This is a genomic window from Vibrio rubrogenes, from assembly GCF_059641415.1.
The window spans coordinates 1-57,671 of record NZ_JCARSY010000003.1; the positions used below are offsets into that span (position 1 = coordinate 1).

A 57,671-nucleotide genomic window follows, 5' to 3' on the forward strand; every position below is an offset into this window, starting at 1 on the left:
TTGTGTATGCTGCGTTTCTCAGCTCAAAATCTGCTGCACACTCCCCAAGATAACCTAAATAAAGCAGTTGTTGGTAAGACTTTATTTAGAGAGAAATATCTAAGTGGAGCTGTTCAGCGTAATACTCTATTTAGCAAATGTCTGTAGAGACAAGCTATTACCCAATTTGCTGATATAGCTCAGGTGGTAGAGCGCATCCTTGGTAAGGATGAGGTCCCCAGTTCGAGTCTGGGTATCAGCACCAGTATATAAACGAATATTAAATTTTGTTTAGCGGCCATAGCGTTTTGGACCCACCTGATTCCATGCCGAACTCAGAAGTGAAACGAAACTGCGCCGATGGTAGTGTGGGGTCTCCCCATGTGAGAGTAGGTCACTGCTAAACACTCATTTTAAAGCCCTGACAATGTCAGGGCTTTTTTCGTCTGGTGAAACAGGATGTAAGAGCGGCAATAAAGAAAAAGCTGATGTATACATCAGCTTTTCATCACTTCCATAAAATGGCTTTGTATTTGGGCTAACTTAAGAAGCTTGGGATTTTCGCTTCATACTCGGCAATTTTATCTTCGTGTTGCAGTGTCAGACCGATATTATCCAGCCCGTTCAGAAGACAGTGGCGACGAAACTCATCAATTTCAAAGCTGTATTCTTGACCATCTGCCGAAACTTTCATTGCTTCCAGATCAACGGTAATCTCAGCACCTTCATTGGCTTCAACATATTTGAAAAGTGCATCGACTTCACTTTCTTTCAGGCGAACCGGCACCATCTGGTTGTTGATTGAGTTGCCGTAAAAAATATCAGCAAAGCTTGGTGCTATCATGACCTGAATACCGTAATCAGCCAAAGCCCATGGCGCATGTTCACGGGATGAACCGCAACCGAAATTTTCACGGGCCAGTAGAATACTTGCTCCCTGATAACGGGGGGCATTCATCACAAAGTCAGGGTTGGGTTGTTGTCCCGCATCATCAAGAAAACGCCAGTCATGGAAAAGGTGCTTACCAAAACCGATACGGTTTACTTTTTGCAGAAACTGCTTCGGAATAATCGCATCAGTATCGACGTTCGCTGCATCCAGCGGAACGACTAAACCTGTATGTTTTTTAAATCCTGACATCATTATTCCCCTTGCTCTAGTGTACGAATATCGACAAAGTGTCCCGCGATTGCTGCCGCTGCTGCCATTGCAGGACTGACAAGGTGCGTGCGGCCATCTCGGCCTTGACGTCCTTCAAAGTTTCGGTTTGATGTGGATGCACAACGTTCCCCCGGCCCTAAACGATCATTATTCATCGCCAGACACATGGAACATCCCGGTAAACGCCATTCAAACCCGGCATCGGTAAAGATTTTATCCAACCCTTCAGATTCTGCTTGTGCTTTAACCTGTTCAGACCCCGGTACAACAATTGCCTGAACGTGCGATGCGACTTGCTTACCTTGAGCAATTTGTGCAGCAGCGCGCATGTCTTCAATTCGGGAATTGGTACAAGAACCGATGAACACTTTATCGACGTTATAGTCAGAAAGGAGTTTGCCACCTTCAAGCCCCATGTAGTTCAGCGCTTTGATCGCGGATGATTGCTCGACTAAATCGGTAAAGCTTTCCGGCGTCGGAATTGGTGCATCAATCGAGATCACTTGTCCCGGATTGGTGCCCCAAGTTACCTGAGGTTTAATCTCTGCTGCATCTAATGTCACCACAGCATCATATTCTGCACCGTCGTCAGACTGTAATGTCTGCCAGTATTCGACAGCTTTGTCCCAGTTTTCACCTGTTGGAGCAAATTTTCGGCCTTTGATGTAGTCAAATGTGGTTTGATCCGGCGCTATTAAGCCAGCTTTGGCACCCAGTTCTATCGCCATATTACAGACAGTCATTCGACCTTCCATTGACAGATCCCGGATCGCCTGGCCACAAAATTCAACAACATATCCAGTTCCGCCTGCGGCCGTGGTTTTACCGATTATCGCCAGCACGATGTCTTTGGCAGTGATGCCCTTCGCAACCTTACCCTGGACTTCAATTTTCATGGTTTTGGCACGAGCTTGCTTGAGTGTTTGCGTGGCAAGTACGTGTTCAACCTCAGAAGTACCAATACCGAAAGCCAGCGAGCCGAATGCACCGTGGGTTGCGGTATGGGAATCACCGCAAACAATGGTCATTCCCGGTAGGGTAATGCCTAACTCTGGGCCCATGACGTGTACGATACCCTGATATTTGTGATTGATATCGTAAAGTGTGACACCGAATTCTTCACAGTTTTTCGACAGTGTTTCCATCTGGATCTGAGCCATCTCACCGGAAGCACTGATATCTTTCGTGGTTGTCGAGACGTTATGATCCATGGTGGCAAAGGTTTTGTTGACCTGACGGACTGAACGGCCTTTTTCCCTGAGTCCGTCGAAAGCTTGTGGTGACGTGACTTCATGAACCAGATGACGATCGATATACAAAATCGGGTTTTCACCTTCAGCGGCAACCACGACATGTGCATCGTAGATTTTTTCGTATAATGTTTTTGCTTTTGACATTGCTTCTACCTTGAACTTGTTCGTGGACCGAGACTCATCTCGGTCACATGCTAATGCACTTAAGCTTTTTCACTTAATATATAGGCAGCAATTTTGTCGCCCATTTCAGAGGTTGTCAGTGCCGGTTTATCGGTTGCCAGATCAGCAGTTAGTTCTCCGGCGGATAATGCCTTGCTGACGGCTTCCTCAATATCCTGAGCTGCCGCTTCTTCACCCAAACTGTAACGGAGCATTAATGCTGCCGATAGGATTTGAGCAACCGGATTGGCAATATTTTTCCCTGCGATATCCGGCGCACTTCCACCTGCGGGTTCATACAGTCCGAAATTGCTTTCATTCAGGCTGGCTGAAGGAAGCATTCCCATTGAACCTGTGATCATGGCACATTCATCAGAGAGAATATCACCAAAAATATTTGAACATAGCATGACATCGAACTGAGCCGGATCTTTAATCAGCTGCATGGTTGCGTTATCGATGTACATATGAGATAGCTCGACATCCGGATAATCTTTGCCGATTTCGCTCACGACTTCTCGCCATAAGATAGAGCTTTGCAGGACATTTGCTTTATCAATTGAGCACACTTTCTTACGACGTAAACGGGCTGATTCAAAAGCAATTTTAGCAATACGTTCAATCTCATAGCGGTGATAGACTTCAGTATCAAATGCTTTCTCATTGGCACCTTCGCCTTCGCGACCTTTGGGTTGACCAAAGTAGATCCCTCCAGTGAGTTCGCGTACAACGACGATGTCAAAACCATTGGCAGAGATGTCGGCACGGAGTGGCGAAAATGCTTCAAGTCCCTGATGGATTTGTGCCGGACGTAAGTTGCAGAACAGTTGAAAATGCTTACGTAATGGTAATAAAGCACCGCGTTCAGGTTGCTCGTTTGGCGGCAGATGTTCCCACTTTGGTCCTCCGACTGAACCAAACAGAACCGCTTGCGCCTGTTCACACCCTTTCAGCGTTTGTTCCGGAAGTGGACTGCCGTGATTGTCGATCGCAATCCCACCAACGTCGTACTCGGTACGGTCAAAAGCGATGTTATGCTTTGTTTGAATCGCATCAAGTACTTTATGAGCCTGTTGCATGACTTCCGGGCCGATGCCGTCACCGGGCAGTACTGCAATTTTATAAGTCTTGTCTGTCATGTGAGTCCTTGTTCACTCTCGTATTTATTGATTTAGTTGCCTACTTCGGTCTGCGTGATACCACGAGACCAACGCATAGGAACCTTATATTGTTGCTATTATACTGTGACTATTTTTTTCTTTTTGATAACTTCGATCTGATCGGCACGTTGAATACTGTTGATTACGTGCAATAGTGCTTCTCCTGAAGCTTCAACGATATCGGTGGATATGCCTGTTCCGTGATATTTTCGGCCTTTGTAGTTGGCGATAATATCTGCCTGTCCCAAACCGTCTTCACCTTCTCCTTTTGCAGTCAGATCGAATTTATCGAGGACGATATCGTAACCGGTAATACGATAAATGCATTGGTACAATGCGTCTACTGGGCCGTTGCCGACAGCAGCCTCGCATTTTTCTTCATCACCACATTGCAGTTTTATTGTGGTGGTTGCCATCACACTGCCCGATTGAACGCTCAGATAGTTTAGTTTGTAGAAATCGTCTTCTTCACGTAAGTTGGAGAAGTACATCAGGGATTCTAAGTCATAATCGAACACTTGCCCCTTGCGGTCAGCAAGTTTCAGGAAATCTTCATAAAGTGCATCCAAATTGTACTCATCGTCCTGATAACCCATGGCATCCATATGACTCTTCACTGCAGCTCTGCCGCTACGGCTAGTCAGATTTAATGCCTGATTTTTCAGACCAATCGACTCTGGGGTCATAATTTCATAGGTATTTTTATTTTTCAGCATACCATCCTGATGGATGCCGGAAGAATGACTGAATGCATTGGCGCCAACGATCGCTTTGTTGCTTTGGATCGGCATATTACAGATCTGGCTGACCATTTTACTTGTCCGGTGAATTTCATCGTGTTTGATACCCGTATGAACGCCTAAAAACTCTTGGCGGGTTTTGATGATCATCGCGATTTCTTCCAGTGCACAGTTTCCAGCACGTTCACCGATCCCGTTGATTGTTCCTTCAACCTGACGGGCTCCGGCTTGAACTGCGGTGATAGAGTTGGCAACAGACATCCCCAAATCATCGTGACAGTGGACAGAAATAATCGCTTTATCAATGTTGGGAACACGATTGAATAATGTCTGAATGATACCACCAAATTCACCCGGAACAGTATAACCAACTGTGTCAGGGATATTAATTGTTCTGGCTCCGGCATCAATTGCTGCTTCAACCATTCGGCATAAATTATCGATTGGTGTGCGTCCGGCATCTTCACAAGAGAACTCAACATCATCCGTATATCGACGAGCATGTTTGATTGCATTTACACCCATCTCTACGACTTGGTCATAGCTACGACGAAGTTTATCCTGAACATGTATGGTTGAGGTTGAAATAAACGTGTGAATACGGAATGCCTCGGCAACTTTCAAGGCTTCAGCCGCAGCATCAATGTCTTTTTCTACTGCGCGGGAAAGGGCACAGATTCGGCTGTTTTTAATGTTCTTGGCGATGGTTTGTACCGATTCGAAATCGCCCGGAGAGGAAACCGGAAACCCTGCTTCGATCACATCCACTCCCAGTCGTTCCAGAGCATAGGCAATTTGTAATTTTTCTCTCACCGTTAAACTGGCAGATAATGCTTGTTCTCCGTCCCGCAAGGTTGTATCGAAGATAATGACCTGATCGTTCATATTGGCTGGCTCCTAGACCGGTAAGTGGTTGTGTTTGCTCACTTAATATTTTCTTTTGTAAAGTGCTTTCAGCTATAAAAAAACCCGCATTTCGATGCGGGTTTTTGTGATTCTTTGTGGTGTCTTCTGTCCACAGGCTACCCGCGCGATTGATACACGATAAGGAGTAGGCCTAGCAGGAGAGAAGTTTTAAATGTCATATTCATTTACTTTCCACAAAATTCAATAACAAATTAGTACCGCACCTGATACATTACGTCAACCCCAAATTGTATATTTATTGGTAGTACCTGTTCGGTCAGCAAGTCATATTCATTGTATCACTATGATCGGATGTGATCTTATATCAAGCGACATTGCCCTGACATGGTCATGAGAGCGCTTACTGACCGCTCAAGAACTGCTTTCCTGTTTTCGTCTCCCGGTATACGGTTCTGACACTTTCCATTCCTTGCTGAACATCGCCTTCCCCCTGAATACTGTCGGGAAGTCCGGCTGGTTCACTAGCTGGGTTTATCCAACAATATTCATGGTTTCGACAACAAATAGTCACACCGCTGTCATCTGGGCTGATTAGTGTCTTGAGTATAAAGGGGTTGAACGATAGGAATGCAGTCATGAGAGTTATTGAACCGATTGTGAAATTTGATCTGGCCTTGTCACTGTTCTGTCTACAACACAGATTCAGTTATCCATTGGCACGTATCAGCCGAGCGGTATCCCATACTGGAGACGGTCATTTATATGTTGTCATCGGTGGCGCTGCTTTTTGGGTTGATGATATTGCAGGACTGGCATTGCTCGTCACAGGGTTGATCTCATTTCTGATTGAGTTGCCGCTTTATTGGTTGTTTAAAAATATTTTTCAACGGCGTCGCCCTCAAGAATTCTCCTCAAGAGTTATTGCTTATATTACACCTTCTGATCGGTTTAGCTTACCCTCTGGACATACGAGTGCCGCATTTCTGATGGCGACACTCATTGCTTCGTTTTATCCATCATTGTCAGTGATGGTGTTTATATGGGCGGGGTGTATTGGTGCCGCTCGTATTTTGCTGGGGGTTCATTTCTTCACGGATGTACTGATTGGTGCTTTATTAGGAACAAGTTGTGCACAAGCTGGTCAACTGGTTACGGAGTGGATGATTTGAAAATTCTCTATGGTGTTCAGGGGACAGGGAACGGTCATACGGCACGAGCCAGAGCAATGAGTCATGCACTCCGGCAATATCATGTTGATGTCGATTTTATTTTCAGCGGCAGAGAGAAAGATAAATATTTTTCAATGGACTGTTTTGGCAATTATCAAACTCGCCGTGGGTTGACGTTTATGACCGAAAAAGGACGGGTCAATTATTTAAAAACAGCCAGAGAGAACCGCTTCGGCCAATTGATTTCTGATATTCGCCAGCTTGATCTCAGCTCTTATGATTTAGTGATCAGCGATTTTGAGCCGATTACGTCATGGGCCGCAAAATTACAGCGCAAGACCTGTATCAGTCTCAGTCATCAGAATGCTTTTCGCTATCCGGTGCCGTTAAAAGGCGCCAACTGGCTCGATAAGAAAATTATTACCAATTTCGCCCCCGCAGATCATTATCTCGGGTTGCACTGGTATCACTTTGAACATCCAATTCTACCGCCGATCATCCATACCGGAGGAGCGGCAGCAGAAAATCAACCTTTCGTTTTAATCTATCTTCCATTCGAATCACTGGAATCGATTATGGATCTGTTCTTTCGTTTCGGTCACTATCAGTTTGTCTGTTATCACCCGATGATTGATGAGATGAAACAGACAGAGAACATGACATTTCATCCGTTATGTCATGAACGCTTCCAAGAGCATTTACGTTGTTGTGCCGGCGTGATTGCCAATGGTGGTTTTGAACTCCCTTCTGAAGCCATGTCATATGGCAAAAAATTACTACTCAAACCTTTGATGGGCCAATTTGAGCAACAGAGTAATGTGGCGACACTTGAAATTCTGGGACTAGCTTCTGCAATGGAATCGCTTGATGTGGCCGTAATTCGGCAGTGGCTCGATGAGCCGAATGCAGAACGAGTCGTCTATCCCGATGTTGCGCAGGCCATTGCTGAATGGGTGGTTCAGGGGCGCTGGGATAGCCATCAGCAATTGTGTCATTCACTCTGGAAACAGGTCAACTTTCCGGATTATGTGATGGTGTAATTCACCTCAATCATTGATCATAATTAATCTATTTCACTTGTTATATATGACGTGAATAGTTATCGATTTTTTGCTGTAAACCTATAACATGCGTCAATTAATTTTGTGAATACTATAAAAACCGCGATTTTATCTTTTTTGATGTTTTTTTAATAATCTGATTTTTAAGGTTATTTTTCAAAATGAGGTAAAATAAACTGACTTTTTATCAATCCAGTTGCCTTTTGTATATCAATTAAAAGATAGTTAATTGCACAGCCTACTTATACGATTTATCAATAGGTTGTTCAAAATAGAATCACGTTGAGTCACTTTATCTGATGTATGTCACTTCACCTGACAAGAGTGCTATCCCGCGAGGGATAACGAAAGTGATGACTGAAGCAAAACAAGAGGCATTCTAATGTTAGAAAAAAAAGAAGTTATCCAACCAGTCGCCAGCTATCGGATGGAAAGTACGCTACGAGGCGTTGATTTGAATTTGCTCACTGTATTTGATGCGGTGATGCAAGAACAAAATATTACTCGGGCAGCACATAATCTAGGGATGTCTCAGCCTGCGGTCAGTAACGCTGTGGCTCGTCTGAAAGTGATGTTTAATGATGAACTCTTCATGCGGCAGGGACGAGGCATTCAGCCTACCCAGCGCGCCCGGCAGCTTTTTGGCCCGGTTCGCCAAGCATTACAGTTAATTCGTAATGAACTGCCAAATTCAGTCTTTACGCCTGAATCTTCAACCAGACAGTTTAATCTGGCTATTTGTAGTCCGAATGATTTGCGCTTCGCGCCGAAGATTTTCTCATCGATTCACGATCAGGCACCTCAGGTGCAATTGCATTTGGAAGCAGACTCGAACCAACAACTTGCTGAGCGGTTACGTTATCAGGAAGTTGATTTTGTCATTGACTATGCTCGTTTTGAAGAATCCGGCTTCTGTAGCACCGAAATATTCCAAGATGAACTGGTGATTGTTGCCTCTAAGCAACACCCTCGTATCCAAGGGACGATTACCCCAGCACAAGTGATTGAAGAGCAACATGCGAAGCTCTCTCAAGCGCATGGTATCCGTAGTTTCAGTGAACAGGCTTACCGGGATATCGATTGCCATTCCCATTATGAAGGGACAAGCTTAAGTAATGTGCTTTATGTTGTGAGCCAGTCAGAATTGATTACCATCGCACCAAGCTGGTTGGTGGAAGCGTCACCGAATAGAGAGCAACTTCAAACTATTGCCTTACCATTTGAACGTAAAAAAATCAGTGGTTACTTGAGCTGGCACGAATCGAATGAAAAAGATAAAGGGCATGGTTGGTTGAGAGGGCAACTCATGATGATTTGTAGTGAAATTGTCGGTAAATCTACGACAAACTAACCTGTATTTGATGTTGCCGGATCGATGAAAATAGAGAAGGCAACATCTGTTTGTTGCTGCCTTTCTTTTTTCTCTCCTCGTCGGACTTTCCCTCTTAAGAACCGTTGAACGTCAGAACACTTACTTTGTATCAACAGATTCGTTTCTTCTTTAGCATCTTGATGACCTTTTTTACATGAAATAAATATTTTATGTCTTTTTTGTTTGTAGGCCTGACATAGTCATCTGATTATGAGAGTGTTTCCCGTAGAGAACTCTTCAAGAATATCCATAAGCAACATTTTCAGTAAAATGCGACGGGAAACCGAATAGACCAATCTTTCTGAAGCGAGTAAAGTTGCTCTAACCCTTGTGGTGTTATGACCCCGCAAGGACATAGCCATTAGCGAATCGATTTCGATTAGGCTACGAATAAGCCCTAGACTATGTAACCAACCAGACTGTTGAACTGACCTCGGGATACAGTGACTGGTAAGGAGAATAATATGGTAATGCTATCCGGTGCAGAGATGGTTGTTCAGTCTCTGATCGAAGAAGGTGTCGAGCAGATTTTTGGTTATCCCGGTGGATCCGTGCTTGATATCTATGATGCCCTTCATGAAAAAACCGACCAAATCAAGCATGTCCTCGTTCGTCATGAACAGGCGGCAACACATATGGCTGACGGTTATGCACGCTCGACCGGTAAACCGGGTGTCGTGCTGGTTTGCTCCGGTCCCGGTGCAACGAATACCGTGACCGGTATTGCGACAGCTTATATGGATTCTATTCCCATGATCGTCATATCAGGCAATGTCCCTAACAGTTTGATTGGCAATGATGCATTTCAGGAGTGTGATATCGTTGGGGTTTCCCGGCCGATTGTGAAACATAGCTTTTTGGTTAAAAAAGCTGAAGATATTCCCGAAACAATTAAAAAAGCATTCTATATTGCTTCGACCGGTCGCCCAGGCCCAGTGGTTATTGATTTGCCGAAAGATGTCATGAATCCTCAGGTCAAATTGCCTTATCAATATCCGAAAACCATCAAGATGCGCTCTTATAATCCGACTACCAGTGGACATAAAGGGCAGATTAAGAAAGCACTTAAAGCGTTGTTAGATGCGAAAAAACCAGTTCTATATGTTGGTGGTGGGGCGGTTATTTCCGGTGCGGATAAGCAAATTCTTCAGTTAGCGGAAACCTTGAATTTGCCGGTGGTCAGTACACTGATGGGGCTGGGGGCTTTCCCCGGCACTCATGCCAATGCGCTGGGAATGTTGGGCATGCATGGTGTTTATGAAGCCAATATGGCGATGCATCATGCCGATTTGATTTTTGGTATTGGTGTCCGGTTTGATGACCGAACCACCAATAATCTGGAAAAATACTGTCCCAACGCCAAAATCATGCATATTGATATTGACCCGTCTTCGATTTCGAAGAATGTCCCGGCGGATTTACCGATTGTCGGCTCAGCAGAGAAGGTTTTAGAAACCATGTTGAAATTGCTGGTTGAGCAGGGGGGCTCGAATGATGCGGAAGCGTTGGCACAATGGTGGAAAGATATTCAAGTTTGGCGGGATCGTCAGTGTCTTGCCTATCAGAAGTCCAGTGAGCGGATCAAACCGCAGCAAGTGATCGAAACACTCCATCGGTTGACCGGAGGAAATGCCTATGTCGCTTCCGATGTCGGCCAACATCAAATGTTTGCGGCACTTTATTACCCGTTTAACAAGCCACGTCGCTGGATCAATTCCGGTGGTTTGGGCACGATGGGATTTGGTTTGCCTGCGGGGATGGGGGTCAAATTCTCTCATCCGGAAGAGGAAGTGGTCGTGGTGACCGGGGACGGAAGTATTCAGATGAATATTCAAGAGCTGTCGACCGCACTTCAATATGATATACCGGTCAAGATCATCAATCTGAATAACCGTTTCTTGGGAATGGTAAAACAGTGGCAGGATATCATTTATCAGGGACGTCACTCGAATTCATATATGAGTTCTGTGCCGGACTTTGCTGCAATCGCCGAAGCTTATGGGCATGTCGGTATTCGTATCTCAACACCGGATGAGCTAGAAGCCGGATTGAAAAAAGCACTGGATCTGAAAGATCGTCTGGTGTTTGTGGATATCAATGTCGATGAAACAGAGCATGTTTATCCGATGCAGATTAAAGGCGAAGGGATGGACAAAATGTGGTTGAGCAAAACGGAGAGAACCTGATGAGACGCATTATTTCAGTATTAATGGAGAACCAACCCGGTGCTTTGTCTCGCGTGGTCGGGCTGTTTTCCCAGCGTGGTTTCAATATTGAAACGTTGAATGTATCCCCCACTGATGATGAGACGTTGTCTCGTCTTAATATCACGACTAAAACCAACGCGATGGAGCTGGAACAGATCCAGAAGCAGCTTCACAAGTTGATTGATGTATTGAAAGTTCAGGAAGTGTCAGAGTTTGAACATATTGAACGGGAATTGATGCTGGTGAAAGTCAGAGCCAGTGGGGCAGCACGGGCAGAAGTGCAACGGACGACGGACATTTTCAGAGGTCAGATCGTCGATGTTACCAGTAGTCAGTATACGGTTCAGATGGCCGGAGCAACCGAAAAACTTGATGCTTTTATTGAAGCTATTTCAGAAGTGACAGAAGTGCTAGAGGTGGCTCGCAGTGGGGTCGTCGGTATCGCTCGCCGTGAACGAGCACTCCGTGCGTAATCTCATTGATGATTGCGGCAAAAACAGAATCAATCCAAACCGGCATTACAGCCGGTTTTTTTATATTTATCTAATCTGATTAGATATCAATTGTGCTTCACCAATAAAGTAGCCATCTTCATCAAATCGTTTCACTTCTCCGTTTTCTACAACGATAGTGATTCTTCGGATATCTGAGAATTGCCAGTTACGCCATTGGTAGACAAACTGATCGTGTTCGACCCACCAATAGCCCTCATCTATGTCATTGGGACGGTCAGAGATACCAGTCATTTTACCATCAGCCTGAAAGGTGATTCGGTAAGGAATATTAAAGCAGTCTTTGGTTAAGAGCGTCTGATTTTTCAGTAGATGACGAATAGCTCTGCCACTGAGCGGAGGCTGCTGACATTCCTGTAGGGTTTCGATCGGCATCACTTGTTTGGCAATTTGGGAAAGCAGAGCAACCCCTTCCCGGATTTGTTCGGTTCTGATGGATTGGAAACATAGCCGGAAGCTATTGGTCCGTTCATCACAGTAATAGTATTTGGCACCATTGTTGATCAAAATACCATGCTGTTCGGCCAGTTGTTCAAATCTCCCGGCATCGAATCCCTGTTTATAGTCGATCCAGAAAGCTGTACCTGCCAATGAAGGCGTCACACCTGACTGGGGGAAATAGTAGTTCAGAGCCTTTTCCATGGTCAGCCATTTTTCCCGATAGCGTTTGAGCATTTTCTGAGCCAATGCATCGTAATATCCAAGGCTCAGAAACAGCGCGAGGGTTTGACAATTATTCTTCGGCGGCAAGCTATGTGTTCTGAACTGAAGTGCTTTGATTTGTGAGATCAAAGGGGCCGGTGCGACGATATATCCCAGTCTTAACCCCGGTGCAATCGTCGAAGAAAAACTGGAGATATAGATAATGCGCTCACTGGATGATTCACTTTTCAGGGGCGGACAGGTGTCTTCAATGAAATTAATATCATGTTCAAAGTCATCTTCAATAATCAATAAGTCATGCTCTTCTGCCAGTGCGAGAAGTTGACGGCGACGAGTGGCAGACAGGCGCACTGTGGTCGGGAATTGATTGCTCGGTGTGGTATAAACCAGTTGGCAGTTGGTGACACGCTCATCAATCACCATGCCTTCTTGATCGACATTGATCGGCACGATCTGAGCACGTCTGGCCTGAAACTGATGCAATGCCTCGGGATAACCGGGATTCTCAACTGCAATTGAGGCGTCAGCAGAGAGGAGCAGTTTTGACAGATAATACAGGCTGTTCTGACATCCGAGCGTGATGGCGATATTATCTCGATTGACAAATATGCCCCGCTTGGTCAACACACGTGTACGGATCTGTTCAATCAGATCATCATAGTCTGAGTCATTCGATGTCCAAGTGCGATGATTGATACGATTGAGTGACTGAATGCTACATTTACGCCATTCAGAAACGGGGAATAAGTCCTCATCAACAACACCACTGACAAAGAGATAAGCATAATTTTTGAGATCTTTGGCTTCGAGTTCAGAGACCCGATTTTCAGAGATTAAATAGCGGCTCCAATCGAGTCGGGTGGATTGCTCTTGTGGCGTTGCCGAAGCGGGCAGTGTGACGGAAATATTCAGTGATGGATTGACAAAATAGCCTTTGCGCTCAATAGAAACGAGGATCCCTTCTTCAGTCAGTTGCTCGTAAACGCGCAAAATGGTGTTTCTGGAAACATGAAGATCTTTTGCTAGCTTTCGTGAAGAGGCAAGGGGAGATTGCTTAGGAATGAAGCCATCGAAGATCGCTTTGGCAAGACTACTTTTTATTTGATCTTGCAGGGTCTTCGAATCTTGCGGGTCAAGGTGGATATACTGGCTTAGCATACGGCTCCTACAACTGTTTCTTGCACCGCTGACTAATCCGAGTGAGACAACGAAGATACGGACATGAAAGTGTGACCGTATCTTCGCTGAATGTATTTAGTGAGCGAGCAACGCTTGTAATTCTGCTTTGATGATTTCAAGGCCTTTGACGATCAGCTCTGGCTCAATCGTCAATGGTGGCAGGAAGCGAATCACATTTCCTTTCACACCACAAGATAACAAAATCACACCAGCATGGTTACTTTTTACCACAAGTTGTTTGGTCAGGTCAGCAAGTGGAGCACCATTGTCAGGATCATTGAACTCGATTGCAATCATCGCGCCGACTTGACGGATATCACCAATTTGAGGAATCTCTTTTTGTAATTCAGTCAATTGTTCCTTAAATAGTAAACCAATATGTTGCGCTGCTTCACAGAGATTTTCTTTCTCAATGATATCGAGTACTTCTAACGCCGCGACACAAGCGAGCGGTGAACCGGCATAGGTTCCGCCGACACCACCGGGATTGGCGGCATCCATAATATCTGCTTTACCGACAACACCGGACAGCGGGAACCCCCCGGCAATACCTTTGGCCATGGTGATCAGGTCTGCCTCAATACCGAGGTATTCTGTCGCAAACATTTTGCCGGTTCGGGCAAAGCCGGTCTGAATTTCGTCACAAATTAAAACGATGTCGTGTTTATCACAAACTTCGCGGATTTTACGTGCCCAGGATGCCGGTGCCTGATAGAAACCACCTTCTCCCTGAATCGGTTCGAAAATGATAGCTGCGATACGGCTCGGTTCGATGTCACAAGCGAATAAATCGTCCAAAGCACTCAGGCTTTGTGCTTCACTTATTCCATGATAGGCATTCGGGAATGGCAAGTGATAGATTTCATTCGGGAATGGCCCAAAACCAGCTTTGTAGGGCGCCACTTTTCCGGTGAGTCCCATACACATGTTTGTCCGTCCATGGAAGCCACCTTTAAAGGCAATGATGCCTGAACGGCCCGTATGTGCCCGCGCAATTTTCACTGCATTTTCTATCGCTTCAGCACCGGTGGTCACGAATGCCGCTTTTTTGTCAAAATTCCCTGGTGTTTTTGCAACGATTTTTTCAGCCAGTTCAACAAAGCTGGTGTAAGGCGTTACCATTGAACAGGTATGACTGAAGTTGTCCAACTGTTTTTTAACGGCTTCAATAATCTGTGGGTGAGAGTGCCCGGTATTATTCACGGCAATCCCAGCGGCAAAGTCGATATAGGTTTTGCCTTCGATATCTGTGATGATCGCATTTTTAGCACTCGCCGCGTAGATCGGTGCCAAATTAGCCATCCCTTTTGCGACTACTTTTTCCTTACGGGCTTGCCATTCCATATTCGTCATGAGTTTTTATTCCTTCACATTCAAACAGTAGTTATTGTGAGATGTCAGAAGCCACCAAAACAGAGATACTTGACATTGAGATATTCATCAATACCTTGTTTGGCACCTTCCCGGCCAAAACCGGATTGTTTTACGCCACCGAATGGTGCGACTTCATTGGAGATAATGCCTTCATTAATTCCAACCATGCCGTATTCAAGCTGTTCGGCAATACGAAATGCACGATTCAATGTCTTGGTGTAGAAGTAACTGGCTAATCCGTAAATCGTATCGTTGGCTTTTTCGACCAGTTCATCGTCGTTGGTAAAGCGAACAATCGGAGCAACCGGACCGAATAATTCGGTGTGTACAATCTCCATATCCTGAGTGACTTCTGTCAAAATGGTCGGTTCCACAAAGAGACCTTCCAGAGAGCGGCCGCCAAATGCGATTTTTGCTCCTTGTTCAACGGCTCTATTGATGTAGCCCAACACACTGTTTTTCGCTTTGATATCGATCAGCGGGCCAATCACTACGCCGGGGTCTACGCCATTACCGACTTTCAGGTCTGCTACGGCTGCGGCAAATTTTTCAACGAATTGATCGTAAACGCTGTCCTGGACATAGAAGCGGTTTGCACACACACAAGTCTGCCCCGCATTACGGAATTTTGAGGCGATCGCTCCTTTGACTGCTTCATCGATATCCGCGTCATCAAACACGATGAATGGTGCGTTGCCACCTAATTCCATCGAGGTGCGCTTAACCGTTTCTGCACACTGTTTGATGAGGTGACTTCCGACCTGAGTTGACCCGGTGAAAGACAATTTTTTGATGTCATCGTGACTACAGAAAATATCACCGACGGCCACTGAAGAGTGGTTGTTGACCACGATTAACAGCTCTTTTGGCAATCCGGCTTCGTACGCTAATTCTGCAATTGCATAAGCAGAAAGTGGTGTTTGGTTGGCGGGTTTGACGATAAAACTACATCCAGCCGCCAGCGCAGGGGCTGCTTTACGGGTGATCATCGCGATGGGGAAATTCCAAGGCGTGATCGCAGCAGCCACACCAACCGGCTGTTTAATGGTCATTAAACGTTTGTTCGATGTTGGTGCCGGAATGGTATCGCCGTAGGTGCGTTTACCTTCTTCTGCAAACCACTGAATGAAAGATGCACCGTACATGACTTCGCCTTTAGCTTCCGCCAAGGGTTTCCCTTGTTCGAGGGTCATTATTCTGGCGAGATCATCACTGTTTTCAACCACAAGATCATACCAGCGCTTTAAAATGGCAGATCTTTCTGCGGCTGAACGTTGTTGCCATGCTTGTTGAGCCAGCTTTGATTTCTCAATCAAAGTGAGGATATCCGTTGTCTGAACCGAAGGAATGTAAGTCAGCGTCTCATCGGTTGCCGGATTGAGGACTGCAATCGCATCTTCACTAAAAGGACACGTTGCTTTGAGTAAGTTTTTGTTAACAATTTGGTCCATCATTGTATCTCTCTTGTTAGCTGTAGGAGAATGGTAGATCTAAAAATGACACCATCCGAAGTACCAGTTAGATCAATTGTGTGGTACCAGCGATAAGTTGCTGGCTGGTACCATACAAATTGTCTTTCTGGTTCTATTGCTTTGGTTTTGCTTTCTTCATATTAATCTGTGAAACAAATCAGTAACAAACAAGTAACGACACAGGAAGAGGAATTTCTATGTTTAAGTTAAAGGGAAAGAAGCTTGCGAAGACATTACTGGCGGTCACGCTGGGTATCAGTGCACTTGCGAGTTCTACGGTCAGTTTTGCCGCTGAATATAATTGGCGGTTTGCAAATCTATATGGCCGCGGTACTGCATTTGGTGCAGTTTATGAAGACTTGGCTAAAAATATTGAAACCATGTCCAATGGCCGTATTGCTGTGCAAGTACTGTACTCCGGTGAAGGTGTGGGTACCAGTGGTATCTTAAGCGCTGTCCGTTCCGGTCTGATTACCATGGGGGCACCTTTCCAACCGATGCATGCGGGGGAGTTTCCTGCTGGGGTTGTGGAGGTCGGTTTGCCCGGCGGTACGTCGGATGCCAGTGAGCTCATGACATTATTTCATGAGCGTGGTTGGGGCGACGTCTTGAAAAAAGCCTATGCCTCTCAGGGGATCGTCTGGCTAGAACCTTATATTCAGCCCCCTGTTTATATTATTACCAAAAAACCGATCAACTCGATTGCTGATTTTAAAGGGATGAAAATTCGTGCTCCGGGTGCCTATGGTAAGTTCCTGCGTAACCTCGGTGCTGCGCCGGTTTCTCTGTCTTGGAGTGAAATCTATACCTCACTGGCAACAGGTGTCATCGATGGTTCTATCGGTTCAAACATGATTGACCACCGCGATGGTAACCATGTGGAAGTCGCAAAATATATGTATCCGTTGCCGATTGCCGGCGCTCAGGTTCTACCGATTATTGTCAATCAAAAAGCATGGAATAAATTACCGAAAGATCTGCAAGCGATTGTGAAAGGTGCAACAGCCGAACATGCGATTGAGCAGTTGACGAAATCGAAACTGTGGGAATCTCAGGCCGTGGCGGAGATGGAAGCAAAAGGACTGAAATGGAGTCCTGAGCCATCTGAAGCAGACAAAAAAGCTTGGAAAGCAGCGGGGATGTCACTTGCGCAGGAATATGCCAGTGACGACCCTTATTCAAAACAGCTTGTTGATATCCTGAACAAGCAGTAACAAGGAATAATCAAGGTGAGTCTGATGATTCACCTTGATTGGTTTGGGAGTTTATATGGTTGAACCAATTTTAAGAGGATATTGCCAGTTAGTCAGATATGTTGTTGGCCTAATCGGGCGTTCGGTTTCATATCTGCTTCCTGTATTAGCCAGTATTGTTGCCTACGAAGTCTTTGCTCGTTATGTGATTGATAAGCCAACCATTTGGGGATATGACACGTCACTTTTTCTGTTTGGATATATTGCCGCATTAGGTGGTGCGTATGCGCAGCAGCGTGAAGCACACATTAACGTAGACATCGTCCACGGAAAAGTCTCGGAAAAGACTCGCCGGATTTTTGACCTGATTACTGCGGTTCTGGCAATGGGATTCTTAGTGGTCATGATCAAAACTTGTTATGGCATGTTTCTGGAAAGCCTTCAGTATAATTACAGAACCCAGAGTGAATGGGCCCCACAGATGTATCATTTCTGGCTGATGATTACCGTCTCTGCGAGCATTTTTGTTGCACAATATTCGACTGAAGTGATCAGTAATTTATTCTTCCTCGTGACAGGACGTGAATTAAGCGGAACCGTGCATTCACATATCAGCTTAGATGAGCAGCCTTTCCATGTCAGTTTAGATGATGAGCCTTTCCATGTCAGTTTAGATGATGAGCCTTTCCATGTCAGTTTAGATGATGAGCCTTTCCATGTCAGTTTAGATGATGAGCCCTTTCGTGCAGAGCATCCTCAGGTAGAGAAGTCCGTTTTTGACAAGGAGAATCCAAATGGGAATTGAGATGTTAACCCTTGTTTTGCTGGCATGTATTCTGACTGCTTTTGTGTTAGGTGCACAAGTGGGGCTGGCATTGGGTGGTATTGCCATGGGTGTCGGTTACCTAGTCTGGGGAGAAGCGCTGTTTAACATTGTGCCGACAACTGTTGAAAGCACATTTTTTAATTTTATTCTGTTAGCGATTCCGCTTTATATTTATATGGGACAGATCCTAACCCGTTCCGGGATTGGGGACGCGATGTTTAATGCCAGTCAGTTAGTTATCGGCCGGTTGCGCGGGTCTTTGGCCATTAGTGTGATTGGGGTTTGTTCTATGATTGGTGCCATGGTTGGCATCATCGGTGCCGGTATCATGACTTCCAGTAGTATTGCGCTCAAACCAATGCTTGATCGCGGCTATGATAAGAAGCTTGCGCTTGGGGTGATTATGGCTGGTGGCTCTCTGGGGATTCTGATTCCACCGAGTATTCCAATGATCATGTTTGCTTCTGCGACGCAAAACTCAGTTGGCAAAATGTTCTTGGGAGCGATGATCCCTGCACTGATCACGATTGTCCTGTTGATTACTTATGTGATTATCTCCTGTAAATTGCGTCCTGAACGAGCTCCGCTTGATTCTGACAACGATATTCAGATACCTAAGGGGTACGAGCTGTTTAAGACCATCCGGGACGGTGCGTCGTCACTCGCTTTGATTGTGGTGGTTCTCGGCAGTATTATCGCAGGGATTGCGACACCGACCGAATCCGGTGCATTGGGTGTAATGGGAGCGATCTTGTTGTCGATCCTGTTTAAGCGCTTTAAACCGGAAATATTAAGACGTTCGGGGATGCAAACCGCGATGCTGGTGAGCGTAGCGATGTGGATTATTCTCGGTGCATCGGTTTTCAGTAATTTCCATTTGTTGATGGGAATTCAAGGTATGGTGTCCGGATTTACCCAAGAGTTGGACTTGCCACCGATCATGATCATCATCATGTTCCAGCTGATCATGCTGTTACTAGGGTTCATTATCGATGAATTTATCATTGTGTTGATGTGTGCTCCGATATTCACTCCGGTTGCTGTGTCGCTTGGTTACGATCCGATTTGGTTCGGTGTGCTGATGATTCTGAATATTGTGATTGCCGTTCAGACGCCGCCTTACGGTTTTGCGTTGTTCTATCTCAAAGGGATTGCACCGAAAGGTGTGACAATGATGGATTTGTACAAATCGGTATTACCGTTTATTACCGTACAGTTTATTGTTCTGGTTATTTGTATGATTTTCCCTGATCTGGTGACTTGGTTACCGAATCTTGTGATTCACTGAGGTTACAGAAAATCAACCAATATTCTCGACGAAAACCTGCCTGTCGGCAGGTTTTTTATTGACCGAGCGGCAGAGTGACATGAACGACTTTCGTTCGGGGCAAAGAAAAAGCCCTTTCAGTAGAAAGGGCTTCGGTATTGGGAGTGTTCAGGCACCGATTAATGCAGAATCCGAGCGCGGATAGTCCCTTCGATTTTCTTCAGTTTACGCAGCGCTTCTTCTGAGCGGGCTGTTTCAACGTCAATCACAACATAACCGACATCAGCAGATGTTTGCAGATACTGTGCGGCAATATTGATACCATCCTCAGCGAAAATCGTGTTGATTTGATTCAGGATACCCGGACGGTTTTGGTGAATGTGCAGCAGGCGAGAACATTCTCTGAGTTCTGGCAACGATACTTCTGGCAGGTTGACGCTGGATACAGTCGAACCATTATCAGAGTATTTCACAATCTTACCAGCCACTTCGATGCCGATATTTTCTTGCGCTTCTTGCGTTGAACCACCGACATGTGGTGTCAGGATGACGTTGTCAAACTGAAGTAGTGGTGATTCGAACGGGTCTGCGTTGGTTTTGGGCTCAACAGGGAATACGTCAATTGCAGCACCAGTCACTTGTCCTGATTCCAATGCGCCGCATAGGGCATCAATATCGACGACTGTTCCCCGTGCCGCGTTGATGAAGATCGAATTTGGTTTCATTTGAGCAAATTCTTTACTGGAAATCATATTTTTAGTATCTGGTGTTTCAGGCACATGCAGAGAGATGACATCACATTTGCCTAGCAGCTCAGCCAGAGAGGCAACTTGAATGGAATTCCCCAGAGACAGTTTATTCTCTATATCGTAGTAATAAACTCGCATCCCTAAGTTTTCAGCAATAATCCCCAACTGAGTTCCGATATGACCATAGCCGATGATCCCGAGATTTTTCCCGCGGGCCTCGAAGCTCTGGTCGGCACTTTTCTTCCAGATACCGCGATGCGCTAAGGCATTTTTTTCTGGAATGCCCCGAAACAGAAGCAAAATTTCGCCCATCACCAGTTCGGCAACACTGCGGGTATTGGAGAAGGGGGCATTGAATACTGGAATCCCGCGTTTTGCCGCCGCACTTAAATCAACTTGGTTGGTGCCGATACAAAAACAGCCGATACCAACTAGTTTCTTCGCTGCATCGATGACATTCTCAGTCAGGTTGGTACGGGAGCGGATACCGACAAAATGAGCATCCTGAATGGCTTCTAATAGTTCGGTTTCGGATAATGAACCTTTGTGATATTCGATATTGGTATAGCCAGCTTCCTGAAGCACATCTACCGCAGAGTTATGAACACCTTCAAGAAGTAAAATCTTAATTTTGTTTTTTTCCAATGAAACCTTGGCCATTATTTTTGTCCTTAACGATGGAGAGATGAAGAAATGAGGTGCACGGTGGTCAAAACGGAGAAATTAGCATTTTTTTAACAAGCAAACGTTTGCCTTGTGCATCTTCTCGCCATAAAGTAACAAAAAAAATCCCCAATTGGTAAGAAATTTCCGTCATAAGGAATAATTTTTCTATAGCTAATAAAAAAACGGCACGCAACGTACCGTTTTTCATGATCTGTTGATATTGGTACAAATTATTTTGATAATTTACTCGATAAATTGGGTGCCTTCTGGCGTACCGATAATCACAATATCTGCCCCTCGGTGTGCAAACAAACCATTAGTCACGACCCCGGGAATATTATTGAGGGTTGATTCCAATGCTTTGGGGTCAGTAATCTGCATATTGTGTACATCAAGGATGATATTGCCATTGTCGGTGAGCACACCTTCCCGGTAAACCGGCTCTCCCCCAAGTTTTTTCAGCGCTCGGGAAACCTGTTCCCGGGCCATTGGAATCACCTCGATAGGCAGTGGAAACTTACCCAGCACATCAACCGTCTTGGTTCCGTCAACGATACACACGAATGTATCGGAGATTGCGGCAACGATTTTTTCCCGCGTGAGGGCTGCGCCTCCCCCTTTGATCATATCCCGTGCCGGATTGATTTCATCGGCACCATCAATATAGACATCCAGTTTTTCAACATCATTACAGTCGTATACTTGAATACCTAATGCTTCAAGTTTTTCTGTCGATGCTTTTGAGCTGGAGACCGCACCTTTAATCTCATTTTTGACTGACCCTAAAGCGTCGATAAAGTGATTGACGGTTGAGCCGGTGCCGACTCCGATGATGCCACCTTTGACGACATATTTGAGCGCAGCCCATCCCGCCTCTTTTTTCATTTCGTCCTGGGTCATGTATTGATCTCCTGCTGATTGCGCGTAAATACTATCTGAAGTTAATGATCTCTGAATATGTAATCGATATTTCCGCGGAGGATTATATACTCATCTGCACAGGAGTTGCAGCGTCAATCCTTCTTTTCCTATGTCTTGCATCACAATCGTTTTGTACTGTCATATGAGCGTTTATTCCCACTCCCAAATTTTGTCGGGGGTGACGATCTTCGGCAGTGGAACATCCCAAGATTCAATCGGAAGTTGTTCGACGAACTGACACGAGTGAGCGAGCCCGATAGGTTTTGCTCCGCTGCGGTTTTTAAACCAAGGCGCCAGCGTTCGATCATAATAGCCGCCTCCCATGCCGAGACGATGTCCTGATGCATCAAAGCCAACCAGTGGGGTAAAAATAAGATCAAGCTGACGCGTCGGAAGAATCAGTTGCTTATTCAGCCGAGGTTCGGCAATACCGTAACGATTCTGAACCATGGCAGTATCCGTTGTGTACCGTAAGAAAAGCAGTTGACCCGTTGAAAAAGGATGAATGACGGGAAGATAAATTGATTTGCCTTGCTGCCAGAGCCATTCAATCAATTCGCGGGTTGATAGCTCCCCATCAGTTGATAAATAAACGGCTATGTGCTGACTGGTATCCAGCTCGGGTAAGTGGGAAAGCTGACGAATTATCTGCTCACTGGCTGCTTGCTGAAACTCGTCTGAGAGCTGTTTTCTTCTTGCGCGAATCTGCTTTCTGAAATCAGCGCGTGTCATTTTGTCTTGGTACATAGGGAACCCCAAAGTGCCGTTGCAGATGTTTGACCCTTGAACCAGCTGGTTCAAGGCGGATCAGTAATGTTGACCGTAGGCTTCTCGGTGCGTGCCGAGCTTGCTCAATAGCCAGCAAGTACCAACCCTTATGTATTGCTTATCGGCTCAGGGACGTAATCCGCTGACGAACACTTCAGGGTAAATTTTGCGGCGCAGAGTTACGACTTTTCTCGCTCGACTTGACAAATCACTCGATCCAGCGATGTGGTGAGTTGTTCCATCCGTGTCGCGAGATGCTCCGTTGTTTGTTGATTCTCTTTTATCTGGCTTTGTAACTCATAACAAATATTTAAAGCAGCAATCGTGAGTAACTTCACCTCATTAGTCACCTTAGTTCTTTCCGCCATTTCTTTCAAACGGTCATCAAGCTCTTTTGCTGCCTGAATTAGTGAATCTTCTTGACCCGGAGGACAATTCACTCGTGTTATCTTTCCTAAAATCTCAACATCAACCGCTTGATTACTCATGACTTATGAACTCGCAACATGCCACTGTGAATGATACGTTGACGGTATCATCAAGACGGAAACTATAGGAAAAGCGTCGATAAGATTCAAGTCTTTCCCTTGATATCAAGGTCAATGATTGGTTAAAAACACAGATCTTAGACAATTCGGACAAAACCTAGGCTATTGTTCCGGATAGTTTAACAGATTTGATGTTTTGAACATTTCAGCAATGGGACGGAGGTGGTAGGATTAGTTTTATTTTTATTTAGGCAGCCCTATGAGTGACAATCAGTTTCCTAAGTATGAGGCTTTTGCTGATACGCTAAAGTCTGTTTCCCTCTCTGTAACGCCAGCCGAACTACACGGGCTTTTAACCGGTATGTTATCTGGTGGTTTAAGCCCGGAAGATGGGCGTTGGCAGCCGCTATTATTCGATTATACCAATGATGGTATGGGCTGGCCGATGGCTGCATTAGGCTTGGCTGGCGAGCTGATGGCTCATACGGCTAAAGAAATAACACAAAATCATTTTCAATTGTGGCTGTTTCTACCAACAGGTGATGGGGAGCATGGTCTGTTTGAATTAGCAGATGGTGTTTCTGAATGGATCACTCACTTCATCTCCGGACTGGGATTAGTCCATCCGAATGTCAATAAGCTATCGAGTGATACAAAAGAAGCCTTGACTGATTTGGAAGAGATGGCCCGGCTCGGGATTGACGAAGAGGATGATCTTGAGGAACAGGCGCTGCTTCTTGAGCAGGTGATCGAGCATGCCAAAGCTTGTGTTTTGGCGATCCATGCTGAATATGGGATTCAGATCAAAACCGAGAATAAGCGGCCCACCATCCATTAAATGGGTTTGATTGTCGGATGTTGGGCTGATATCGACAATCATATTCAGGGATTCAGTCCATCGTTATTACGCGTGAATGTATCACACTGTAAGCGCCTTGCTGACGCGATCTTGATTGCTGAAGGTTGGTGGCAGAGTCATACGGGAACCTATACAAACGGAAAGCAGTCGAATGAAAATGTTTGATGTCATTATCTCTGGTGGTGCAATGGCCGGAGCGACGCTGGCACTGGCATTAGATGCCAGTTTTGGTGGAAAACTTCGGATCGCTGTGGTTGAGTCGTGTGATTTTTCGGCTCAGGCGCATCCCGGATTTGATGCGCGATCAATTGCACTTTCTGACGGAACTATTCAAATACTCCAAGCCTACCGCCTCTGGGATGCCATCCAACCTTATGCTACACCGATTTCCCATATTCATGTTTCCGATCGGGGACATGTCGGGATGACGGATCTCGAAGCCAGTCATCTTGGGATGTCGGCGCTGGGTTATGTGGTTGAGTTGGCCGATGTCGGTCAGGTTTATCATCGTTTATTACAGGAATGTGCCGCGATTACTCTGTTTTGTCCGGCAACCATTCACAGTGTTGAGCGAACGACTGATGAAGTGCGAGTACGACTCGAAGATCAAACGTCCCTTCATGGTAAGCTGTTGATTGCTGCCGATGGCAATACATCGACCTGTTGCCGCCAGTTGGGGCTCTCCTCAGCAGTGCATGACTTTGAACAGGTTGCTGTGATTGCTAATGTTGAATTGAATCAACCTCATCAGGGGCGGGCTTTTGAACGTTTTACGTCTTCCGGACCGTTGGCTCTGCTGCCTATGTCGCACCAACGGATGTCGATGGTGTGGTGCGTGAGGCCTGATGCTTTTGAAGAGATGATACGCTGGGACGATGAAACATTTCTGTCCCAACTCCAGCAAGCATTTGGGTGGCGACTGGGGAAAATGACTCGTGTCGGAACGCGGACGGCTTATCCTCTCAAACTGACTTATCGCACGCGTGCGGTTTCCCATCGTTTTGCCATTATCGGCAATGCAGCACAAACGCTCCACCCGATTGCCGGGCAGGGATTTAATTTGGGTATCCGGGATATTGCAACATTGGTGGAAGAAGTGCGACGCCATCCGGACGATGTCGGCTGTTATGCTGCGCTGTCTGAATTTCAGCGACGCCGGATGCCTGATCGACAAAAAACGATGACAATGACTTCCACCTTAGTCCACATTTTCTCCAATACGTGGTTCCCGGCGGTTGTGGGAAGAAATTTAGGATTGATGGCCATTGATAACCTCCCGGTGCTCAAACAACCCTTGTTGACTCGGACGCTGGGATACGTATCTCGTTAGAAGGTTTTTATATGATGCAAAGTTTTGATATTGCCATTATCGGTGGTGGTATGGTTGGGTTGACATTGGCCGCAGCACTGAAAAATACAGATTTGAGAATTGCTGTGATTGAAGGCCATACACCGGACTCAACATTAGATGAAGTTCCGGATATTCGCGTTTCAGCCTTGAGCCGGGCCAGTGAGCATATCTTAAAGAATGTTGGGATCTGGGAAGGTATTATCCGACGTCGGGCATCCCCTTATGGTGAAATGCATGTTTGGGAAAAAGACAGCTTTGCCCGGATTGAGTTTGACTGTCAACAGCTTACTCAGCCAGATTTAGGACATATCGTTGAGAACAGAGTGGTTCAGCTGGCTGCTTTGGATGTAGTGCAATCCCAGCAAAATGTCACCTTTTTTATGCCTGCTCATTGCCAGAGTCTGGTTGTGGGTGAAAGTGAAGCCTGGTTGACTCTGGATAATGGTAGTTCTTTGACGGCGAAGCTGGTTGTGGGAACGGATGGCGCAAACTCTTGGGTTCGTCGTCAGCAGGATATTCCGTTGACGCATTGGGATTATGGTCATGCAGCTTTGGTTGCGAATGTGATGACGGAGGAACCTCATCAGCACATTGCACGGCAGATTTTTACACCACAGGGGCCGTTGGCATTTTTACCTCTGGCAGATCCGCATATGTGTTCGATTGTCTGGTCTACGGAGCCCCAGCGGGCAGAAGCATTGCTAGATATGACCGCAGAGCAATTCAACCGCTCACTCTGTACTGAATTTGATCGACATCTTGGTTTATGCAAGCTGGTTAGTGAGCGAGCCGTCTTCCCTTTGAAAATGCGTTATGCCCGAGACTTTGTCCGTGAGCGCATTGCATTAGCTGGAGATGCTGCTCACACCATTCATCCACTGGCAGGGCAGGGGGTCAACCTCGGGTTACTTGATGCCGCATCATTAGCTCAGGAAATCAAGACGTTATGGCAGCAAGGGAAAGACATAGGATACCAACGGAATCTGCGCCAATACGAACGCTGGAGAAAAGCTGAAGCTGCCAAGATGATTGCGGCAATGCAGGGATTTAAGACGTTATTTTCCGGAGATTTTCCGGTGAAAAAATTAGTTCGAGGGATGGGCATGTCGGTGTTGAATCAAGTACCGAATGTCAAAAACGAAATGATGTTGCGGGCTTTGGGAATTCGGGGCCACTTGCCGGAACTCGCGAAAACTGGGGTTATCGAATAAAGTATCACCGAAGGGCAACGGCTCTCGTTGCCCAGTTATTCTGTTTATGCGCATATGTATTTGAGGCGCATGATTTCCTGATTAATTTCTTTGACCGTTCTATAATGACGAGGTTCAGCTTGCTCCGGAAGCATCAGTTTCCCCTGATCGAACTCAAATTTACCGATACCGTCAATGTAGATTCTACCTTTAAATAGCCGACTAATATGTTTAGCAATCATACTCGGTGTATAGCGCTTAAACAGTCTCATATTATCGTCCTTTTCTGAATACCTGAGGTGATGATTAGCCTGATAACTTCAAACCAGCAAACTTCAACATCAACCTTGTGAGAACTCAACTCACCCTCACGATTCTATTTTGTTTCGTTCTTCATGCTGTGATATTTGTAGTGAAATAATCATAACATGATGAGTCAATTGAATTTTTGTGCTGTCATCTACATATTTAACAGAATAAAATGAATGATTTGTATCGATTCTGTTAACTTTGAGACAGCTTACACACATCTTATGCGACAATGTGCTGTCCTCGTTCTCGGTGGACCATTAGGCCGGATCATTGTGACACTTTTATAACAAAAATGCTGAATCATTGTTAAATTTCATGATGCTTATCCATGAATATAGTTTTTGACCGATGCCTGTCAAAAAAAATCCCTGACTTTGATGAAAAAAAGCCCGCATCTGTTTGGATACGGGCGAAATAGTCACAGATGCATTACACAAAAAGTGGATGTACTGACTTGAATCAGTTTCACTTTTTAGTCGATTTAGTCACGATTATGTTAAACGTACGTGACTGAACCAACTCCAACAGACTACGTGAAAAAATAGCAAATGACTATTTATGTTTTATTTTTGATTAATAATTCACTTATGGATTTGATTATGTTTGAGTAATATCACATTTTTTTGCAATCTATTAGATTAGTCGACAGAGAATTCGCGATGAACTGAAAGGATAGTGGGTTGAACCAAAGGGATTAAATCTTGGGTTTGTATTGCGATACCTGCATGAAGAGAACCACTGCTGATAGTCACTTCTGGTTCTTGGGAGATTGCAGGATCAAATAGGATTGGCATGTTGGTTTTAAGCAATAATGGTGTGACGGCGCCGACAGGATAACCGGTCACCTGTAAAACTTGCTCGCTGGTGGCACATGTCATCCTTCGCCAGCCGAGATAAGATCTGACTTTTTGGGGGGCAACAGACAGGTGTCCCGGTACACAAGCCAATGCATAACGCTCACTCATATCTCTCAGTAGTACACACTTGACCATTTGAGCAGGGCGAACACCACGCAAACGAGCCGTTGCTTCGATCGTGACGGCTGCTTGTGATTGTAACAGCAGCCGGTGTGGCACCTGCTGCTGGCGAAGGAATGCAAGTACTTGGGTATCCAGATTAGGATTCATCATCCAGACCATAAGGGAGAGGTTGAATCGTCCACTCTGTTTGTGGCGCATCCTTGATTCTGAATCGGGTATCTTCTTCCAAATTGTTGGGCAGGATGATGAGACCGATTGCTGAATGATCACTGAATGGATAGATGGCAAGGAAGCGGCCGACACTGCGCCAGTTTTCTCCGACGGAACGTTCCAATTCAAGTGGTTGCTCACTGTTGAGTGTTGTGTCGAGGTTTCCTTTGAGTATGTACATAGCGCGTTTGTTCGTACCTCGATACTTTGCTCGCGCCACGATTTCCTGTCCGGTATAACAGCCTTTGCTAAAGCTAATTCCACCGAGAGCCTGAACATTCAGTGCTTGAGGAATGTGTTGTTCCTGCTCATCTGCCGTCACAATTGGCAGGGCTTCTTCAATGTCAAAACGGGTCCATAAGCTTTCAGTGACTTTTTCACCCTGAAAGGCGGCTATCACTGATTGTGCTGTCGGTTTGTCCGTGATTAATAACCAGCGTTGTGCAGAGATTTTTACTGCTGTTCCTCCCGCGATGTCCCGGACATCGCCACGGGTATCACTAAGGCTATTGATATAATGTTCAGCATCTTTTCCCATGACACCAAGGAGAATGTCATCGCCCTGTGTAAGCTCGATCTTAGAAAATACCGCATATTTTTTAAGTGCCTTGAGTTCGGCATCGATGGCACTGGCGGGTTGGAACATGGCGTAGCCATTTTGGTGTTGGAAAATTCGAAATACCGACCAGACTTTTCCTTTCGGGTCGCAATGTGCACCGAACGTTGATTGATTTTTCGCGAGCGAAACGATGTCACAGGTAATCTGACCTTGCAGATAGGATTTCTGATCCGCTCCGGTCGCGGAAATATACCCCCATGAGGTGAGATAAGTGAGGAGTAAATTTGGTAATGGAGTCTCTGGCGTATGTTCGAAAGGGTGAAAGTTGTTTTCCCAGTTCATATCTGTATCACCTTGTGCCGATTGAATGGAGACATTCTATACGTAAATCTTTTGATTCCCAAATCACCGTTGAGATAGACTTCCCTATGTGGCAAGGATGGCACGCGACACTATTTCATGGTAGAGATTGAACGACAAATACGGGCGAGTTCAAATCATACAATCGTTTTCGGATAAATCTTTTGCTAATCGTCAGGAAGGTATGTTAAATCGGATAAGTTTTGTTGCTTAGATTGGACTGTGACCCAGTTAGTAGCGGGTAGAGTACTCCCTTGATACACTAATAAAAATTAAATCAATGAGGTTTTAGAATGTATACCGACGAAGAGAAAGCCCGTATTAAATGGGCATGCCGACGTGGTATGTTGGAACTAGATGTGGTGATTATGTCATTCTTTGAGGAATGTTTTGATCAATTGAGTGAATCCGATCAGCAGGATTTTGCCTCTTTGCTGGAATGTGATGATCCGGATCTCTTTTCCTGGCTGATGGGGCACAAGCGGAGTGAAAATCTCAGTCATGCTTCAATGGTTGATAAGATAGTTGCTTATAACCTTGGTAAAGTCCGTTAATCTTTATGCCTCCGTCTCTTTGAATGCCTATATGGTTCAATGGTTGATTGTTCAACTTTCCATCTGGGCATTAATTTCTACCGATTTTCTCCTGATTCCCTCGATTATGTGTATCTGCTGGCTGTTGAACCTCTGGCATAAGCAACGACTCTTATTACCTGTGATCTCAGCACCATGCCGCTATACGGATACGGGAATGCTAATTGCCGGCGATCAGTTGCAGCGGATTGAACGTGTAGAACTCTCATTTGCAATTTGGTTCGTGATTTTCGTCGGAGAACATGGCAAGCGGCAGATACTGTGGCGTGATAGCTGCCGGGAGCAGACATATCGGCAGCTGTTGGTGATGGAAAAACGGAGGCGTTATCACCTCCGTTGACGAGCAATGCACTGCAACGTGCTTTGAGGCATCTTTGGGATCAAGAGAAGTCTTTAGGATCAAGGACGGTTGGGCCGCTATTCTCCAATTGCTCAGGATAATCCAGTGTGTAATGCAGCCCGCGGCTCTCTTTGCGTTGCATCGCACAACAGATCATCAATTCGGCCACCTGAAGTAAGTTTCTGAGCTCGATTAGATTATTGGAAACCCTGAAATTACTATAGTATTCATGTGTTTCCTGCTGAAGCAGGTGAATCCTTCTCAGGGCGCGTTCTAAGCGTTTATCGGTTCGAACGATGCCCATATAATCCCACATAAAGAGCCGCAGTTCATGCCAATTATGTTGAATGACAACTTCTTCATCGGAGCAGGTAACTTGGCTTTCATCCCAAGGAGGAAGCGACTTGGCAAGCTGAGCATCTTCGAGTTTACTGAGAATATCTTGTGCTGCAGAACGAGCATAAACTACACATTCCAGTAAGGAGTTGGATGCCATTCTGTTTGCACCATGTAAGCCGGTGTAGCTGACTTCTCCAATGGCATAAAGTTGCTTCAGATCGGTTTCCCCTTGTCGATTTACCATCACCCCACCACAGGTATAGTGTGCTGCCGGAACAATCGGGATCGGCTCTTTCGTCATGTCGATTCCCAGACTCTGGAGGCGGGTGTATATCGTCGGGAAATGTTTTTCGATGAAGTCCGCTGGTTTATGGCTGATGTCCAGATACATACAATCTGCACCAATCCGTTTCATTTCGTAGTCGATTGCTCTGGCGACTACATCCCGCGGTGCAAGCTCCGCTCGCTCGTCAAAATCCGGCATGAATCGAGAGCCATCGGGACGACGTAAGAAAGCACCTTCCCCTCTTAAGGCTTCGGTCAGCAAAAAGTTGCGTGAATCCGGGTGGTACAGACAGGTGGGATGAAACTGGTTGAACTCTAGGTTGGCAACCCGGCAGCCTGCACGCCAAGCCATGGCAATCCCGTCACCTGATGAAACATCAGGATTGGATGTATATTGGTATACTTTGGATGCACCGCCGGTCGCCAGAATGATAAATTTTGCTTTAATTGTTTCGACATGCTCATCGTTGCGGTTCCAGACATAGGCTCCGATCACTTTCTTCGGGTCACCACCAATTTTGTCTTCAGTGATCAAATCAAGTGCGTTATGGCGTTCCAGCACTTTGATATTCGGATGATTGATGACGTTATCTTGTAATGATGTCTGCATCGCCATGCCTGTAGCGTCCGCAGCATGGAGGATTCTACGGTGGCTGTGTCCGCCTTCCCGGGTCAAATGATACTTCGGATGGTCTTGGTGACTGTCTTCGTCCAGATCAAATGGCACACCGCCATCAATCAGCCACTGAACACACTTTTTAGCATTTTCAGCAATAAAGCGAACCGTCTCTTCTTCACAGATGCCGCCACCGGCAATCAGCGTATCCTGAACATGTGATTCGATACTGTCGGACTCATCGAATACAGCAGCAATACCACCTTGTGCATAATAGGTCGCGCCTTCACTCCAGGCCCCTTTACTCAGAACAATGACCTGACATTTTTTTGCAACACGTAGTGCGAGCGAAAGTCCGGCAGCTCCGCTTCCGATAACGAGCACATCACACTGATGCTCTTGATTTACACGCATAGTTTTATTTTTTCCCAACAATTCCTGATCTATTTCTCTTCCGTTCATGTCGTTTTCAGCCATGAACAAGTTCCCTGAAGTGACAATTGGACCTTAAGTATTGAAACGTAGCGGCGATATAATCAGTCAGATAAAAATGAATGAATTCCCGATTTCGCTTGTTTTTCTCTTTCACTACATGCAATGCTTGAATAAACACGGTTGACATCGGTGAATTTTACCTCATTTAAGGAAAGTGACGAAGCGCTGATTTGTGAAGCGACCAATTCATCTTTAATATGAAGAAAAATTTCACCGCAGGTGGGAACTATTTCCCTGTGCATGAGTCTCACTATACTGCTCATGTAAGCGGTGGTGTCAATACTACATTTTGAAGTATTAATACCCATATCTGAGAAGGTAAGGGATGAACGATAGGAGTATACGCTCGAATGCACGAGCAGTTGACTGATCAAGTATTGATTGAGCGCGTTCAGAGTGGAGATAAGCAAGCCTTTAATCTTTTGGTGGTTAAGTACCAGAATAAAGTTTGCAACCTCATCGCCAGATATGTAAACAACAGCGGTGATGTCGCTGATGTCGCTCAGGATACTTTTATTAAAGCCTACCGGGCTATTCCTTCATTTCGGGGAGAAAGTGCATTTTATACGTGGCTCTACAGAATTGCTGTGAATACAGCAAAGAACCATATTGTTGCACAAAGCAGACGCCCTCCTGCAAATGATGTGGATGCCGAAGAGGCTGAATATTACGAAAGTGGTAATGTTTTGAAAGAAATTTCGAACCCAGAGAACATTACGCTGTCGAAAGAATTGAAACGTGCTGTATTTGCGGCGATTGATGCGTTGCCTGAAGATTTGAAGACTGCAATGACTTTGAGAGAGTTGGAAGGATTAAGCTATGAAGAAATTGCGGTTGTGATGAATTGCCCTGTCGGAACGGTAAGATCACGGATATTTCGAGCACGAGAAGCGGTAGAAAAGCGGATTGGTTCGCTTTTGTAATGTCTGGAGTTGTCTAGATAATGGTGAATAAAATGGCTGATAAAGAGAAACTTTCGGCGCTTATGGATGGCGAGTTGATCGATAAATCGTTGATTAGCGATCTATCGCACGATCATGAAGGTTTAGAAACATGGCGCAACTATCACATGATTGGTGATGTGATGCGTGGTGATACGCCTCATGGGGAATGGGATATTGCTGCTCGGGTTGCGTTAGCGTTGGAAGATGAACCAATCCATCGTAAAGATTTGGCTCATGAACAACTGAATACTGAGAATCCTGACACTTTGAAAATTACACCTTTGGAATCTCAGCCATCGCCAAAACAGTCCAGAAGACAGTTACCAGCATGGTTAGGTCAATTGGGACAGGCCGCTGTCGCAGCTTGTGTCTCACTGGTTGTCATTGTGGGCGTCCAGCAATATCAGTCCGGTGATGGCACTGATAGTGTGAGCACCACGGATAACGGACAGCTTCCCGTGTTACAGACAATTCCTCTGGCTGGAACTGCTGAGCCTGTTAGTCTGACTCGTGATTCGATGATGAGACATACGACAGAAAATAGCGCTCAGGAGCAACGTCGTCGCGTCAATGCGATGTTGCAAGATTATGAGCTACAGTTAAAACTTTATAGCGAACAAAAACGGGAATCATCTGATCATTCAGGTGAAAACCAAGAGTTAGTTGTTGAATGAAAAAATTTCTGGTCAGTGTTGTAACTGCGCTGTTCAGTTTGAATGTGTCATTAGCCTTTGCAGATGAACCCTCTGCAGAGGCTTTGTTGCATCAGATGAGCCGTGCCAGCCAAAAATTAAATTATGAGCTTTCCTATATTCTGATTAAAAAGAATGGGATCGAGCCGCTGTTGTACCGTCATGCTGTCGAAGATGGTTATTCTTTGGCGCATTTGGTCTATCTGAGTGGTCCTGTCCGAGAGGTTATCCGTCGTGGTGATGAGGTGAGCTATATCGAGCCGGGAATTGAACCATTTACCATCGAATCCACCAAAATGGTGGCCCCGGTTATTCCGTTACTCCATGGTGATATGACTCAACTGAGTCATTACTATGATTTTGTCAAAATTGGTCGTGGAAGAGAAGCCGGAGCAGCATGTCAGGTTATTCGTGTGGTGCCGAAAGATGGACTGCGTTACTCCTATATTCTGTGGATCGATGAGCGAAGCCATCTGCCACTTCGCGCTGATCTGGTTGATCGTGACGGTGAAGTGTTGGAGCAGTATCGGACTATTTCATATTCCCTAAGTGATAAATTGGCTGAGCTGATGCTGAGCTTGAATAAAGCGCAATTGCCACATGTACTTTCATTGCCTGAAAACCCTGTGCAGAAAACGTTCTGGAATGTTGGTTGGGTTCCTAATGGATTTTCTTCTAAAGAGTTGAACCGTTATCGGATGGCAATCACCGATCGTTTAGTTGAAAGTCAAATCTATACTGATGGTTTGTTTAGTTTCTCGGTTTATGTTGCCGAGAGTGACAATCTGTCGTTAAAAAATCAGTTGATCCGTCAAGGCCGCCGGACACTACAGACCGTCGTGAAAGGAAAAACTGAAATTTCAGTGGTTGGTGATATTCCACCGTCCACCGCAAAACGAATTGCGCAATCCGTTACATTTGAACAGCATTCGACAGTGACGCCAAAGGACAGTCAGCCATGATGACAGCTTTGGCAACGGTTGCTCGAGTGCACGAAAATTCTGGTGATTATCAGGTTGAACTGAGTTGTCAGCAGCAGACCAGTTGTAGTCACTGTGCCTCTTCTTCCAGCTGTGGGACAGGTATGGTCTCTAAAGCCATCGGTAAGAAAGTGCTGACTTGGCAACTGCATACCTCCCAGCAGGTCAAAGCGGGTCAGATTGTTGAAATCGGATTTCCTGAAAAAAGCCTATTGCAGTCAGCTGCCATTGTTTATCTTCTTCCTTTGCTCATGATGATTTTAGGTGGTGGGATTGGACAGCTTTGGCTTGCGCCTCTGGTTGGTGGCGGCGAGCCGTGGGTGATAGCCTCTACGCTTTTATTCACCGCTGGTGGTGTATGGATTGCCAAAGTTATGGCCCGTCGAATGGAAAAGCTGTCTCAGGAAGAAGTTGTTTTGCTCCGGGTTTTAGGAGAGCCAATTGTCAGACATGATGTCTCGAAGTGATTTATGATGCGAATCCCTTTTAAATTGGGTAGAATCTGCCAACTTAAATGGAATAGAACCTGTATCTTTGAGACGGTTTGTTCTTTTTCTTCTAAATATTAAAAGAGTTTAATCATCCCAAACCTATGAAGCACATTCGTAACTTTTCGATTATCGCCCATATCGACCACGGTAAATCCACCCTTTCCGATCGCCTGATTCAGGTATGTGGCGGCTTAACCGGCCGTGAAATGGCAGAACAGGTTCTAGATTCCATGGATCTTGAGCGTGAACGTGGTATTACCATTAAAGCTCAGAGTGTAACTCTGGACTACCTCGCAAAGGATGGACAAACCTACCAGCTTAACTTTATCGATACTCCCGGACACGTTGACTTCTCCTATGAGGTATCCCGTTCTCTCGCTTCGTGTGAAGGGGCGTTGTTGGTCGTTGATGCCGGACAAGGCGTTGAAGCCCAGACACTCGCCAACTGCTATACCGCGATTGAAATGGATTTGGAAGTCGTGCCTGTCCTGAATAAGATCGACTTACCAGCGGCAGAACCGGAACGGGTTGCGGAAGAAATCGAGGATATTGTCGGTATTGATGCGATTGATGCTGTGCGGTGTTCTGCGAAGACCGGGATTGGTATCGATGATGTTCTGGAACGAATTGTTTCAGATATTCCACCACCGGAAGGGGATGAAGACGCACCTTTGCAAGCCTTGATTATCGATTCTTGGTTTGACAATTATTTGGGTGTCGTTTCTTTGGTACGGATTAAAAATGGGATCCTGAAAAAGAACGATAAGATCAAAGTCATGAGTACCGGGCAAACCTGGGGCGTTGATCGCATCGGGATCTTTACACCGAAGCAGGTGGATACCGAGAAGTTAGGGACTGGTGAAGTGGGCTGGGTTGTCTGTGGTATCAAAGACATTCTCGGTGCACCGGTCGGGGATACGTTAACTCATGCAAAACATGGGTGTGAGAAACCGCTCCCCGGATTTAAGAAAGTCAAACCGCAGGTCTATGCCGGGCTATTCCCGGTTTCGTCGGATGAATATGAAAACTTCCGTGATGCACTCGGAAAACTCAGTCTCAATGATGCGTCGTTATTTTATGAGCCGGAGACATCGGCAGCACTTGGTTTTGGTTTCCGTTGTGGCTTCCTCGGGATGCTGCACATGGAGATTATTCAGGAGCGTTTAGAACGGGAATACGATCTTGATTTGATCACCACCGCGCCAACGGTTGTTTATCAGGTAGAGAAAACCGATGGTGAAGTGGTTCATATCGATAGTCCGGCCAAGTTGCCGGCGGTGAATGATATCCATGAGATCCGTGAACCGATCAGCCGTTGTAATATTCTTGTTCCTTCTGATTATCTGGGGAATGTGATTACACTCTGCGTCGAAAAACGGGGTTTGCAGGTTGATATGATTTACCACGGTAATCAGGTCGCTTTGACTTACGATATTCCGATGGCTGAAGTGGTTCTGGACTTTTTTGACCGTTTGAAATCAACCTCACGTGGTTATGCTTCTCTGGATTATGCTTTCCAACGTTTTGAAACATCAGACATGGTACGTGTTGATGTGTTGCTCAACGGTGAGAAGGTTGATGCTTTGGCGATCATTACCCACAAAGAGCAGGCCCAGACGCGTGGACGCCAGTTGGTTGAGAAAATGAAGGAATTCATTCCTCGCCAGATGTTTGATATTGCGATTCAGGCTGCCATCGGTAACCACGTCATTGCACGTTCAACGGTGAAACAATTACGCAAAAACGTGCTGGCAAAATGTTACGGTGGTGACGTCAGCCGGAAGAAAAAATTGTTGAAGAAGCAGAAAGAAGGTAAAAAGCGGATGAAGCAGATTGGTAACGTCGAGCTGCCTCAAGAAGCATTTTTAGCCATTCTTCATGTCGGTAAAGATTAATTGACGTTCGGTCTGCTGAACAGATATCCCCATGAACTCAACATGTTGTTTCAACATGTTGAGTGATTTGGATATACACAACTCAAGTGAAAGAATCTCGGTTCTTTCACTTTCGTATTTTTAACAAAGGGAAGTTCATGGCGAATATATTTTCACTCATACTAGTTATTGTGACGCTTGTGACAGGGATTATCTGGGTGCTTGAGAAGTTGGTTTGGGCGAAAAAGCGCCAACAAAAACTCGATGACATTCTGGCTCAGACCAAAGAGATCGATCCAGCCCTACAGAGTAAAATTTTACCGCAGCCGTGGTGGGTGGAAAATAGTGTTTCTATTTTTCCCGTTATTGCGTTGGTTTTGATTGTTCGGTCATTTATTTTTGAGCCGTTCCAGATCCCATCGGGATCAATGAAACCGACCTTACTGATCGGTGATTTTATACTGGTCGAGAAGTTTGCGTATGGCTTGAAAGATCCGGTGACGCATACACAGTTTTTGGCAACCGGTCAACCGGAGCGTGGTGACATTGCCGTATTCCGTTATCCGCCGGATCCTAGCGTTGATTATATTAAACGTGTTGTCGGATTACCGGGGGATATTATCCGCTATAGCCCGGATAAGCGCCTTTGTATTCAGCCGAAAGACACGACAGAATGTAAGATCGTGCCGCAGACAAATCGTGTTCGTAGTGAACTGAAATCGAATGTTGCACCGATGGATCAACTGGATGAGCAACTTGGTCAGGTGAAGCACCATATTCTGATTAATCCATGGCGGATGGATAATCCGATGAATTATAAACCTCGTCCGGGGGTGAATGAATGGGTTGTTCCTGAAGGGCACTATTTTATGATGGGTGACAATCGGGATAACAGTGCCGATAGCCGTTACTGGGGATTTGTTCCTGAAGCCAATTTGGTCGGTAAGGCTGTTGCTATATGGATTAGTTTTGAGTTTAACCGCTCGCCTGATAGCGTATTACCATCATGGATTCCGACCGGCGTCCGCTTGAATCGGATTGGTCAGATTCATTAATATTTACCGGATAATTACGATTATCGGGGGCATTTATTTAACCAGGCTGGTCAATAAGATCAGCCTTTCAATATTGAGAAATCATGAATTCTCCAACATATCAACTTGAGAAAAAAATAGGGTATCAGTTCAATGATGGTGCTGTACTGGAACTTGCACTGACACACCGGAGTGCGAATGGTCATCATAACGAACGTCTTGAATTTCTGGGCGATTCAATTTTAAGTTTTGTCATTGCAGATGAGCTTTATCACCGTTTTCCGAAGAGTAACGAAGGTGATATGAGCCGGATGCGTGCGACGCTTGTCCGGGGGAATACTCTGGCTGAGCTGGCTCGGGAGTTTGAGCTGGGAGATTACTTAAAATTAGGTCCAGGGGAATTAAAAAGTGGCGGTTTCCGCCGCGATTCGATTCTTGCCGATGCCGTTGAAGCGATAATTGGCGCGATTTATTTGGATAGTGATATTGAGTCGATCCGACGGATCATTTTAGACTGGTATCAGACGCGTCTGGACGCGATTCAGCCCGGGGTGTCGCAAAAAGATCCCAAAACTCGGCTGCAAGAGTACCTGCAAGGCAGAAGAAAACCGCTTCCTGTTTATACAGTGACTAATATTAAAGGTGAGGCACACAACCAAGAGTTTACTGTGTCATGTGAAGTCGCGGGTATTGGAATGCCTGTTATCGGAAAAGGCACCAGCCGCCGCAAGGCAGAACAAGCGGCTGCAGAGCTAGCACTAGAGCAATTGAACAATGGCTGATAAAGAATTTGATATTGATGCTTTCTTTGCATCAGAAAGTCAGGAAGAAAGTAAACCGGAGAACCAACATTGTGGTTTTGTGGCGATTGTCGGACGACCGAATGTCGGGAAATCTACCTTACTGAACCAGCTACTGGGACAGAAAATTTCGATAACATCGCGTAAGCCTCAGACGACACGCCACCGCATTATGGGCGTCGATACTGACGGGGATTATCAGGCAATCTATGTGGATACGCCGGGACTACATATTGAGGAAAAACGAGCGATTAACCGTCTCATGAACCGTGCTGCAAGCAGCTCACTCAGTGATGTTAATTTGGTTCTTTTTCTGGTCGAAGGCACACACTGGACCAAAGATGATGAAATGGTGTTTACCAAGCTGAATAAAGCGGGTTTCCCGGTCATTCTTTGTGTCAATAAAGTCGATAACGTCAAAGACCGTAATGAAGTGATGTTGCATATGTACGAACTGTCCACCAAGATGGATTTTGTTGATGTGATTCCCATTTCTGCAAAACATGGTAAAAACATTGATGCGATTCGTCAGCATGTCCGCAATCATCTTCCCAAAGCGGTTCACCATTTCCCGAGTGAATATGTGACTGATCGCTCGCAACGCTTTATGGCGTCAGAGATCCTCCGGGAAAAGATCATGCGTTTTACTGGTGAAGAGCTCCCTTATTCAGTGACGGTCGATATTGAACGGTTTGATTACAACCCGGAAACCGATGGTTTTCATATCAATGGCTTGATTCTGGTCGAGCGGATTGGCCAGAAGAAAATGATCATTGGTAAAGGGGGCGAAAAAATTAAAACGATAGGTCGGGAAGCCAGGCTTGATATGGAAGCGTTATTTGGTCGAAAAGTCTATCTGGAAACTTGGGTCAAAGTGAAATCCGGTTGGGCTGACGATGAAAGAGCACTGAGAAGTCTGGGATATATTGACGATCTATAGTGATATCGCTTTCTCTTGTCGCGGGGCGACCGAGCGTCATTGGAGATAAGTCCAACAGCCCTTGAGGTTGCCACCTCAGAGAGATAGGAATGATGTCAGATAACCAATTTCAGCGCTGTTTTGTTTTACATCGACGCTCGTATAGTGAGAGTAGTCTGATTATTGATATCTTCAGTGAAGAATTCGGGCGAATGACTTTACTGTCTAAAGGGGCGCGGCGTATCCGCTCCCCGCTAAAAGGTGTGTTGCAACCCTTTGTGCCACTGTTTCTGAAATGGTCAGGGAAGGGGACGATGCGCACATTGCGTCAGGCCGAGCCGATTAGCCTGGGTTTACCTTTGACTGGCATTCATTTATATTCAGCGTTGTATGTCAATGAATTACTGGCACGACTTATCCCTTCAGAAGTTCCCTTGCCGGGGCTTTTTTATGATTATCTGCAAGTATTGACCGAACTGGCACAGTCATCGAATCCAGAGCCTGCTTTACGGCGTTTTGAACTCTCTCTGCTGGCTTGTTTAGGTTATGGTGTCGATTTTTTGCATTGTGCCGGCAGCGGAGAACCGGTTGTCCCGACAATGACTTATCGATATCGGGAACAAAAAGGATTTATTGCCTCCGTTCGCAAAGATAATCTGACATTTGTAGGAGAAGAGTTGATTGCAATTAGTGAACGACGCTTCACGACACAAGCACAGTTACAGGCTGCCAAACGGTTTACCCGGATAGCACTTAAACCTTATCTGGGGGCAAAACCATTAAAAAGTCGAGAACTTTTCATTTCTCAAATTGGTATTTCGAGAGCACGGAGTAAAGGAACATGAGCGCAATTCTTTTAGGCGTTAATATCGATCATATTGCAACATTACGGAATGCACGTGGGACTAAATACCCCGATCCAGTTCATGCAGCTGAGGTTGCCGAACGTGCAGGTGCAGATGGAATAACGATTCATTTGAGAGAAGATCGTCGTCATATTCTTGATCGTGATGTGAAGATTCTAAGAGAGACGCTACAAACCCGGATGAATTTAGAAATGGCCGTTACGGATGAAATGGTGGCTATCGCATTGGAGGTTTGTCCGGACTACGTTTGTCTCGTTCCTGAGAAGCGTGAGGAATTAACCACAGAAGGCGGTCTGGATGTTTTAGGACAACTTGAGAAAGTCAAAACTGCCACTCAGAAATTAACTGATGCCGGCATCAAAGTATCACTTTTCATTGATGCCGATAAAGAGCAGATTGATGCTGCCAAAGCATGTGGCGCTCCTTATGTTGAGCTACATACAGGCCACTATGCGGACGCTGAAACCACTGTGGCTCAGCAAGACGAGTTGAAGAAAATTTCAGCGGCAGCCAGCTATGCCAGTGATATTGGCCTGATCGTCAATGCCGGTCATGGGCTGACTTACCATAATGTTGCTGCCATTGCGGCAATGCCGGAGATCCACGAACTGAACATCGGTCATTCGATCATTGGTCGTTCCGTGTTTGATGGGCTTGCTAAGGCTGTGGCGGATATGAAGTCCTTAATGATAGAGGCCCGGCGTTAATTTATGGCAATCGTCGGCTTTGGGACAGATATTGTCGAAATCGAGCGCATCGCGGCTGCGATTTCCAGAAATGGCGATGCCTTTGCACAACGCATTCTGAGTGAAAGTGAGCTTGCTATCTATGTGCAGAGTAAAAAACCGGAGCGATTTTTGGCGAAACGTTTTGCGGTCAAAGAAGCTGCTTCAAAAGCATTAGGTACCGGGATCGCACAAGGCGTATCACTCCAAGACTTTACTGTGTTGAATGATGAACACGGTAAACCATGGTTACAGTTGAGTGGTAAAGCCGAAGAATTTGCTCAGTCATTTGGCGTGAACGCCATTCATCTTTCGATATCCGATGAGCGACGCTACGCTGTTGCCTCTGTGATTCTTGAAAACTCAGGCCATTAATTGTTGCGCTGCTTCAGCAACTTTGGCCATCTCATCCTGCAACTCAAATAGTTCAGGCTCCAGGTCTTTGATGGCCGAGCCTGAGCGCAATGACTGTTCCAGCGTGGCGCAGATTTTTCTTAATCTGGGAACACCGCTATAGGAACAGCTGCCATGTAGCTTATGGATATGATGCAGTAATGTTTCCTGATCGGATTCGCCATTCAACGACAATTCAATGGTCTGATGGATTTCAGGGATAGAGTCAACCAACATCGTTAGCATATCTTTGGCTAAATCTTCTTTATTCGCCGCCTGTTTTAAGGCCATATTCCAGTCGATCACTAAGGGTTGCGATGACGTTGGTTGTGCCACATCAGTCGATTGTGGACGCACGACTGTTGAAGCATCTTGTTGCGACCGTTGTGGCTGAGGATTCCAGTGAACCAAAACCTGTTGCAGCACATGTTCTTCTATCGGTTTCGTCAGGTAATCATCCATCCCTTCACTGAGCAGACGATCCCGTTCGCCGACCATGGCATGAGCCGTCACGGCAATCACTGGGGTGGTGGTATTGAGCGGTAATTGTTTGATTTCCTGACAGGCGGTGACCCCATCCATTTTAGGCATCTGAATATCCATGAAGATAATATCAAACTTCTGACGAGTCGCGATTTCAACCGCTTCTTCTCCGTTGGTACAGCTAATTACTGTATCAACCCTTTCCTGTAAAAGTGCAGTGATTAACTTCAGATTCGCGGGGTTGTCATCGACGGCCATGACCGTTAACGGCATCTTCTCTATTGAAGCAGAATGCGTAATTTCTTCGCGGAAAGAAGACAGGTCAGGATGAATATCCAGCATGATTTGTAGCAGTTTTTTACGTGCGAGTGGTTTTGTGAGGCACTTGATCGGATAGTGCGTCATCAGATGATCAGCCAGTGCCAATTCGGTACTCGGAATTCCGACCAACACATGTTCTGAACAGGCTACTGCTTTTTTGACCAGAGCTTCAGCTTCTTCAGAGACCAGTTTTTGGACAGGGGAGAAGTTGAGGATGACGTAGTCGGATTGCGGTGGGTTGTCCGGTAATACAGACATATAGTTGACGCGTAAGCCCGATTGCGTCAGCGTTTGCTGCAAAATAGAAGCAGACTGCATATGGGATTCGATCAGCAGAACTTCTTTCCCCGCCAATTGTTTTTGGGTGTACCACTCACCCATCATAATATCGGTCGGATGGAGGCGAATGGTGAACCAAAATGTCGAACCGCGGTGCAAACGGCTGGTCAGACTGATCTCGCCCCCCATCTGACTGACCAGTTTTTGGGTGATCACCAATCCAAGTCCCGTTCCGCCATAGCGACGTGAAATACTGGCATCGGCCTGACTAAATGCTTGGAATAACTGGGCTTGTTGTCGTTCGGAAATACCAATTCCCGTATCCCGGACCATAAACTGAAGTTCAACCAAATCATCCCGGACCGAGCGAAGTTCGACACTGATATCAATATTGCCTCGCTCGGTAAACTTAATGGAGTTGCCGACAAGGTTGGTGATAACTTGCTGGATCCTGAGAGGATCCCCGACCAGACCGACCGGAATTTTCGGATCAACTTTGAGATTGATTTCCAGCCCTTTCTCATGTGCGCTGGTGGCCAGCAGATCGACCACTTCTTCGAGATTCTCTTGCAATTCAAACGGTACATTTTCGAGAGCCAGTTTGCCGGCTTCCAGTTTAGAGAAGTCCAATATGTCATTAATAATCGTCAAGAGGTTATTCGCTGAACGTTCAATGGTTTGCAGGTAATCTTTCTGGCTATTGGTGAGCTGCGTTTTCAGTATTTGTCGGGTGAAGCCAATTACACCATTCAATGGTGTTCTTAATTCGTGAGACATATTGGCCAAAAACTCTGATTTTACGCGGGCGGCTTCCTGAGCCCGTTTTTTGGCGATATCCAGTTCAACGTTTTGGATCTCAAGCTGTTCGAGTGTCTCTCTTAGATCGGAGGTCGCTTGATCAATGCTATGTTGCATCTCGACATGGTACTCCGACAGAGAAACCGCCATTGCATTGATGCCTTTTTTCAGTTCATCCAGTTCACCATGCATTTCTCCCTCAATACGCACATCCAGATGCCCGCGTCGGATCCGATCCAACATATTTTTCATATGGGTAATCGGTCGGGTTACATCATGAAGTAAACGGAATGCAAAAGCCCCTGAAAGTGCCAAGCCGAGAATCAACACTAAAATCGCGGAAAAAATTTCCTGATACTGTTGGAGCCTCAGCGATGACAGGTCAAGCTCAATGACAATGTAGCCAAGGACCGGCAAGGTCTCGGCATTTGCTCTGCCGTCAATCAACCGACTTTCCGCCAGAATCGGGGTGCGAAGAATTAAAGTATTGTTATCCTTCATTTCTGAGCTGCCCAAAATCGGAATGGGTTTGTTTTTCGGATAAGTCAGTGATTCGAAATTGGGGTGGAAATTAGACGTGACGAATAGTTCATGGTGCTTGTCGAAAACAGCGATACTCCGGACAAACTGAGAATTCTTACGGTGGGCATAACTGATAATTCGTCTGACCGACTCCCGGCTATGTTTCTCCAACCCTTCTTCACTGGCAATCGCCAGCGGTTCGATAATATTTGAGCCGGCATTAATAACCTGAGACTCAAGATCGTGATAACGATTATAAGAAAAAAAAGCACTTAACAGCAGGCCGATGATCAGTGTCGGTGCTAGAGTGAGTGTGATGACGCGAGTGCGCAAGCCATATTTGGTGGTCATTAGTCTCTAATTATCATAATGAAGATCAGAAATAACGCATCGAGTCATGCACTTTTCTGCTTTCGGTTGAGATTTTCTTCCGTCATGGAGATGCTTTATCTGAGCTGCTAGCTTAATCAAGTCATCGACAATTCACAATTTATTCTTGATAAGAATAGTGATGATTTCACGAAAATTTATGCCGTTTTATTGCCCGCTTTTTTCTCAGCGGATTATTTGCTAAACATCGTGATGTGGATATGGGAAAATAGCGGAAATTTGCAACCCTCTACTGTTACATCGACCGCTTAAACAGGCTGGCGTAACAAAGAATTCGGCAACATCACAAGCGGTAACGTATTCATATGGCTCGTTTTTTCCAACCTAAAAAACAATCTACGATCAATAAAAAGCACCAATTGGTTCAGGTGGCACGCATGGATCACCATGGCGAGGGTATTGCTTATCTGGAAGGGAAACCGGTTTTTATCGAAGGTGCTTTGCCGACAGAGCAGGTCCTGATTCAACTGACAGAGAATAAAAGTAAGTATGCCCGGGCGAAGTTGATCCAAGTGCAACAGGAGAGTGTAGAACGAACTCAACCGTTCTGCCCGCATTATCATCGTTGTGGCGGGTGCAATCTACAACACCTTAGTCATCGGGAGCAGTTGAGATACAAGCAAGAGTCGCTCGCACAACTGCTTAATAAATTTGCCGGGTTATCTGTGCCACTCTCGCCAGTTATTTCTGATGTGGATTCGGGGTATCGGCGTCGGGCGCGTTTCAGCTTGAAGTGGGACAGCCAATCGAAGCGTCTGGCGTTCGGTTTTCGTCAGAAAAATAGTAACAATATTGTCGATATTGAGCATTGTGCGGTATTGGCACCCACTTTAGAGGCTCTGATTCCTCAACTCAGAGGGTTATTTGAGTCGATGTCGCAGCCAGAAAAGCTCGGACATCTGGAGTTGATCGCTGCTGATAACGGAACTGTTATGCTGCTGCGTACTATCGGTCCGCTGAATGCGTCGGATCAGACTGATATGGTTACTTTCGCGCAGCAACAGCATGTTTCACTCTATATGATGGCCGGGGCCGGGCAGCCGCATTTACAGGATGGTCATGAACCGGTTTATCGCGATACAGGGATTGAAATTGCTTTTCAGCCCCACCATTTCATACAGATAAATCGACACATTAATCAGAAAATGGTTGAACAGGCGCTTTCTTGGCTGGCACTCAGTGAAGAAGATCGTGTGCTAGATTTATTTTGTGGTGTAGGTAATTTTAGTTTGCCAATTGCGCAGCAGGTGAAATCACTGGTCGGGGTTGAAGGGATTGAAGAAATGGTTGTGCAGGCGCGTAAGAATGCAGCGCACAACCAGATTCTCAATGCTGATTTTTATCAGGCGAATCTTGAGAAAACGTTGATCGGTATCGAGTGGGCACAGGCGAAATTTGATAAAGTATTACTCGACCCGGCCAGAGCCGGTGCGAAAGGCGTCATTGAGCTGCTGTCTGATTTCGGCGCTCAGCGCGTGGTTTATGTGTCCTGTGATCCGGCGACACTGGCCAGAGATAGTCAGCGTCTGTTACAGCAAGGATATCAGTTAGAGAAAGTGGGAATGCTGGATATGTTTCCTCACACCAGTCATCTGGAATCGATGGCTTTGTTTATCAGAATGTAACCTTGGTTGTGAAACTGTCAGGTGAGGTGAACTCATCAATAGCGAGAGGGTCGAAGTCAAATAGCCGACCTTCAATAAACGAACATAAGACTAGGACGAAATAGAGAATAATGGTTGCGGTAAGAAGCGCACATCTGAACCCAGACGAACAATTTGAACCCGAGAAGTGGATCGCCAGTATCGTGCGTGATCCCAAAATCGCGGAGCGACTAAAACAGGTTTATCGACAGATGGAAATTCTTGTTGTCGATCATCCGGCCGGGCCACTGTTGTTGTGGCGTGGTCGTGAGATGATCGAGATACTGGTAACGTTGTCGATGGATCAGGAGACTTTAGTCGCAGCATTATTGTTTCCGATTGTGTCTGGTGGATTGCTCGATGCTGAAATTTTACAAGAACGCTATGGCAAAGACATTATCAAGTTGATTGATGGTGTTGAGGAGATGGCGGCTATCGGGCAATTGAACGTCACGATGCAGGGCAGTGAAGCCTCAACACAAGTAGATAATGTGCGACGGATGCTACTGGCGATGGTTGATGATTTCCGTTGCGTGGTGATTAAGCTTGCCGAACGAATTTGTAATTTACGCGAAGTGAAAGATCAGCCGGATGAAATCAGACGTCAGGCGGCAAAAGAGTGTGCCAATATCTATGCGCCGTTAGCCAATCGTCTGGGAATCGGCCAGTTAAAATGGGAAATGGAAGACTACGCCTTCCGCTATCAGCAACCGGATACCTACAAACAGATTGCCAAGCAGTTATCTGAACGCCGTATTGTTCGTGAAAAATATATTCAGGATTTTGTTGAAGATCTGCGTGAAGAAATGCATCTGTCAAATATTCAGGCTGAAGTCAGCGGACGTCCGAAACATATCTATAGTATCTGGCGCAAGATGCAGAAAAAGAGTCTGGCATTCGATGAGTTATTCGATGTTCGGGCGGTGCGAATTATCGCGGAGAAACTTCAGGATTGTTATGCGGCACTTGGGGTGGTTCATACCAAGTATAAGCATTTACCCAGTGAGTTCGATGATTATGTCGCCAACCCGAAACCCAATGGATATCAGTCGATTCATACGGTGATTCTTGGCCCTGAAGGGAAAACCATTGAGATTCAGATTCGAACTCGCCAGATGCATGAAGAGTCAGAACTGGGTGTAGCGGCGCACTGGAAATATAAAGAAGGCAGTTCTGCCGGGCATCGCGGCTATGACGAGAAAATTACATGGTTACGCAAGCTGCTTGACTGGCAAGAAGAGATGTCTGATTCCGGTGAAATGCTGGATGAGTTGCGCAGTCAGGTATTTGATGACCGGGTTTATGCTTTTACACCCAAAGGTGATGTGGTTGATTTACCGATGGGGGCAACGCCGTTGGATTTCGCTTACCATATTCATTCCGAAGTCGGGCATCGCTGCATTGGTGCGAAGGTCGCAGGACGAATTGTGCCGTTTACTCATAAACTGACGATGGGGGATCAGGTTGAGATTATCACCGCCAAAGAGCCGAACCCATCACGAGACTGGCTCAACCCTGCATTGGGGTTTGTCCATTCCGGACGAGCCCGGGCGAAGATTAATGCGTGGTTCAGAAAGCAAAGCCGGGAAAAGAACTTAGAGGCAGGGCGGGAAATTCTGGAAACCGAACTGGCAAAAATTGGTGCGACACTCAAAGATGCCAGTGAATATGCGCTGAAACGATTTAATGTCAACTCACCAGATGAATTATATGTCGGAATCGGCAGCGGTGATTTACGGATCAACCAAATTGTTAATCATATCAATGCATTAGTTAACAAACCGACCGCGGAAGAAGAAGATCAGCTGGTCCTTGAAAAGTTACAAGAGAAAGAGCAGAAGACCACTACGCCGGCACCGAGTAAAGATGCCGTTGTGGTTGAAGGGGTTGATAATTTAATGACCCATTTGGCGCGTTGCTGTCGCCCGATTCCCGGTGATGAGATTAAAGGCTACATTACTCAGGGACGGGGGATTTCGGTCCACCGGAGTGACTGTGAACAGCTGGAAGAGTTGATTCATCATGCTCCGGAGCGGATTATCGATACCGTTTGGGGACGCGGACTACTTGGTTCTTACGTTTTGACCGTGCGGGTCGAAGCGATGGAGCGGGGCGGATTGTTAAAGGATATTACGACGTTGCTGGCGAATGAGAAAATCAAAGTGGCCAGTATGAAAAGTCGAACTGATCATAAACGCCAACTGATCTATATGGATTTTGATTTGGAACTGACAAGTGTTGAAGTGCTCACTCGAGTATGTAAACGCATTGAGCAGACGAAAGATGTCCTGTCAGTCAAACGACTGGGATAACGAGTATTGCCTCATGCCAGTTGAATCGTTGCAGAAAGCGGGGATGACTCCTCGCTTTCTCTTTGGAGCGGAAAGAAGGTTATGTCTCATCCAATTGAACAGTTAAAGCAGATCATGGCACAACTCAGAGATCCTGAGTCCGGATGTCCATGGGATCAAAAGCAGACATTTGACAGCATCGTGCCTCATACAGTTGAAGAGACTTATGAAGTGATCGATGCCATTCATGCGCAAGACTGGGAAAATCTGCAAGAAGAATTAGGTGATTTTGTTTTCCAAGCCATTTTTTACAGTCAGTTGGCTCAGGAACAAGGGTTATTTGATTTTGATGATGTGATTCGCAGTGTCAATGAAAAATTGATCCGTCGCCATCCGCATGTTTTTACTGATCAGGTTTTTGACAGTGAAGCGGCCATTCGGGCCAATTGGGAAAAAATCAAATCAGAAGAAAAATCCAGTGCAGGTCGTGAAGAGCAAAGCATTTTGGATGGCGTACCCAAGTCGCTTCCTGCATTGAGCCGAGCCTATAAATTACAAGCCAAGTGTGCCAAGCATGGGTTTGACTGGGATACTTTGACACCCGTTGTTGATAAAGTTCGTGAAGAGCTGGATGAAGTCATCGAAGCGGTGCATGACACTCCGCCCGATCCGGCTGCAATCGAAGATGAGTTGGGCGATCTGCTGTTTGCCGTGGTGAACCTGACGCGCCATTTGAAATTTCATCCGGAGTCTGCTCTTACGCGAGCAAATCAGAAATTTTCCCGACGTTTTCAAGGGGTCGAAGCACTGGCGAATCAGGCAGGTAAATCACTCGATGACTATACACTCAGTGAATTAGATCGCTTTTGGGAACAGGTCAAGCACCAAGAGAAAAATCAGGGGACAGACTGAACTCTGGCTTTGGATGAAAGTCCTTATAATGTAGCCCAACCAGAATGAGCTACAATTGTGCGGATTGGATTTGATTTGAAGCAAAAAAGAAAAAGTGAGAGTGTGATAAGTTTCACGTTGTGGCGTTAATGGGGTTCTGGTATATTTACATCCCGTCCAGAAGAAATCCATTTCCCTCATTCAACCAATTTCAGGTTAAACATGACGACAAAGTATATTTTTGTGACTGGCGGGGTCGTATCCTCTCTAGGTAAAGGCATTGCAGCAGCATCTCTTGCAGCGATTTTAGAAGCACGTGGTCTGAAAGTGACCCTCATGAAGCTCGATCCGTACATTAATGTGGATCCGGGTACGATGAGTCCGACTCAGCACGGTGAAGTATTCGTCACTGAAGATGGTGCGGAAACTGATCTGGATTTGGGGCATTACGAGCGCTTTATCCGGACCAAAATGACCAAACGGAACAATTTTACCGCAGGTCGTGTGTATGCGGATGTTTTACGGAAAGAACGTCGTGGTGACTACCTCGGTGCAACCATTCAGGTCATTCCTCACATTACCAATTCAATTAAAGATCGTGTGATTGCCGGTGCGGAAGGCCATGAAGTCGCAATCGTTGAAATTGGTGGTACGGTTGGTGATATCGAGTCTCTACCGTTTATCGAAGCGATTCGCCAGCTTGCTGTAGACATTGGTCGTGAAAATGCAATGTTTATGCATTTAACTTTAGTCCCTTATCTGGCGGCTGCCGGAGAAGTGAAGACTAAACCCACTCAGCATTCCGTGAAAGAGTTGCTCTCTATCGGTATTCAGCCAGATATTTTGATCTGTCGTTCTGATCGCATTATTCCTGCCAATGAGCGGAAAAAAATAGCGCTGTTCTGCAATGTGGCAGAAAAAGCCGTTATTTCAATGAAAGATGTTGATTCCATCTATAAAATTCCTCAGCTGATTAAGTCGCAGGGACTGGACGATTTAGTTTGCTCTCGCTTCGGTATTCAAGCACCGGAAGCGGACTTGTCTGAATGGGAACAGGTTATTTATGAAGAAGCCAACCCAACCGGTGAAGTCGTCATTGGTATGGTTGGTAAATATATTGAGTTGCCTGATGCATATAAATCGGTCAACGAAGCTTTAAAACATGCGGGCCTGAAAAACCGTCTGAGTGTTCAGATCAAGTATATTGATTCTCAGGATCTGGAGAATAAAGGGGTTGAGCTGCTGGACGGACTGGACGCAATTCTGGTGCCGGGCGGATTTGGTGATCGCGGTATCGAAGGTAAGATCTTAGCCGCTCAATATGCGCGTGAAAATAAGATTCCTTATCTGGGAATTTGTCTGGGAATGCAGGTTGCATTAATTGAATATGCGCGTCATGTTGCGGGTATGGAAGGGGCGCATTCAACCGAGTTTAATCGCGCAACTCAATATCCCGTTGTCGGTTTGATTACCGAGTGGATCGATTCTGAAGGTCAAGTTGAAGAACGTTCCGAGAAATCAGATTTGGGTGGAACGATGCGTTTAGGTGCGCAGTTGTGCCATCTTGAAGAAGGCAGTAAAGTTCATGCATTATATGGCAGTAAAACCATTTATGAACGTCACCGCCATCGTTATGAAGTGAATAACGTGCTTCGTCCTCAAATTGAAGCTGCGGGACTCAAAGTTTCTGGTTTATCTGCGGATAAAAAACTGGTTGAGGTGATTGAGAATCCGGATCACCCATGGTTTGTGGCTTCTCAGTACCACCCTGAGTTTACTTCAACACCTCGCGATGGACACCCTCTGTTTACTGGGTTTGTTAAAGCCGCTGGTGAGTACCAGCGTCGCACTATTGAGAAATAAAAGGACACGGGTAACGGTAGGGAATACGGTTACCCCATAGGTTTGACATTTAAATTCAAAGAGAGGAAACATTAATGTCTAAGATCGTTAAAATTCTAGGTCGTGAAATCATCGACTCTCGCGGAAACCCAACTGTAGAAGCTGAAGTCCACCTAGAAGGCGGTTTCGTAGGTATGGCTGCTGCACCATCAGGTGCATCTACTGGCTCTCGTGAAGCGCTTGAGCTCCGTGATGGCGACAAGTCTCGTTTCCTGGGTAAAGGGGTTCTGAAAGCTGTTGAAGCAGTAAATGGCCCGATTGCTGAAGCGTTGATTGGTAAAGATGCAAAAGATCAAGCTGCTATCGATCAGGTCATGATTGATTTGGACGGTACCGAAAACAAATCTAAGTTTGGTGCAAATGCGATTCTGGCTGTTTCTTTGGCAAACGCAAAAGCTGCAGCTGCAGCAAAAGGCATGCCTCTGTACGAGCACATCGCTGAACTAAACGGCACTCCTGGCGTATTCTCTATGCCATTGCCAATGATGAACATCATCAATGGTGGTGAACATGCAGATAACAACGTTGATATTCAAGAATTTATGATTCAACCTGTTGGTGCCAGCACACTGAAAGAAGCACTGCGTATCGGTGCAGAAGTTTTCCATAACCTGGCGAAAGTTCTGAAAGCAAAAGGTTTGAATACTGCCGTTGGTGACGAAGGTGGTTTTGCGCCTAACCTTGAATCAAACGCAGCAGCACTGGCAGCGATCAAAGAAGCGGTTGAGCAAGCTGGCTACGTTCTGGGTAAAGACGTGACTCTGGCTATGGACTGTGCTGCTTCTGAGTTCTACAACAAAGAGCAAGGCATCTACGACCTGAAAGGCGAAGGTAAAACTTTCTCTTCTGAAGAGTTCTCTAAGTACCTGGAAAGTCTGGTTGCACAATACCCTATCGTTTCTATCGAAGACGGTTTGGATGAGTCTGACTGGGACGGCTTCAAGTTCCAAACTGAACTGCTGGGCGACAAAATCCAGTTGGTTGGTGACGACCTGTTCGTAACGAACACTAAGATCCTGAAAGAAGGTATCGAGAAAGGTGTAGCTAACTCTATCCTGATCAAGTTCAACCAGATTGGTTCTCTGACTGAAACACTGGCTGCAATCAAGATGGCAAAAGACGCTGGTTACACTGCAGTTATCTCTCACCGTAGTGGTGAAACTGAAGATGCGACAATTGCTGATCTGGCTGTTGGTACTGCTGCAGGTCAAATCAAAACTGGTTCTATGAGCCGTTCTGATCGCGTTGCGAAATATAACCAACTGATCCGTATCGAAGAAGCGCTGGGTGAACGTGCGCCTTTCAACGGTCTGAAAGAAGTGAAAGGTCAAGCTTAATCACAGCTTTATCATGAATTGAAAAACGCCTCTTCTGAGGCGTTTTTTTTGTCTTGATGATTGTTGATTTGTTTGAGGGGGGGATTGCGACTATAAAATCGCTTTGATTGCTGCGATTCTGCGTTTGTCTAATTCATCACGAATCTCGGCGCCCTTCAATCCTGTGGCAATGATCGCTTGAACATCAATCGTGAGGGCAGCCTGATAGGCTGATTCAAATTGCGCTTTTTGTGGATAGGGAATGTCTTCAAAGCCCAATCGCCCCTGATGATCGGCTTGACAGCACAGCAGTACACTTTCAAGTCGCTCTGGCTTACGCCATACATCCATTTTATTCAGTATCTTGAGATAAGTTGCCGGTTTCAAAATCGCAGCGTTGTGAATATTGGTATGTTGTTCACAGACGATTAATGCTAAATCCCGATATTCCGCCGGAACTCGAATGCGTTCGCAAAGTGCACGGATACAGGTTAAGCCTGTGTGGGCATGCATTTTATGGCTCGGCCATTCACTCGGTGGTGTTGTTCCTTTACCGAGATCATGAACCATGGCTGCAAATCTGACCGGCAGCGATGTTGAGAGGCGTGTCGATTGACGCATCACCATGAGTGTATGCTCACCGGTATCGATTTCAGGATGCCATTTCGGTGGTTGCGGTACCCCGAAGAGGCAGTCGATTTCAGGGAAAATAACAGCCAGTGCACCGCACTCTCTCAATACGGATAAAAAGATGTCTGGGTGGTCCGTTGCGAGTGCTTGATGGAGCTCTTGCCAAACACGTTCTGCGGTTAAGTGAGCGATTTCTCCGGACTGAACCATGTGACGCATTAAGGCCATTGTTTCCGGTGCGATGGTAAAACCGAGTGAAGCGAATCTGGCTGCGAATCTGGCAACGCGGAGGATTCGCACCGGGTCTTCTGCAAAGGCATTTGATACGTGGCGCAGTACTCTCTGTTCCAAATCGGCTTGGCCGTGATAGGGATCGATAAGCACCCCTTGAGGATCTTGGGCGATCGCATTGATGGTTAAATCCCTGCGCATCAGATCATCTTCCAGTGTCACTTCCGGTGAGAAAAAGCATTCAAACCCATGATAACCTGAACCACTCTTCTTTTCGGTTCTGGCTAGGGCATATTCTTCTTTGGTGTGTGGATGAAGAAACACCGGAAAATCTTTCCCGACAGATATAAAACCTTGTTCAAGCATGAGTGAGGGATTACTGCCGACGACGACCCAATCTCGATCTTTGATGGGAAGACCGAGTAATTGATCACGAACGGAGCCACCGACGAGATAGACTTGCACAGCTTGCCTCTTTTGGAACGGGTGTCTGAAATTGTTGAGAGAAGGCCGGGAGCAGGCCTTCTTCACATATCAGAGCCAGTTTGAGTGTGATTTCTTCCGTCTTGGAATCAGGTGCGGAAGGATGATTCCCAGTAGAATGCCACCAAGAGCAACACCGCCACCGTACATAAAATATTTCATTAACAGATCTTCTTTCTGAGTATCCAGCTTCGCTCTCAACTCACGTGTCTCGCTTTGCGCTGTCGCCAGTTTCTGGCTTATACCGCTATAGTTTTCTTCCAGCTCGGAAATCTGTTTATTGCGAACTTCAAGAGACTCGACTAGCCCGGCCTTTTCCTGACTGGCTTTATTCTCAGCATCAGACAACTGTGCTTTGACATCCTTGAGTTCTTTTTCTAAACGGGGAAGGCGGGATGCCATACTCTCAGTGGTGGTAACAAACTTATCTTGTACCCAACCCTGACGCCCTTTGCTATCGAGTATTTCACTATAACCTGTTTCTTTATTGGTTTGCAGCAGCTGTACTTTCTCACCTGCATTAATACTGCCAATAATTCGATACTGGTTGCTCGGGCCTGAATGCATATAGGTAAACAAGTCATCTGCTATGTAATGCACTTGTGCAAAAACGGGCGTGGTCAGAAGCGAAAGCAGCAACATGAATAACAGTTTTTTCACGATAAATCCTTTAACGATAGGGTTGAAAAGTAAATCTCTCCAAATAGTAAAAAGTTTCTTTATATGGTGCAACAAAGAAGGGAGGCCAAGCCTCCCTTTGTGCAGATTTGAGTCAATAATCACATGGTTCTGACAAATGTCTGACGGTTGCACGCACTAAATGAAGATTTTTTCTAGCATATAATAGAAAACAACAGCAAGCAGAGCTCCAGCCGGTAACGTCACGACCCACGAGGCCACGATGTTACGCACAACACCAAGGTTTAATGCTGCAATACCACGGGCGAAACCCACACCGAGGACCGCACCAACCAGTGTTTGAGTGGTCGAAATCGGTAACCCGGTTCCAGACGCCAGAACAACGGTTGAAGCCGTTGCAAGCTGTGCAGCAAAACCACGGCTCGGTGTCAGTTCGGTGATTCCGGTTCCGACAGTTTCCATCACTTTATGTCCCAGCGTTGCGAGACCGACGACTATCCCCAATCCACCTAATGGCAGGATCCACCACGCAATCTGGCTTTTCCCTGAAATCTGACCAAGATTTTCGACAGTGGATACCACGGCTGACAATGGACCAATCGCATTCGCGACGTCGTTGGAACCGTGGGCGAATGCCATCGCACAGGCAGTAACGACCATCAGAACACTGAAAATGCTTTCTACACCAGAGAAACTGTGGTCCTCTTCCCGTTTTGAGAAGCGTTTTTGGATGTACAGGTAGCCTCCGACCATAACGAGTGCGGAAACAAACATGGCGGCAAGCCATGCTTCACCGGTACTCAGATGGAGACCTACGTGTTTCAGGCCTTTCTTAATGGTGACCAGTGCGATGACCATGGTGGTGATAAACATATAAACCGGAACAAAACGTTTGGCATTTTGGAGCGGATTTTCTGTATCGAATATCAGACGTTGTGCACTGACGAAAATGACATAGGCGAAGAAACCGGAGATAATCGGTGTAATAATCCAACTGCCGACAATTCCTTGAACGGAATGCCAGTCGACGGCTTCTGTTCCCAGAGTGATACAGGCAAAACCGATAATCGCCCCGATAATGGAGTGGGTTGTTGACACCGGCCATCCCATATACGAGGCCAGCAGGAGCCATGTGCCGGCAGCCAGAAGGGACGACATCATGCCATAAACAAGAATTTCAGGCTGTGCGACAAAGAGATTTGTTTCGATGACGCCTTTACGAATTGTGTCTGTTACTTCCCCACCGGCAAGATAGGCGCCGGCGAACTCAAAAACCATCGCAATAAAGATAGCTTGTTTTACGGTCAGTGCTTTAGAGCCAACTGATGTTCCCATCGCATTTGCTACATCATTTGCACCGATGCCGATCGCCATCAAGAAACCGAAGGCTGCTGCCACAAGAATCAAGATAGATCCGTAACTTACAAGGATATCCATCATAATACCTAGTTGTTGATAACTAGCGGAGCACGCGCGACTTTCTATCGTGGCCTATCATTTAGCCACAATAATTAGATTCAGAGACGCAATGTGTGAGTGCCCTTAGTTATTGTGAAAATCTATAATCTCAGGAACGAGAGAGCATTAGCTCTAAGCGAGCTCCCACACGTTGAGCTTGGTCAGCGATACCGCCAACCCACTCTAGAATTTTGTATAAGAACATCATGTCAATCGGATTATATTTTGACTCGATAGCCATCAACTGCTGACGCAGATGAATTTGCATCGTGTCGGTATCATCCTCAATAGCATCAAGTTGGTTGATCATTTCTGCAACCAGAGTGACTTCCCGGCCTTTAAATCCGGTTTCAAGGAGTTCATCCAGTTCACCGATGACTTTCTGGGCTTGAGTCGCCGCATCCAGACAACGTTTAACATAGGCAATGAAATCTGTTTGCAGTGGCTCTGGAATCATCAGCTCCCGACCATAAACCCGACCAGAGATATCTTTTGCGAGATTCGCAAGCTTATCTTGTTGGGTCAGTAGTTCGAGCATATCGGTTCGATCAACAGGAAGGAATAATCCGCGCGGCAGTTTCAGGCGGATTTCACGTTTGAGTACGTCGGCTTCTTTTTCCAGATGAGAAATCTGAGCCCGAATTTCGGCTGCTTTTTCCCAATCTTTCTGGAAAGTAACTTCAAAGAAGCTGATCAGGTAAGAACAGCATTCATTGACACAGACAACGTGTTTTTGCAAAGGTTTAATTGGGGACTTTGCAAATAACCCCATAATTGTATTCACTGGCATGTGACTCAATCCAAAAATATAACCTTACAAAGAACATACAACATTATGATGAAATGTTGAACATTGGCTATAAAGGCGCGCATGGTAACTCATTCGACGGTGCTTTAAAACCATTTTAGCGTATGAATGATATGTTATTTCTCACTTGCTCCTGTCCGAAATTGGCAATATCCTGTCGCTATCTGCCACGAAAGGTATTGTTATGGAAACTGAGATAGAACTGAAGTTTTTCGTTTCTCCTGAATATTCAGATGTTTTGCGTCGTAAGATTGCTCAGACCAAAGTTTTACAGCATCGTTGCCGTGAATTAGAGAATACATATTTTGATACGCCTGATAACTGGCTGCGTCAGCATGATATCGGCCTGCGAATCCGATGTTGCGATGGTGTCTATGTACAGACGGTGAAAACCGCTGGACGGGTGGTTGCCGGGTTACATCAGCGACCGGAATACAATGCCGAACATGATAGCAATACTCCTTCTCTCTCCCTTCATCCTCAAGATATCTGGCCGGAAGACCGCAGTACCGAGCAACTGGCCGCTGAACTTCACCCTCTCTTTTCAACGGATTTTACGCGTGAACAGTGGCTCGTCGGCATGCCTGATGGCAGTCAAATTGAAGTCGCATTCGATCAGGGAAAAGTGATAGCCGGAGAATCGGAAGACCCGATTTGTGAGGTTGAACTGGAACTAAAATCAGGTCAGACCGATGCTTTGTTTTCTCTGGCAAGAACATTGAGTGATGAAGGCGGCGTTCGTCTCGGCAATTTAAGTAAGGCTGCCAGAGGTTATCGACTGGCTTTCGGATACATGGGCGATGAAACGAAGCCTCTGGCTTTGGTTGAAACCACAGCCAATGATACGGTTGAATCTTGTTTTATCCATTCTTTGGAACATGCTTTAGAACACTGGCATTACCATGAGCAGATTTATGTCGAGAAGGCATCGGTCGAAGCGTTACATGAAATTCGTCATGCGATTTGTTTTATTCGTCAGACGCTGGCCGTTTATAGTGATATCGTGCCTCGACGTGCCAGTGCAATCTTACGTCAGGAACTCAAATGGCTGGAACAGGAATTGTCTTGGCTGAAAGCGTCCAATTATCTCGACTACCTCTGTGAAGACAAGGGCCATATTCTGCGCAAGCTGGATGCCCGGAAGTTCTTATTGGCGGAGCTTCGGAGTT

Annotated in this window: 50 protein-coding genes, 1 tRNA gene, 1 rRNA gene, 1 other RNA gene and 1 pseudogene (1 of these 54 running past the window's edge); 32 read left to right on the forward strand and 22 right to left on the reverse strand. The window is 45.9% G+C overall.

The window, feature by feature from the left end:
• Positions 1 to 168: 168 nt before the first annotated feature.
• Together AC55NX_RS03360 and rrf are read left to right on the forward strand one after the other, a co-directional pair.
• A tRNA-Thr gene (locus AC55NX_RS03360) sits at positions 169 to 244 on the forward strand.
• A gap of 25 nt (positions 245 to 269) precedes the next feature.
• Positions 270 to 385, forward strand: a 5S ribosomal RNA gene (rrf, locus tag AC55NX_RS03365).
• Between the two features lie 132 nt (positions 386 to 517).
• Here the strand turns inward: rrf and leuD are convergent.
• From leuD to leuA, 4 genes are all read right to left on the reverse strand, one after another.
• Positions 518 to 1,120 (reverse strand): 3-isopropylmalate dehydratase small subunit, encoded by a 603-nt coding sequence (gene leuD / locus AC55NX_RS03370; RefSeq protein WP_496994640.1) that lies wholly within the window; start codon positions 1,118 to 1,120, stop codon positions 518 to 520.
• A gap of 2 nt (positions 1,121 to 1,122) precedes the next feature.
• Positions 1,123 to 2,538, reverse strand: a complete 1,416-nt coding sequence (gene leuC / locus AC55NX_RS03375; protein WP_496994463.1) for a 3-isopropylmalate dehydratase large subunit — start codon at positions 2,536 to 2,538, stop codon at positions 1,123 to 1,125.
• Between the two features lie 59 nt (positions 2,539 to 2,597).
• Entirely contained in the window at positions 2,598 to 3,695 is a 1,098-nt protein-coding gene (leuB, locus tag AC55NX_RS03380; protein WP_496994464.1) for a 3-isopropylmalate dehydrogenase, read from the reverse strand.
• A 98-nt stretch (positions 3,696 to 3,793) separates the two neighbouring features.
• Entirely contained in the window at positions 3,794 to 5,341 is a 1,548-nt protein-coding gene (gene leuA / locus AC55NX_RS03385) for a 2-isopropylmalate synthase (protein WP_496994465.1), read from the reverse strand.
• A gap of 617 nt (positions 5,342 to 5,958) precedes the next feature.
• On the opposite strand from leuA, the gene AC55NX_RS03390 reads away from it, so the two are divergent.
• The 5 genes from AC55NX_RS03390 to ilvN all read left to right on the forward strand — a co-directional run bounded on the left by AC55NX_RS03390 (position 5,959) and on the right by ilvN (position 11,605).
• A complete protein-coding gene (locus AC55NX_RS03390; protein ID WP_496994466.1) occupies positions 5,959 to 6,492 on the forward strand; it encodes a phosphatase PAP2 family protein in 534 nt (177 codons plus the stop codon).
• Positions 6,489 to 7,532: an MJ1255/VC2487 family glycosyltransferase gene (locus AC55NX_RS03395; RefSeq protein ID WP_496994467.1), complete on the forward strand. Its 1,044-nt coding sequence runs from the start codon at positions 6,489 to 6,491 to the stop codon at positions 7,530 to 7,532. Before AC55NX_RS03390 ends, AC55NX_RS03395 begins: the two co-directional genes overlap by 4 nt.
• A gap of 403 nt (positions 7,533 to 7,935) precedes the next feature.
• Positions 7,936 to 8,904 (forward strand): transcriptional regulator LeuO, encoded by a 969-nt coding sequence (gene leuO, locus AC55NX_RS03400; RefSeq protein WP_496994468.1) that lies wholly within the window; start codon positions 7,936 to 7,938, stop codon positions 8,902 to 8,904.
• 485 nt (positions 8,905 to 9,389) lie between these two features.
• Positions 9,390 to 11,111: an acetolactate synthase 3 large subunit gene (locus tag AC55NX_RS03405; RefSeq protein WP_496994469.1), complete on the forward strand. Its 1,722-nt coding sequence runs from the start codon at positions 9,390 to 9,392 to the stop codon at positions 11,109 to 11,111.
• Complete coding sequence (gene ilvN, locus AC55NX_RS03410; RefSeq protein ID WP_059119850.1) at positions 11,111 to 11,605, forward strand: acetolactate synthase small subunit; 495 nt, start codon at positions 11,111 to 11,113, stop codon at positions 11,603 to 11,605. Before AC55NX_RS03405 ends, ilvN begins: the two co-directional genes overlap by 1 nt.
• A gap of 66 nt (positions 11,606 to 11,671) precedes the next feature.
• On the opposite strand, the gene pdxR is transcribed toward ilvN, so the two are convergent.
• The 3 genes from pdxR to AC55NX_RS03425 form a co-directional block, all read right to left on the reverse strand.
• Positions 11,672 to 13,465 (reverse strand): MocR-like pyridoxine biosynthesis transcription factor PdxR, encoded by a 1,794-nt coding sequence (gene pdxR / locus AC55NX_RS03415; RefSeq protein WP_496994470.1) that lies wholly within the window; start codon positions 13,463 to 13,465, stop codon positions 11,672 to 11,674.
• 96 nt (positions 13,466 to 13,561) lie between these two features.
• On the reverse strand, positions 13,562 to 14,839 hold the full coding sequence (gene gabT, locus AC55NX_RS03420) for a 4-aminobutyrate--2-oxoglutarate transaminase (RefSeq protein WP_496994471.1): 1,278 nt from the start codon (positions 14,837 to 14,839) through the stop codon (positions 13,562 to 13,564).
• A 44-nt stretch (positions 14,840 to 14,883) separates the two neighbouring features.
• A complete protein-coding gene (locus AC55NX_RS03425; protein ID WP_496994641.1) occupies positions 14,884 to 16,311 on the reverse strand; it encodes an NAD-dependent succinate-semialdehyde dehydrogenase in 1,428 nt (475 codons plus the stop codon).
• Between the two features lie 218 nt (positions 16,312 to 16,529).
• Here AC55NX_RS03425 and AC55NX_RS03430 point away from each other — a divergent pair, with 218 nt between their 5' ends.
• The 3 genes from AC55NX_RS03430 to AC55NX_RS03440 are packed head-to-tail and all read left to right on the forward strand — an operon-like array spanning position 16,530 to position 19,639.
• On the forward strand, positions 16,530 to 17,546 hold the full coding sequence (locus tag AC55NX_RS03430; protein WP_496994472.1) for a TRAP transporter substrate-binding protein: 1,017 nt from the start codon (positions 16,530 to 16,532) through the stop codon (positions 17,544 to 17,546).
• 55 nt (positions 17,547 to 17,601) lie between these two features.
• Entirely contained in the window at positions 17,602 to 18,330 is a 729-nt protein-coding gene (locus AC55NX_RS03435) for a TRAP transporter small permease subunit (protein WP_496994473.1), read from the forward strand.
• Positions 18,320 to 19,639: a TRAP transporter large permease gene (locus AC55NX_RS03440; RefSeq protein ID WP_496994474.1), complete on the forward strand. Its 1,320-nt coding sequence runs from the start codon at positions 18,320 to 18,322 to the stop codon at positions 19,637 to 19,639. The genes AC55NX_RS03435 and AC55NX_RS03440 overlap by 11 nt, the downstream gene beginning before the upstream one ends.
• Positions 19,640 to 19,797: 158 nt before the next feature.
• Here AC55NX_RS03440 and serA read toward each other — a convergent pair whose 3' ends face one another.
• The 6 genes from serA to AC55NX_RS03470 all read right to left on the reverse strand — a co-directional run bounded on the left by serA (position 19,798) and on the right by AC55NX_RS03470 (position 23,210).
• A complete protein-coding gene (gene serA / locus AC55NX_RS03445; RefSeq protein ID WP_496994475.1) occupies positions 19,798 to 21,027 on the reverse strand; it encodes a phosphoglycerate dehydrogenase in 1,230 nt (409 codons plus the stop codon).
• A gap of 49 nt (positions 21,028 to 21,076) precedes the next feature.
• Positions 21,077 to 21,241 (reverse strand): hypothetical protein, encoded by a 165-nt coding sequence (locus AC55NX_RS03450; protein ID WP_157371826.1) that lies wholly within the window; start codon positions 21,239 to 21,241, stop codon positions 21,077 to 21,079.
• Between the two features lie 35 nt (positions 21,242 to 21,276).
• Positions 21,277 to 21,933 (reverse strand): ribose-5-phosphate isomerase RpiA, encoded by a 657-nt coding sequence (gene rpiA, locus AC55NX_RS03455; RefSeq protein WP_059119857.1) that lies wholly within the window; start codon positions 21,931 to 21,933, stop codon positions 21,277 to 21,279.
• Positions 21,934 to 22,104: 171 nt separating this feature from the next.
• Complete coding sequence (locus AC55NX_RS03460; RefSeq protein ID WP_496994476.1) at positions 22,105 to 22,701, reverse strand: 5-formyltetrahydrofolate cyclo-ligase; 597 nt, start codon at positions 22,699 to 22,701, stop codon at positions 22,105 to 22,107.
• Between the two features lies 1 nt (position 22,702).
• Positions 22,703 to 22,886: non-coding RNA, 6S RNA (gene ssrS, locus AC55NX_RS03465), on the reverse strand.
• A gap of 15 nt (positions 22,887 to 22,901) precedes the next feature.
• Positions 22,902 to 23,210, reverse strand: a complete 309-nt coding sequence (locus tag AC55NX_RS03470) for a cell division protein ZapA (protein ID WP_496994477.1) — start codon at positions 23,208 to 23,210, stop codon at positions 22,902 to 22,904.
• A 259-nt stretch (positions 23,211 to 23,469) separates the two neighbouring features.
• On the opposite strand from AC55NX_RS03470, the gene AC55NX_RS03475 reads away from it, so the two are divergent.
• From AC55NX_RS03475 to AC55NX_RS03485, 3 genes are all read left to right on the forward strand, one after another.
• Positions 23,470 to 24,048 carry a YecA/YgfB family protein gene (locus tag AC55NX_RS03475; protein WP_496994478.1) on the forward strand — a complete coding sequence of 193 codons (579 nt, stop codon included), beginning with the start codon at positions 23,470 to 23,472 and terminating at the stop codon, positions 24,046 to 24,048.
• 139 nt (positions 24,049 to 24,187) lie between these two features.
• Positions 24,188 to 25,399, forward strand: coding sequence for a 2-octaprenyl-6-methoxyphenyl hydroxylase (ubiH, locus tag AC55NX_RS03480; protein WP_496994642.1), 1,212 nt, complete (start codon positions 24,188 to 24,190; stop codon positions 25,397 to 25,399).
• Positions 25,400 to 25,410: 11 nt separating this feature from the next.
• On the forward strand, positions 25,411 to 26,631 hold the full coding sequence (locus AC55NX_RS03485) for an FAD-dependent 2-octaprenylphenol hydroxylase (RefSeq protein WP_496994479.1): 1,221 nt from the start codon (positions 25,411 to 25,413) through the stop codon (positions 26,629 to 26,631).
• A gap of 44 nt (positions 26,632 to 26,675) precedes the next feature.
• Here AC55NX_RS03485 and AC55NX_RS03490 read toward each other — a convergent pair whose 3' ends face one another.
• The 3 genes from AC55NX_RS03490 to ygfZ all read right to left on the reverse strand — a co-directional run bounded on the left by AC55NX_RS03490 (position 26,676) and on the right by ygfZ (position 29,013).
• The gene (locus AC55NX_RS03490) at positions 26,676 to 26,882 is read right to left on the reverse strand and encodes a DUF1107 domain-containing protein (RefSeq protein WP_496994480.1); all 207 of its coding nucleotides are present in this window, start codon (positions 26,880 to 26,882) and stop codon (positions 26,676 to 26,678) included.
• Between the two features lie 678 nt (positions 26,883 to 27,560).
• Positions 27,561 to 28,052, reverse strand: a complete 492-nt coding sequence (locus tag AC55NX_RS03495; protein WP_496994481.1) for an aminoacyl-tRNA deacylase — start codon at positions 28,050 to 28,052, stop codon at positions 27,561 to 27,563.
• Positions 28,039 to 29,013 carry a tRNA-modifying protein YgfZ gene (gene ygfZ / locus AC55NX_RS03500; protein WP_496994482.1) on the reverse strand — a complete coding sequence of 325 codons (975 nt, stop codon included), beginning with the start codon at positions 29,011 to 29,013 and terminating at the stop codon, positions 28,039 to 28,041. Before ygfZ ends, AC55NX_RS03495 begins: the two co-directional genes overlap by 14 nt.
• Before the next feature lie 311 nt (positions 29,014 to 29,324).
• Between ygfZ and AC55NX_RS03505 the strand changes: the two genes are divergently transcribed.
• On the forward strand, positions 29,325 to 29,585 hold the full coding sequence (locus AC55NX_RS03505) for an FAD assembly factor SdhE (protein ID WP_496994483.1): 261 nt from the start codon (positions 29,325 to 29,327) through the stop codon (positions 29,583 to 29,585).
• A gap of 31 nt (positions 29,586 to 29,616) precedes the next feature.
• Complete coding sequence (locus tag AC55NX_RS03510; protein WP_496994484.1) at positions 29,617 to 29,964, forward strand: hypothetical protein; 348 nt, start codon at positions 29,617 to 29,619, stop codon at positions 29,962 to 29,964.
• A 40-nt stretch (positions 29,965 to 30,004) separates the two neighbouring features.
• On the opposite strand, the gene nadB is transcribed toward AC55NX_RS03510, so the two are convergent.
• A complete protein-coding gene (gene nadB / locus AC55NX_RS03515) occupies positions 30,005 to 31,618 on the reverse strand; it encodes an L-aspartate oxidase (protein ID WP_496994643.1) in 1,614 nt (537 codons plus the stop codon).
• Between the two features lie 431 nt (positions 31,619 to 32,049).
• Here nadB and rpoE point away from each other — a divergent pair, with 431 nt between their 5' ends.
• From rpoE to acpS, 11 genes are all read left to right on the forward strand, one after another.
• Complete coding sequence (rpoE, locus tag AC55NX_RS03520) at positions 32,050 to 32,622, forward strand: RNA polymerase sigma factor RpoE (protein ID WP_496994485.1); 573 nt, start codon at positions 32,050 to 32,052, stop codon at positions 32,620 to 32,622.
• A 32-nt stretch (positions 32,623 to 32,654) separates the two neighbouring features.
• Positions 32,655 to 33,317, forward strand: coding sequence for an RseA family anti-sigma factor (locus AC55NX_RS03525; protein WP_496994486.1), 663 nt, complete (start codon positions 32,655 to 32,657; stop codon positions 33,315 to 33,317).
• A complete protein-coding gene (gene rseB / locus AC55NX_RS03530) occupies positions 33,314 to 34,297 on the forward strand; it encodes a sigma-E factor regulatory protein RseB (RefSeq protein WP_496994487.1) in 984 nt (327 codons plus the stop codon). Before AC55NX_RS03525 ends, rseB begins: the two co-directional genes overlap by 4 nt.
• Entirely contained in the window at positions 34,294 to 34,782 is a 489-nt protein-coding gene (locus tag AC55NX_RS03535) for a SoxR reducing system RseC family protein (RefSeq protein WP_496994488.1), read from the forward strand. Before rseB ends, AC55NX_RS03535 begins: the two co-directional genes overlap by 4 nt.
• Positions 34,783 to 34,907: 125 nt before the next feature.
• A complete protein-coding gene (lepA, locus tag AC55NX_RS03540; RefSeq protein WP_496994489.1) occupies positions 34,908 to 36,701 on the forward strand; it encodes a translation elongation factor 4 in 1,794 nt (597 codons plus the stop codon).
• A gap of 137 nt (positions 36,702 to 36,838) precedes the next feature.
• Complete coding sequence (gene lepB / locus AC55NX_RS03545; protein ID WP_496994490.1) at positions 36,839 to 37,735, forward strand: signal peptidase I; 897 nt, start codon at positions 36,839 to 36,841, stop codon at positions 37,733 to 37,735.
• An 83-nt stretch (positions 37,736 to 37,818) separates the two neighbouring features.
• Positions 37,819 to 38,496 (forward strand): ribonuclease III, encoded by a 678-nt coding sequence (rnc, locus tag AC55NX_RS03550; RefSeq protein WP_059119871.1) that lies wholly within the window; start codon positions 37,819 to 37,821, stop codon positions 38,494 to 38,496.
• On the forward strand, positions 38,489 to 39,454 hold the full coding sequence (gene era / locus AC55NX_RS03555) for a GTPase Era (RefSeq protein WP_059119872.1): 966 nt from the start codon (positions 38,489 to 38,491) through the stop codon (positions 39,452 to 39,454). Before rnc ends, era begins: the two co-directional genes overlap by 8 nt.
• A gap of 92 nt (positions 39,455 to 39,546) precedes the next feature.
• The gene (gene recO, locus AC55NX_RS03560; RefSeq protein WP_496994644.1) at positions 39,547 to 40,278 is read left to right on the forward strand and encodes a DNA repair protein RecO; all 732 of its coding nucleotides are present in this window, start codon (positions 39,547 to 39,549) and stop codon (positions 40,276 to 40,278) included.
• Entirely contained in the window at positions 40,275 to 41,006 is a 732-nt protein-coding gene (gene pdxJ, locus AC55NX_RS03565) for a pyridoxine 5'-phosphate synthase (RefSeq protein ID WP_059119874.1), read from the forward strand. The genes recO and pdxJ overlap by 4 nt, the downstream gene beginning before the upstream one ends.
• Positions 41,007 to 41,009: 3 nt before the next feature.
• A complete protein-coding gene (gene acpS, locus AC55NX_RS03570) occupies positions 41,010 to 41,399 on the forward strand; it encodes a holo-ACP synthase (RefSeq protein WP_059119875.1) in 390 nt (129 codons plus the stop codon).
• Here the strand turns inward: acpS and barA are convergent.
• Entirely contained in the window at positions 41,388 to 44,171 is a 2,784-nt protein-coding gene (gene barA, locus AC55NX_RS03575; RefSeq protein WP_496994491.1) for a two-component sensor histidine kinase BarA, read from the reverse strand. The genes acpS and barA overlap by 12 nt on opposite strands.
• Before the next feature lie 344 nt (positions 44,172 to 44,515).
• Here barA and rlmD point away from each other — a divergent pair, with 344 nt between their 5' ends.
• From rlmD to eno, 5 genes are all read left to right on the forward strand, one after another.
• On the forward strand, positions 44,516 to 45,835 hold the full coding sequence (gene rlmD / locus AC55NX_RS03580; RefSeq protein ID WP_496994492.1) for a 23S rRNA (uracil(1939)-C(5))-methyltransferase RlmD: 1,320 nt from the start codon (positions 44,516 to 44,518) through the stop codon (positions 45,833 to 45,835).
• A 110-nt stretch (positions 45,836 to 45,945) separates the two neighbouring features.
• Positions 45,946 to 48,165, forward strand: coding sequence for a GTP diphosphokinase (relA, locus tag AC55NX_RS03585; RefSeq protein ID WP_496994493.1), 2,220 nt, complete (start codon positions 45,946 to 45,948; stop codon positions 48,163 to 48,165).
• Between the two features lie 81 nt (positions 48,166 to 48,246).
• Positions 48,247 to 49,056, forward strand: a complete 810-nt coding sequence (gene mazG / locus AC55NX_RS03590; RefSeq protein ID WP_496994494.1) for a nucleoside triphosphate pyrophosphohydrolase — start codon at positions 48,247 to 48,249, stop codon at positions 49,054 to 49,056.
• A 201-nt stretch (positions 49,057 to 49,257) separates the two neighbouring features.
• Positions 49,258 to 50,898: a CTP synthase gene (gene pyrG, locus AC55NX_RS03595; protein WP_059119880.1), complete on the forward strand. Its 1,641-nt coding sequence runs from the start codon at positions 49,258 to 49,260 to the stop codon at positions 50,896 to 50,898.
• A 74-nt stretch (positions 50,899 to 50,972) separates the two neighbouring features.
• Positions 50,973 to 52,274: a phosphopyruvate hydratase gene (eno, locus tag AC55NX_RS03600; RefSeq protein WP_059119881.1), complete on the forward strand. Its 1,302-nt coding sequence runs from the start codon at positions 50,973 to 50,975 to the stop codon at positions 52,272 to 52,274.
• Positions 52,275 to 52,364: 90 nt separating this feature from the next.
• Here eno and AC55NX_RS03605 read toward each other — a convergent pair.
• The 4 genes and pseudogenes from AC55NX_RS03605 to AC55NX_RS03620 form a co-directional block, all read right to left on the reverse strand.
• Positions 52,365 to 53,576, reverse strand: a pseudogene (locus tag AC55NX_RS03605) (multifunctional CCA addition/repair protein); the annotation flags it as partial.
• 72 nt (positions 53,577 to 53,648) lie between these two features.
• Positions 53,649 to 54,257: a TIGR04211 family SH3 domain-containing protein gene (locus tag AC55NX_RS03610; protein WP_496994495.1), complete on the reverse strand. Its 609-nt coding sequence runs from the start codon at positions 54,255 to 54,257 to the stop codon at positions 53,649 to 53,651.
• A gap of 156 nt (positions 54,258 to 54,413) precedes the next feature.
• The gene (locus AC55NX_RS03615) at positions 54,414 to 55,673 is read right to left on the reverse strand and encodes an inorganic phosphate transporter (protein WP_059119883.1); all 1,260 of its coding nucleotides are present in this window, start codon (positions 55,671 to 55,673) and stop codon (positions 54,414 to 54,416) included.
• 130 nt (positions 55,674 to 55,803) lie between these two features.
• Complete coding sequence (locus AC55NX_RS03620; RefSeq protein WP_059119884.1) at positions 55,804 to 56,484, reverse strand: TIGR00153 family protein; 681 nt, start codon at positions 56,482 to 56,484, stop codon at positions 55,804 to 55,806.
• 202 nt (positions 56,485 to 56,686) lie between these two features.
• On the opposite strand from AC55NX_RS03620, the gene AC55NX_RS03625 reads away from it, so the two are divergent.
• Positions 56,687 to 57,671 carry the 5' portion of a CYTH and CHAD domain-containing protein gene (locus AC55NX_RS03625; protein ID WP_496994496.1) on the forward strand. The gene runs 536 nt beyond the window's last position, so the window shows 985 of its 1,521 coding nt (coding positions 1-985); its start codon is at positions 56,687 to 56,689; its stop codon lies off the right edge, out of view.

Coding starts and splice junctions, on each gene's coding strand:
- leuD (WP_496994640.1), bottom strand. CDS start 1,120: ATGTCAGGATTTAAAAAACATACAGGTTTAGTCGTTCCGCTGGATGCA.
- leuC (WP_496994463.1), bottom strand. CDS start 2,538: ATGTCAAAAGCAAAAACATTATACGAAAAAATCTACGATGCACATGTC.
- leuB (WP_496994464.1), bottom strand. CDS start 3,695: ATGACAGACAAGACTTATAAAATTGCAGTACTGCCCGGTGACGGCATC.
- leuA (WP_496994465.1), bottom strand. CDS start 5,341: ATGAACGATCAGGTCATTATCTTCGATACAACCTTGCGGGACGGAGAA.
- AC55NX_RS03390 (WP_496994466.1), top strand. CDS start 5,959: ATGAGAGTTATTGAACCGATTGTGAAATTTGATCTGGCCTTGTCACTG.
- leuO (WP_496994468.1), top strand. CDS start 7,936: ATGTTAGAAAAAAAAGAAGTTATCCAACCAGTCGCCAGCTATCGGATG.
- AC55NX_RS03405 (WP_496994469.1), top strand. CDS start 9,390: ATGGTAATGCTATCCGGTGCAGAGATGGTTGTTCAGTCTCTGATCGAA.
- ilvN (WP_059119850.1), top strand. CDS start 11,111: ATGAGACGCATTATTTCAGTATTAATGGAGAACCAACCCGGTGCTTTG.
- pdxR (WP_496994470.1), bottom strand. CDS start 13,465: ATGCTAAGCCAGTATATCCACCTTGACCCGCAAGATTCGAAGACCCTG.
- gabT (WP_496994471.1), bottom strand. CDS start 14,839: ATGACGAATATGGAATGGCAAGCCCGTAAGGAAAAAGTAGTCGCAAAA.
- AC55NX_RS03425 (WP_496994641.1), bottom strand. CDS start 16,311: ATGGACCAAATTGTTAACAAAAACTTACTCAAAGCAACGTGTCCTTTT.
- AC55NX_RS03430 (WP_496994472.1), top strand. CDS start 16,530: ATGTTTAAGTTAAAGGGAAAGAAGCTTGCGAAGACATTACTGGCGGTC.
- AC55NX_RS03435 (WP_496994473.1), top strand. CDS start 17,602: ATGGTTGAACCAATTTTAAGAGGATATTGCCAGTTAGTCAGATATGTT.
- AC55NX_RS03440 (WP_496994474.1), top strand. CDS start 18,320: ATGGGAATTGAGATGTTAACCCTTGTTTTGCTGGCATGTATTCTGACT.
- serA (WP_496994475.1), bottom strand. CDS start 21,027: ATGGCCAAGGTTTCATTGGAAAAAAACAAAATTAAGATTTTACTTCTT.
- AC55NX_RS03450 (WP_157371826.1), bottom strand. CDS start 21,241: ATGAAAAACGGTACGTTGCGTGCCGTTTTTTTATTAGCTATAGAAAAA.
- rpiA (WP_059119857.1), bottom strand. CDS start 21,933: ATGACCCAGGACGAAATGAAAAAAGAGGCGGGATGGGCTGCGCTCAAA.
- AC55NX_RS03460 (WP_496994476.1), bottom strand. CDS start 22,701: ATGTACCAAGACAAAATGACACGCGCTGATTTCAGAAAGCAGATTCGC.
- AC55NX_RS03470 (WP_496994477.1), bottom strand. CDS start 23,210: ATGAGTAATCAAGCGGTTGATGTTGAGATTTTAGGAAAGATAACACGA.
- AC55NX_RS03475 (WP_496994478.1), top strand. CDS start 23,470: ATGAGTGACAATCAGTTTCCTAAGTATGAGGCTTTTGCTGATACGCTA.
- AC55NX_RS03485 (WP_496994479.1), top strand. CDS start 25,411: ATGATGCAAAGTTTTGATATTGCCATTATCGGTGGTGGTATGGTTGGG.
- AC55NX_RS03490 (WP_496994480.1), bottom strand. CDS start 26,882: ATGAGACTGTTTAAGCGCTATACACCGAGTATGATTGCTAAACATATT.
- AC55NX_RS03495 (WP_496994481.1), bottom strand. CDS start 28,052: ATGATGAATCCTAATCTGGATACCCAAGTACTTGCATTCCTTCGCCAG.
- ygfZ (WP_496994482.1), bottom strand. CDS start 29,013: ATGAACTGGGAAAACAACTTTCACCCTTTCGAACATACGCCAGAGACT.
- AC55NX_RS03505 (WP_496994483.1), top strand. CDS start 29,325: ATGTATACCGACGAAGAGAAAGCCCGTATTAAATGGGCATGCCGACGT.
- AC55NX_RS03510 (WP_496994484.1), top strand. CDS start 29,617: ATGGTTCAATGGTTGATTGTTCAACTTTCCATCTGGGCATTAATTTCT.
- nadB (WP_496994643.1), bottom strand. CDS start 31,618: ATGCGTGTAAATCAAGAGCATCAGTGTGATGTGCTCGTTATCGGAAGC.
- rpoE (WP_496994485.1), top strand. CDS start 32,050: ATGCACGAGCAGTTGACTGATCAAGTATTGATTGAGCGCGTTCAGAGT.
- AC55NX_RS03525 (WP_496994486.1), top strand. CDS start 32,655: ATGGCTGATAAAGAGAAACTTTCGGCGCTTATGGATGGCGAGTTGATC.
- rseB (WP_496994487.1), top strand. CDS start 33,314: ATGAAAAAATTTCTGGTCAGTGTTGTAACTGCGCTGTTCAGTTTGAAT.
- AC55NX_RS03535 (WP_496994488.1), top strand. CDS start 34,294: ATGATGACAGCTTTGGCAACGGTTGCTCGAGTGCACGAAAATTCTGGT.
- lepA (WP_496994489.1), top strand. CDS start 34,908: ATGAAGCACATTCGTAACTTTTCGATTATCGCCCATATCGACCACGGT.
- lepB (WP_496994490.1), top strand. CDS start 36,839: ATGGCGAATATATTTTCACTCATACTAGTTATTGTGACGCTTGTGACA.
- rnc (WP_059119871.1), top strand. CDS start 37,819: ATGAATTCTCCAACATATCAACTTGAGAAAAAAATAGGGTATCAGTTC.
- era (WP_059119872.1), top strand. CDS start 38,489: ATGGCTGATAAAGAATTTGATATTGATGCTTTCTTTGCATCAGAAAGT.
- recO (WP_496994644.1), top strand. CDS start 39,547: ATGTCAGATAACCAATTTCAGCGCTGTTTTGTTTTACATCGACGCTCG.
- pdxJ (WP_059119874.1), top strand. CDS start 40,275: ATGAGCGCAATTCTTTTAGGCGTTAATATCGATCATATTGCAACATTA.
- acpS (WP_059119875.1), top strand. CDS start 41,010: ATGGCAATCGTCGGCTTTGGGACAGATATTGTCGAAATCGAGCGCATC.
- barA (WP_496994491.1), bottom strand. CDS start 44,171: ATGACCACCAAATATGGCTTGCGCACTCGCGTCATCACACTCACTCTA.
- rlmD (WP_496994492.1), top strand. CDS start 44,516: ATGGCTCGTTTTTTCCAACCTAAAAAACAATCTACGATCAATAAAAAG.
- relA (WP_496994493.1), top strand. CDS start 45,946: ATGGTTGCGGTAAGAAGCGCACATCTGAACCCAGACGAACAATTTGAA.
- mazG (WP_496994494.1), top strand. CDS start 48,247: ATGTCTCATCCAATTGAACAGTTAAAGCAGATCATGGCACAACTCAGA.
- pyrG (WP_059119880.1), top strand. CDS start 49,258: ATGACGACAAAGTATATTTTTGTGACTGGCGGGGTCGTATCCTCTCTA.
- eno (WP_059119881.1), top strand. CDS start 50,973: ATGTCTAAGATCGTTAAAATTCTAGGTCGTGAAATCATCGACTCTCGC.
- AC55NX_RS03615 (WP_059119883.1), bottom strand. CDS start 55,673: ATGGATATCCTTGTAAGTTACGGATCTATCTTGATTCTTGTGGCAGCA.
- AC55NX_RS03620 (WP_059119884.1), bottom strand. CDS start 56,484: ATGCCAGTGAATACAATTATGGGGTTATTTGCAAAGTCCCCAATTAAA.